Source organism: Paraburkholderia caffeinilytica (assembly GCF_003368325.1).
GTDB classification, from domain to species: Bacteria; Pseudomonadota; Gammaproteobacteria; order Burkholderiales; family Burkholderiaceae; genus Paraburkholderia; species Paraburkholderia caffeinilytica.
On record NZ_CP031467.1, the window covers coordinates 461,374 to 519,044 of the forward strand.

47 protein-coding genes (1 of these 47 running past the window's edge) are annotated in these 57,671 nt (G+C 63.9%); 15 read left to right on the plus strand and 32 right to left on the minus strand.

The genetic code is table 11. The features are described 5' to 3' along the window. From DSC91_RS18015 to ppsA, 3 genes are all read right to left on the minus strand, one after another. Positions 1-775 carry the 5' portion of an SPFH domain-containing protein gene (locus tag DSC91_RS18015; protein ID WP_115780218.1) on the minus strand. The gene continues 158 nt to the left of window position 1, outside the view, so only the first 775 of its 933 coding nucleotides appear in the window; its start codon is at positions 773-775; its stop codon lies beyond the left edge, outside the window. A gap of 63 nt (positions 776-838) precedes the next feature. Next, entirely contained in the window at positions 839-1,294 is a 456-nt protein-coding gene (locus DSC91_RS18020) for an NfeD family protein (RefSeq protein WP_115780219.1), read from the minus strand. 219 nt (positions 1,295-1,513) lie between these two features. Further along, positions 1,514-3,919: a phosphoenolpyruvate synthase gene (ppsA, locus tag DSC91_RS18025; protein WP_115780220.1), complete on the minus strand. Its 2,406-nt coding sequence runs from the start codon at positions 3,917-3,919 to the stop codon at positions 1,514-1,516. A 570-nt stretch (positions 3,920-4,489) separates the two neighbouring features. On the opposite strand from ppsA, the gene ppsR reads away from it, so the two are divergent. Continuing rightward, positions 4,490-5,305 (plus strand): posphoenolpyruvate synthetase regulatory kinase/phosphorylase PpsR, encoded by an 816-nt coding sequence (ppsR, locus tag DSC91_RS18030; protein WP_115780221.1) that lies wholly within the window; start codon positions 4,490-4,492, stop codon positions 5,303-5,305. 84 nt (positions 5,306-5,389) lie between these two features. Here the strand turns inward: ppsR and DSC91_RS18035 are convergent, their stop codons facing one another. The 16 genes from DSC91_RS18035 to rpsB form a co-directional block, all read right to left on the minus strand. Next, entirely contained in the window at positions 5,390-6,172 is a 783-nt protein-coding gene (locus tag DSC91_RS18035) for a TrmH family RNA methyltransferase (protein WP_115780222.1), read from the minus strand. 61 nt (positions 6,173-6,233) lie between these two features. Continuing rightward, positions 6,234-6,995 (minus strand): ribonuclease HII, encoded by a 762-nt coding sequence (rnhB, locus tag DSC91_RS18040; RefSeq protein ID WP_115780223.1) that lies wholly within the window; start codon positions 6,993-6,995, stop codon positions 6,234-6,236. Next, positions 6,992-8,161: a lipid-A-disaccharide synthase gene (gene lpxB / locus DSC91_RS18045; RefSeq protein ID WP_115780224.1), complete on the minus strand. Its 1,170-nt coding sequence runs from the start codon at positions 8,159-8,161 to the stop codon at positions 6,992-6,994. The genes rnhB and lpxB overlap by 4 nt, the downstream gene beginning before the upstream one ends. Positions 8,162-8,164: 3 nt before the next feature. Then, the gene (lpxA, locus tag DSC91_RS18050; RefSeq protein ID WP_115780225.1) at positions 8,165-8,953 is read right to left on the minus strand and encodes an acyl-ACP--UDP-N-acetylglucosamine O-acyltransferase; all 789 of its coding nucleotides are present in this window, start codon (positions 8,951-8,953) and stop codon (positions 8,165-8,167) included. A gap of 91 nt (positions 8,954-9,044) precedes the next feature. After that, positions 9,045-9,509: a 3-hydroxyacyl-ACP dehydratase FabZ gene (gene fabZ / locus DSC91_RS18055; protein WP_115780226.1), complete on the minus strand. Its 465-nt coding sequence runs from the start codon at positions 9,507-9,509 to the stop codon at positions 9,045-9,047. A gap of 244 nt (positions 9,510-9,753) precedes the next feature. Next, positions 9,754-10,857 carry a UDP-3-O-(3-hydroxymyristoyl)glucosamine N-acyltransferase gene (gene lpxD, locus DSC91_RS18060; RefSeq protein WP_115780227.1) on the minus strand — a complete coding sequence of 368 codons (1,104 nt, stop codon included), beginning with the start codon at positions 10,855-10,857 and terminating at the stop codon, positions 9,754-9,756. 99 nt (positions 10,858-10,956) lie between these two features. Beyond that, complete coding sequence (locus DSC91_RS18065) at positions 10,957-11,493, minus strand: OmpH/Skp family outer membrane protein (RefSeq protein WP_175171772.1); 537 nt, start codon at positions 11,491-11,493, stop codon at positions 10,957-10,959. Between the two features lie 74 nt (positions 11,494-11,567). Next, complete coding sequence (gene bamA / locus DSC91_RS18070; RefSeq protein WP_115780228.1) at positions 11,568-13,871, minus strand: outer membrane protein assembly factor BamA; 2,304 nt, start codon at positions 13,869-13,871, stop codon at positions 11,568-11,570. A gap of 67 nt (positions 13,872-13,938) precedes the next feature. Then, a complete protein-coding gene (gene rseP / locus DSC91_RS18075; RefSeq protein WP_115783320.1) occupies positions 13,939-15,324 on the minus strand; it encodes an RIP metalloprotease RseP in 1,386 nt (461 codons plus the stop codon). Positions 15,325-15,331: 7 nt separating this feature from the next. Then, positions 15,332-16,537, minus strand: coding sequence for a 1-deoxy-D-xylulose-5-phosphate reductoisomerase (locus DSC91_RS18080; protein ID WP_115780229.1), 1,206 nt, complete (start codon positions 16,535-16,537; stop codon positions 15,332-15,334). A 10-nt stretch (positions 16,538-16,547) separates the two neighbouring features. After that, the gene (locus DSC91_RS18085; RefSeq protein ID WP_115780230.1) at positions 16,548-17,369 is read right to left on the minus strand and encodes a phosphatidate cytidylyltransferase; all 822 of its coding nucleotides are present in this window, start codon (positions 17,367-17,369) and stop codon (positions 16,548-16,550) included. Continuing rightward, complete coding sequence (gene uppS, locus DSC91_RS18090) at positions 17,363-18,145, minus strand: polyprenyl diphosphate synthase (protein ID WP_115780231.1); 783 nt, start codon at positions 18,143-18,145, stop codon at positions 17,363-17,365. The genes DSC91_RS18085 and uppS overlap by 7 nt, the downstream gene beginning before the upstream one ends. Before the next feature lie 64 nt (positions 18,146-18,209). Further along, on the minus strand, positions 18,210-18,770 hold the full coding sequence (gene frr, locus DSC91_RS18095) for a ribosome recycling factor (protein ID WP_012433445.1): 561 nt from the start codon (positions 18,768-18,770) through the stop codon (positions 18,210-18,212). Positions 18,771-18,870: 100 nt separating this feature from the next. Continuing rightward, positions 18,871-19,584: a UMP kinase gene (gene pyrH, locus DSC91_RS18100; protein WP_115780232.1), complete on the minus strand. Its 714-nt coding sequence runs from the start codon at positions 19,582-19,584 to the stop codon at positions 18,871-18,873. A gap of 220 nt (positions 19,585-19,804) precedes the next feature. Next, positions 19,805-20,686, minus strand: coding sequence for a translation elongation factor Ts (tsf, locus tag DSC91_RS18105; protein WP_115780233.1), 882 nt, complete (start codon positions 20,684-20,686; stop codon positions 19,805-19,807). A 192-nt stretch (positions 20,687-20,878) separates the two neighbouring features. Further along, the gene (rpsB, locus tag DSC91_RS18110; protein WP_115780234.1) at positions 20,879-21,631 is read right to left on the minus strand and encodes a 30S ribosomal protein S2; all 753 of its coding nucleotides are present in this window, start codon (positions 21,629-21,631) and stop codon (positions 20,879-20,881) included. A 428-nt stretch (positions 21,632-22,059) separates the two neighbouring features. On the opposite strand from rpsB, the gene map reads away from it, so the two are divergent. The 3 genes from map to DSC91_RS18125 are packed head-to-tail and all read left to right on the plus strand — an operon-like array spanning position 22,060 to position 27,817. Then, complete coding sequence (gene map, locus DSC91_RS18115; protein ID WP_115780235.1) at positions 22,060-22,869, plus strand: type I methionyl aminopeptidase; 810 nt, start codon at positions 22,060-22,062, stop codon at positions 22,867-22,869. Between the two features lie 31 nt (positions 22,870-22,900). Next, entirely contained in the window at positions 22,901-25,480 is a 2,580-nt protein-coding gene (locus tag DSC91_RS18120; RefSeq protein ID WP_115780236.1) for a [protein-PII] uridylyltransferase, read from the plus strand. A 6-nt stretch (positions 25,481-25,486) separates the two neighbouring features. After that, entirely contained in the window at positions 25,487-27,817 is a 2,331-nt protein-coding gene (locus DSC91_RS18125; RefSeq protein WP_115780237.1) for a pseudouridine synthase, read from the plus strand. Between the two features lie 164 nt (positions 27,818-27,981). On the opposite strand, the gene def is transcribed toward DSC91_RS18125, so the two are convergent. The 5 genes from def to DSC91_RS18150 form a co-directional block, all read right to left on the minus strand. After that, on the minus strand, positions 27,982-28,515 hold the full coding sequence (gene def, locus DSC91_RS18130; protein ID WP_115780238.1) for a peptide deformylase: 534 nt from the start codon (positions 28,513-28,515) through the stop codon (positions 27,982-27,984). Then, a complete protein-coding gene (gene ligA, locus DSC91_RS18135) occupies positions 28,512-30,578 on the minus strand; it encodes an NAD-dependent DNA ligase LigA (protein ID WP_115780239.1) in 2,067 nt (688 codons plus the stop codon). The genes def and ligA overlap by 4 nt, the downstream gene beginning before the upstream one ends. A 165-nt stretch (positions 30,579-30,743) precedes the next feature. Continuing rightward, complete coding sequence (locus DSC91_RS18140; protein WP_115780240.1) at positions 30,744-31,997, minus strand: cell division protein ZipA C-terminal FtsZ-binding domain-containing protein; 1,254 nt, start codon at positions 31,995-31,997, stop codon at positions 30,744-30,746. Between the two features lie 116 nt (positions 31,998-32,113). After that, positions 32,114-35,632, minus strand: coding sequence for a chromosome segregation protein SMC (smc, locus tag DSC91_RS18145; protein WP_115780241.1), 3,519 nt, complete (start codon positions 35,630-35,632; stop codon positions 32,114-32,116). Positions 35,633-35,781: 149 nt separating this feature from the next. Further along, on the minus strand, positions 35,782-36,768 hold the full coding sequence (locus DSC91_RS18150; RefSeq protein WP_115780242.1) for a DMT family transporter: 987 nt from the start codon (positions 36,766-36,768) through the stop codon (positions 35,782-35,784). A 619-nt stretch (positions 36,769-37,387) separates the two neighbouring features. Here DSC91_RS18150 and dapC point away from each other — a divergent pair. From dapC to cls, 6 genes are all read left to right on the plus strand, one after another. Further along, positions 37,388-38,617, plus strand: a complete 1,230-nt coding sequence (gene dapC / locus DSC91_RS18155) for a succinyldiaminopimelate transaminase (RefSeq protein ID WP_115780243.1) — start codon at positions 37,388-37,390, stop codon at positions 38,615-38,617. A 76-nt stretch (positions 38,618-38,693) separates the two neighbouring features. Next, positions 38,694-39,521, plus strand: a complete 828-nt coding sequence (dapD, locus tag DSC91_RS18160; protein WP_115780244.1) for a 2,3,4,5-tetrahydropyridine-2,6-dicarboxylate N-succinyltransferase — start codon at positions 38,694-38,696, stop codon at positions 39,519-39,521. Then, positions 39,521-39,886, plus strand: a complete 366-nt coding sequence (locus DSC91_RS18165; protein ID WP_115780245.1) for an ArsC family reductase — start codon at positions 39,521-39,523, stop codon at positions 39,884-39,886. Before dapD ends, DSC91_RS18165 begins: the two co-directional genes overlap by 1 nt. A gap of 249 nt (positions 39,887-40,135) precedes the next feature. Beyond that, a complete protein-coding gene (dapE, locus tag DSC91_RS18170) occupies positions 40,136-41,275 on the plus strand; it encodes a succinyl-diaminopimelate desuccinylase (RefSeq protein ID WP_115780246.1) in 1,140 nt (379 codons plus the stop codon). A 16-nt stretch (positions 41,276-41,291) separates the two neighbouring features. Further along, a complete protein-coding gene (gene prmB / locus DSC91_RS18175; protein WP_115780247.1) occupies positions 41,292-42,176 on the plus strand; it encodes a 50S ribosomal protein L3 N(5)-glutamine methyltransferase in 885 nt (294 codons plus the stop codon). A 289-nt stretch (positions 42,177-42,465) separates the two neighbouring features. Then, the gene (cls, locus tag DSC91_RS18180) at positions 42,466-43,905 is read left to right on the plus strand and encodes a cardiolipin synthase (RefSeq protein WP_115780248.1); all 1,440 of its coding nucleotides are present in this window, start codon (positions 42,466-42,468) and stop codon (positions 43,903-43,905) included. Between the two features lie 162 nt (positions 43,906-44,067). Here the strand turns inward: cls and DSC91_RS18185 are convergent, their stop codons facing one another. Next, complete coding sequence (locus DSC91_RS18185) at positions 44,068-44,547, minus strand: glutathione peroxidase (protein ID WP_115780249.1); 480 nt, start codon at positions 44,545-44,547, stop codon at positions 44,068-44,070. A gap of 135 nt (positions 44,548-44,682) precedes the next feature. Here DSC91_RS18185 and DSC91_RS18190 point away from each other — a divergent pair, with 135 nt between their 5' ends. Then, a complete protein-coding gene (locus tag DSC91_RS18190) occupies positions 44,683-46,626 on the plus strand; it encodes an ATP-binding cassette domain-containing protein (RefSeq protein WP_115780250.1) in 1,944 nt (647 codons plus the stop codon). 145 nt (positions 46,627-46,771) lie between these two features. Continuing rightward, a complete protein-coding gene (locus tag DSC91_RS18195) occupies positions 46,772-47,863 on the plus strand; it encodes a CaiB/BaiF CoA transferase family protein (protein WP_229758073.1) in 1,092 nt (363 codons plus the stop codon). Between the two features lie 171 nt (positions 47,864-48,034). Here DSC91_RS18195 and DSC91_RS18200 read toward each other — a convergent pair whose 3' ends face one another. The 3 genes from DSC91_RS18200 to alr form a co-directional block, all read right to left on the minus strand. Further along, positions 48,035-48,313, minus strand: coding sequence for a DUF2866 domain-containing protein (locus DSC91_RS18200; RefSeq protein WP_115780251.1), 279 nt, complete (start codon positions 48,311-48,313; stop codon positions 48,035-48,037). A gap of 143 nt (positions 48,314-48,456) precedes the next feature. Next, positions 48,457-49,833, minus strand: a complete 1,377-nt coding sequence (gene radA, locus DSC91_RS18205) for a DNA repair protein RadA (protein ID WP_115780252.1) — start codon at positions 49,831-49,833, stop codon at positions 48,457-48,459. 230 nt (positions 49,834-50,063) lie between these two features. After that, positions 50,064-51,134, minus strand: coding sequence for an alanine racemase (gene alr / locus DSC91_RS18210; RefSeq protein ID WP_115780253.1), 1,071 nt, complete (start codon positions 51,132-51,134; stop codon positions 50,064-50,066). A gap of 218 nt (positions 51,135-51,352) precedes the next feature. Between alr and lplT the strand changes: the two genes are divergently transcribed. Together lplT and thiD are read left to right on the plus strand one after the other, a co-directional pair. Then, complete coding sequence (gene lplT, locus DSC91_RS18215; protein WP_115780254.1) at positions 51,353-52,660, plus strand: lysophospholipid transporter LplT; 1,308 nt, start codon at positions 51,353-51,355, stop codon at positions 52,658-52,660. 55 nt (positions 52,661-52,715) lie between these two features. Continuing rightward, complete coding sequence (thiD, locus tag DSC91_RS18220) at positions 52,716-53,522, plus strand: bifunctional hydroxymethylpyrimidine kinase/phosphomethylpyrimidine kinase (protein ID WP_115780255.1); 807 nt, start codon at positions 52,716-52,718, stop codon at positions 53,520-53,522. Between the two features lie 213 nt (positions 53,523-53,735). On the opposite strand, the gene DSC91_RS18225 is transcribed toward thiD, so the two are convergent. The 4 genes from DSC91_RS18225 to tsaB are packed head-to-tail and all read right to left on the minus strand — an operon-like array spanning position 53,736 to position 57,088. After that, positions 53,736-54,758, minus strand: a complete 1,023-nt coding sequence (locus DSC91_RS18225) for a DUF1853 family protein (RefSeq protein WP_175171774.1) — start codon at positions 54,756-54,758, stop codon at positions 53,736-53,738. After that, entirely contained in the window at positions 54,758-55,798 is a 1,041-nt protein-coding gene (locus DSC91_RS18230; protein ID WP_115780256.1) for a uracil-DNA glycosylase, read from the minus strand. Before DSC91_RS18230 ends, DSC91_RS18225 begins: the two co-directional genes overlap by 1 nt. Continuing rightward, positions 55,785-56,279 carry a ribosomal protein S18-alanine N-acetyltransferase gene (rimI, locus tag DSC91_RS18235; RefSeq protein WP_115780257.1) on the minus strand — a complete coding sequence of 165 codons (495 nt, stop codon included), beginning with the start codon at positions 56,277-56,279 and terminating at the stop codon, positions 55,785-55,787. Before rimI ends, DSC91_RS18230 begins: the two co-directional genes overlap by 14 nt. Beyond that, positions 56,276-57,088 carry a tRNA (adenosine(37)-N6)-threonylcarbamoyltransferase complex dimerization subunit type 1 TsaB gene (tsaB, locus tag DSC91_RS18240; RefSeq protein WP_115780258.1) on the minus strand — a complete coding sequence of 271 codons (813 nt, stop codon included), beginning with the start codon at positions 57,086-57,088 and terminating at the stop codon, positions 56,276-56,278. The genes rimI and tsaB overlap by 4 nt, the downstream gene beginning before the upstream one ends. Before the next feature lie 163 nt (positions 57,089-57,251). On the opposite strand from tsaB, the gene DSC91_RS18245 reads away from it, so the two are divergent. After that, the gene (locus DSC91_RS18245; protein ID WP_115780259.1) at positions 57,252-57,521 is read left to right on the plus strand and encodes an acyl-CoA-binding protein; all 270 of its coding nucleotides are present in this window, start codon (positions 57,252-57,254) and stop codon (positions 57,519-57,521) included. Positions 57,522-57,671 lie beyond the last annotated feature (150 nt).

A 57,671-nucleotide genomic window follows, 5' to 3' on the forward strand; every position in this document is an offset into this window, starting at 1 on the left:
TCACCGCTTCCATCCCGCCGTTGGACTGGATGGCCGCAGCGATCTTCTGAATTGCCTGCGAGTTGGCCTCAGCCACCGCCAGGATCGCCGACGCCTGCCCCTGCGCCTGATTGATCGCCGCCTGCCGCTCGCCTTCGGACTTCTGGATCGCCGCCTCGCGCCCACCCGAGGCGATATTGATCTGCTCCTGCTTGCGCCCTTCGGATGCCGCGATCAGCGCGCGCTTCTCGCGCTCGGCCGTGATCTGCGCCTGCATCGCGTGAAGAATTTCCTTGGGCGGCGTCAGGTCCTTGATTTCGTAGCGCAGCACCTTGACGCCCCAGTTCGACGCGGCTTCGTCGAGCGACGACACGATGCTGTGGTTGATGAAGTCGCGTTCTTCGAACGTCTTGTCGAGTTCAAGTTTGCCGATCACGGAGCGCAGCGTGGTCTGCGACAACTGCGTAATCGCGAACACGAAGTTGCTCGACCCGTACGACGCCTTCATGGGATCGGTGACCTGGAAATACAGCACGCCATCCACCTGCAATTGCGTGTTGTCGCGCGTAATACACACCTGACTCGGCACTTCGAGCGGAATTTCCTTGAGGATGTGCTTGTACGCGATCCGGTCGACAAACGGAAACGCGAAGCTCAGACCCGGCGTCAGCGTACGATGATAGCGGCCGAGCCGCTCCAGCACCCACGCATGTTGCTGCGGCACGATCTTCAGTGTCTGCGCCGCCAGCACGATCACGATAATCAGAAGTACCGCCCCGACAATGGTTGAATCCATTCCTGCCCTCCGGTCCGTCGTTCGAATAGTTGTGCGTGGTTCCGCTTACGCGTGGGTGCGCGCTCAGGCCACCGTTGCCCCGGCTTTCGCCTGCCGGCTGGCCACGACGACGAGGCAACTGCCGCGCATCTCGGCGATTTCATAGAGCTGCGCATCTTCGGGCTCGCCGGCAGCCAGTTCGACGTCCCATGCAGCCCCGCGGTAATTGACACGCGCCCGGCGCTCGTGCCACGCCGGCACGCTCAACGTCTGGCCGATGTCCAGATTGACGTCCGGGTTCTTCGACGCCTCCTTACGCGTCCTGCGGCCAAAACGCGAACGCCTCAGCAACAGGACCGCCGCCAGTGCCACCCCGGCCGCAACCGCGAACTGCAGATCGGCGGAGGCACCCGCCAGGTGCGCGATGGCAGCCGCAACACAGCCCAGCGCGATCATCAGCAAATAGAAGGTGCCGCTGATCAACTCCAGCACGACAAGCACACCCGCTCCGACCCACCAGAACAATCCACCTGGCGCCACGTCGACCTCCACAAAGCAAAACACCCCGGATCTACCGAGGTGTTTATAGCACGAAGCAGGTGCATTTTACTGAGCGGTGCAGCACGCCTTTACGTGCTTTTGACGTACCGCACAGTCCTTTATGCACGCCGCTTAAGGAGCACCTGCCCCGCGCTTATTTGCGCCGCTTATTTGCGCCGCTTATTTGCGCCGCTTATTTGCGCCGCTTATTTGCGCCGCTTACTTCGTCAGCGATTTCGCCAGTTGCTGCCACGTCTCGACGATCGAATCGGGGTTCAGCGAAATCGACTTGATGCCTTCATCGGTCAGCCATTGCGCGAAATCCGGATGATCCGAAGGACCCTGACCGCAAATGCCGACGTACTTGTTCAAACGCAAGCAGGTTTCAATCGCGCGCTTGAGCATGAACTTGACCGCCGGGTCGCGTTCGTCGAAATCGACTGCCAGCAGTTCCATGCCGGAATCGCGGTCGAGGCCGAGCGTGAGCTGCGTCAGGTCGTTCGAACCGATCGAGAAACCGTCGAAGAATTGCAGGAATTCTTCGGCGAGAATCGCGTTCGACGGCACTTCGCACATCATGATCAGGCGCAAGCCCTTCTCACCGCGTTTCAGCCCGAACTTCTCCAGCAACCCGACCACACGCTCCGCCTGCTTCAGCGTACGCACGAACGGCACCATGATCTCGACGTTGTCGAGGCCCATCTCTTCACGCACCTTCTTCAGCGCGATGCATTCCATCTGGAACGCTTCGGCGAAGTCGTCAGCGATGTAGCGCGATGCACCACGGAAACCCAGCATCGGGTTTTCTTCGTCCGGCTCGTAACGCGAACCGCCGATCAGCTTCTTGTACTCGTTCGACTTGAAGTCCGACAGACGCACGATCACGGGCTTCGGATAGAAGGCCGCCGCGATCGTTGCGATGCCTTCGGTCAGCTTGTCGACGTAGAAAGCGCGCGGCGACGCATGGCCACGCGCCACGCTTTCCACCGCTTTCTTCAGGTCCTGGTCGATGTTCGGGTACTCGAGAATCGCCTTCGGGTGAACGCCGATGTTGTTGTTGATGATGAACTCGAGCCGCGCCAGACCGACGCCCGCGTTCGGCAGCTGCGAGAAGTCGAAGGCCAGTTGCGGATTGCCGACGTTCATCATGATCTTCACCGGAATCGGCGGCAGTTCGCCGCGCTGCACTTCGGTGACCTCGGTTTCGAGCAGACCGTCGTAGATCTTGCCTTCGTCGCCTTCCGCGCACGACACGGTCACCAGCGCGCCGTCCTTCAGCACGTCGGTGGCGTCGCCGCAACCGACCACGGCCGGCACGCCCAGCTCACGCGCGATGATCGCCGCGTGGCAGGTACGGCCGCCACGGTTCGTGACGATCGCGGAGGCGCGCTTCATCACCGGCTCCCAGTTCGGGTCGGTCATGTCGGCCACCAGCACGTCGCCCGGCTGCACACGGTCCATTTCCGACGGATCGTGAATCACGCGCACCGGACCCGCACCGATCTTCTGGCCGATCGCGCGGCCGGTTGTCAGCACGTTCGATTGGCCCTTCAGCTTGAAGCGTTGCTCAGCCTTGCCCGACGCCTGGCTCTTCACCGTTTCCGGGCGCGCCTGGAGAATGAAGATCTTGCCGTCGCGGCCGTCCTTGCCCCACTCGATGTCCATCGGACGCTCGTAGTGCTTTTCGATAATGACGGCGTATTTCGCGAGTTCGATCACGTCTTCGTCGGTGATCGAGAAACGGTTACGCTGCTCGTGCGTGACGTCGACCGTCTTCACGCGGCCTTCTTCGCCGGCCTTGGTGAATTCCATCTTGATCAGCTTCGAGCCGATCGAGCGGCGGATGATCGGGTACTTGCCTTGCGCGAGCGTGGTCTTGAAGACGTAGAACTCGTCCGGATTCACGGCGCCCTGCACGACCGTTTCACCCAGGCCGTAGCTCGACGTGATGAATACGGCGTCCTTGAAGCCCGATTCCGTGTCCAGCGTGAACATCACGCCTGCCGCACCGACGTCCGAGCGCACCATGCGCTGCACGCCCGCCGACAACGCGACTTCAGCGTGGGTGAAGCCCTTGTGGACGCGATAGGAGATAGCACGGTCGTTGTACAACGACGCGAACACGTGCTTCATGCGATCGAGCACCTCGTCGATGCCGACCACGTTGAGGTAGCTTTCCTGCTGACCCGCGAACGATGCGTCCGGCAAGTCTTCTGCCGTTGCCGACGAGCGCACGGCAAACGACAACTCTTCAGGCGAGCTGTTTTGCAGGGTGTCGAAGCCTGCGCGGATATCCGCTTCGAGACGCGGCTGCATCGGGGCGTCGACGATCCATTGACGGATCTCCTTGCCCGCTTCGGCGAGCGCCTTCACGTCGTCGACGTCGAGCGTTTCGAGACGTTTGGCGATGCGTTCAGTCAGATTGTTGTGATGCAGGAAGTCACGGAAAGCCAGCGCCGTGGTGGCGAAGCCAGTCGGAACACGCACGCCGGCTTCGGCGAGCTGACTGATCATCTCGCCAAGCGACGCATTCTTGCCGCCGACAATCTCCACATCGGTCATCCGCAACTGCTCGAACGGAACTACATACGCCTCTTCCTTTGCGACGGTAACTGCGTTAGTCATACAAGCCCCTAAGTGTGAAAGAAATTCACGGCTGTGCAAGTGGGCTTGAACGCGAGACGCCCATTGGAAGCGTGACCTCGCGTCTTGCACAACCTGTTGGAGAAGCAATCGCCGCACATGACCGGAATCGCCCGGAAGTACCCGGAAGCACCGGCATGCGCCAGATGCACGACGTAGAAAGCGGTTGGGCGAAATTACCGATCGATCCACCCTATTCGCCCGATTTTCCGCAAGTTACCGGCTGAAAGCGTGGCGTTGACCGACCGTTCGCGGTGAGTTAGACGCCAATCGCCTGCAATTGCTTATCCAACAGGTTGCCGCTATTCTACCGTGCCGACTCCCAAAATGTGACAGTCGGACGAGAATTGCGCCTCGAATCGCGCCCCGGACCGGCTGACGGGCTCTTGCGAGGCTCTCGCGAGGCCACGCTGCCATCCGGGCGCGGTTGCGGTGCCCACGGCGCGCTGACATGACGCCGCTGCAATCTCCGGTTAGCCACCGTGCAGCGACATCCATGCAGCGATGTTTCATTCGAGCGTTTTTTTTCGCTCATGTTCCCCAGCCCCACTGATGCCGCCCACCGTATTCATCGTCTCCGACGGTACCGGGATCACTGCCGAAACCTTCGCGCATTCGATCCTCTCCCAGTTCGACCAGAAATTCCGCCTGGTTCGCGTGCCCTTCGTCGACTCGACGGACAAAGCCTACGCCACGCTGGAAAAGATCAACGAATCGATCCAGCAGGACGGCCGCCGTCCGATCGTCTTCACGACGCTGGTGGACAGCGCGTCGAATCAGATCGTCAAAGGCTCGAATGCGCTCGTGCTGGACATGTTCCAGACCTTTGTCGAGCCGCTCGAGCAGGAGCTGGAGCTCAAGTCGAGCCACGCGATGGGCCGCGGCCACCAGAACGCCGATACCGAGGAATACAAGAACCGGATCGAGGCGATCAACTTCTCGCTCGCCCACGACGACGGTCAATCGAACCGCAATCTGGCCGACGCCGACGTGATTCTGGTGGGCGTGTCGCGCAGCGGCAAAACGCCGACGAGCCTGTATCTGGCGATGCAGTACGGCGTGAAAGCGGCCAACTATCCGTTGATTCCGGAAGACTTCGAGCGCGGCAAGCTGCCCACGCCGCTATTGGCGCATCGGCAGAAGATGTTCGGTTTGTCGATCGATCCGCAGCGGTTGTCGGAGATCCGTAACGAGCGCCGGCCGGGCAGCAAATACGCCGCGCCGGAAAATTGCCGCTACGAGATCAACGAGGCCGAAGCCATGATGCGGCGCGAAGGCGTCAAGTGGCTCTCGTCGACACACAAGTCGATCGAAGAGATCGCGACGACGATCCTGCAGGAGATCAAGCTGGACCGGCCGGCTTATTGAGCAGGCCTGTTCTGGAGATGGGCATGGCGTTCACGTGACCGATCCGGCAACGGATGCCGCGTCACGCATGCCATGCCCTGGAAATCATGCGCGGCGCTGCTGGCGGCACTGTTCGAACACACAGATAGCCGCCGCGGCCGCTACATTGAGCGACTCCATGCCGCCCGGCTGAGGAATCGTCACCCGCAAGGAAACGGCGTCGCGCCAGGTCTGCGACACGCCCGCCCCTTCGTTGCCGAACACCCACGCGAGCGGCCCGCTCAGATCGCAGTCGTAGATCGCCTCGGCGCCGTGCGAATCCGTAATGACGATGGGCACCGCGAGGCGCTCGATCAATACCTGCGCCTCGACATCTTCGTGGATTTGCAGCAGGAAATGCGCGCCCATACCCGAGCGCAATACCTTCGACGACCAGGCGTACGCGGTGCCCGGCGCGCAAAACACCTGCTGGATACCGGCGGCCGCCGCGCTGCGCAGAATCGAACCGACGTTGCCGGCATCCTGCACGCCATCGAGCACGAGGCAGGTTTCTGCAACCGTCTCCGGCAGCGGCGTGTCGAGCTTTTCGACCAGCAGCAGAATCCCTACACCATGCACGACGTTCGACACCTGGCCGAACAATGCATCCGGCAGCGTGACGATACGATGCTCGTCGATGCGCGACACGATCGCCTGCGCTTCATCGTGGCGCAGCGCACCTTCGGTGACGATGCACATTTCCGGCTGGCCGGCGACGTCGAGATACGCGCTCGCGAGATGGAATCCTTCGAGCAACGCGTGGCCGCTGCGACGCTGCTGATGCGTCGAACCGGCCAATGCCTTGAGGCGCTTGTAGAGCGGATTGTCCCGCGAGGTGATGGCTTTCACAGGCAGCGAAGACAGTGAGAATGAGGAAAGAGTGGACGGCGCGCCGGGCCACGCATGGCGCTCAGGCGCCGCTGCGTTCGCCGAAGGCGTCGTCGTCGGGCATGGTGTCGGTGCGCGCGCCTGACACGACAATGACGTCGCCCGCGGGCAGCTTCAAACCGTTGCCGAAACGCTTATGCGCTTCACGCACCGGTGCGAACGAGCGCCGATGATGCTCGCAGGGCCCATGTTCGCGCAGCGCCGCCAGATGCTGCGGCGTACCGTAGCCGGCATGCGCGTTAAAACCGTAGACCGGATAGGCTTGATGCAATTCGAGCAGCATCCGGTCACGCGTGACCTTGGCGAGAATCGACGCCGCCGAAATGCTCTTGACCAGCGCATCGCCGCCGATTATCGCCTCGCTGCGAACGCTCAGCGCCGGGCAGCGATTGCCGTCGATTTTGACGAGTGTCGGCACGACCGGGAGGCCTTCGACCGCCCGCTTCATCGCCAGCATGGTGGCGTGCAGGATGTTCAGCGTATCGATTTCTTCGACGCTGGCCGACGCGATACAGTAAGCGAGCGCCCGCTCGACGATCTTGTCGTACAGCTCATCGCGCTTTCTGGCGGTGAGCGCTTTCGAATCGTCGAGGCCGCGAATCATCGGCTTCGACGGGTCGAAAATCACCGCGGCGGCGACCACCGGGCCGGCCAGCGGCCCGCGCCCGGCTTCGTCGACGCCGCAGACGATGTCATCCGGTGTTTCGAAGTCCAGACCGGCCTGCCGTGCCGCTGCGCCTGCAACGCTCGCAGCCTTGCGGCGTGGTGCGCGCGAGGCGGTCACGGCCGCGTCTTCCGATTTTCGATGACGCTTGCCACAACTTCCGCCGCGCGCTGCGCGGTGTTCTGCTTCAGCACGTGGTGCATCTCCGTGAAGATTTCCGTCAGCGTGCGCCGGTTGGCCTCGTCGCGCAACTGTTTCAGCGTGGCTTCGGCGAGCGCTTGCGGCGTGGCGAAGTGCTGCAGAATTTCCGGAACCACGAAACGTCCCGCCAGAATGTTCGGCAGACCGACATAGGGCAAATAGCCCTGGCGGCGCATGATCTGGCCGGTCAGCCAGGGCACCTTGTACGAGATCACCATCGGTTTTTTCAGCAGCGCGGCTTCCAGCGTCACCGTGCCGCTTTTGACGAGGATCGCATCGGCTGCCGTCATCGCGACTTGCGACTGGCCGTCGGTAATGGTCAGCGCGAGACCGGGATGCGAGTCGACCAGCGGCCGCAGCATGTCGCGCAATGCGGGGGTGGCCGCCGGCATCACGAAACGCAGGCCGGGCTCCTGGTGCTGCATCATTTCCATCGCGGCAAAGAACGTCGGACCGATCAGATCGATCTCCGAGCGCCGGCTGCCTGGCAGCACCGCAATGATCGGACCGCTTTCAGCGAGGCCGAGCGTGCGGCGCGCGCCAAGCGTGTCGGGTTCGAGCGGAATTTCGTCGGCGAGCGGATGGCCCACGTACGAAGCCGCGATGCCGGCTTTTTCCAGCAGCGCCGTTTCGAACGGGAACACGCACAGCATGTGGTCGACCGCTTTGGCGATCTTCTTGATGCGGCCGCCTCGCCACGCCCAGATCGACGGACAAACGAAGTGAACAGTCGGAATACCCGCATCGCGCAACGGGTGCTCGAGGCCGAAATTGAAATCGGGCGCGTCCACGCCGACGAACACCGACGGCGGCTCTGCCAGCAGTTGGCGCTTCAGTTCGTTGCGGATGCCGAGGATCTCGGGAATATGCCGCAGTGCTTCGACATAGCCGCGCACTGTCAGCTTCTCCATCGGCCAGTGGGCGTCGAAACCCGTGGCGATCATGCGCGGGCCGCCGATTCCGTAATACTGGGTGCCGGCGGGCAGTCGGCTCGCGAGGCCGTCGAGCAGCGACGCCGCCAGCAGATCGCCGGACGGCTCGCCTGCCACCATCGCGACGCGCAGCGGACTCGGGTTCAAAGCCATCGCTTAGCGGATGATGCCGCGTTGCGACGCTTCGACGAACGCGAGCAGCGTTTGTACCGGCGCATCGCCATCGCCACCCGCGGACGCGAGTTCGCGCAACTGCACCTTCGCTTCTTCGAGCGACAGGCCGTTCTTGTACAGCAGGCGGTACGCCGAGCGCAGCGCCGAGATCGCGTCCGCCGAAAAACCGCGGCGGCGCAGGCCTTCGACGTTGATACCGTGCGGCTCGGCCTTGTTGCCGGCAGCGATCACGAACGGCGGGATGTCCTGCACGAGCGCCGACGCGCCGCCCAGCATCGAATGCTCGCCAATGCGAACGAACTGATGCACGCCCGACATGCCGCCGATAATCGCATGGTCGCCAATCGTCACATGGCCGGCCATCTGCGCATTGCTCGACAGAATGACATTGTTGCCGACGTGGCAGTCGTGACCGATGTGCACGTACGCCATGATCCAGTTGTCGTCGCCCAGCGTGGTGACGCCCGCGTCCTGCACCGTGCCGGTGTGGATCGTGGTGAATTCACGGATCGTGTTGCGGTTGCCGATCACGAGCCGGGTCGGCTCGTCCTTGTACTTCATGTCCTGCGGACGGCCGCCGACCGATGCATAGTGGCCGATGCGGTTGTCTTCGCCGATCGTGGTGTGACCTTCGATCACGCTGTGCGAACCGATCGTGGTCCGTGCGCCGATCGTCACATGTGCGCCGATGACGGCATACGGTCCGATTTCGACGGATTCGTCGAGTTGCGCGCCCGGCTCGACGATCGCAGTGGGATGAATCCTGCTCATGCGTCCTCGCTTCTGATTCTGTTGCGTTGTCTGGATGGGCGGAGCCGGATGCAGGGCCTAAGGTAAGCCGCTGGCTGTCCGGACACCGGCTTCAGGCGTCTTTGTCCGTGTGCCGCACCGCGCACATCAGGTCGGCTTCCGCCGCCACGACACCATCCACTTCGGCGCGCGCCTTGAACTTCCAGATGCCGCGCATATGACGTTCGAACGTGCAGTTCAGGATCAGCTGATCGCCCGGTTCCACCACGCGCTTGAAACGCGCGTTGTCGATGCCCACGAACAGATACAGCGTGCTCGACGGATCGCTCGGTTCTTCCGAAAACGTCAGCAGCGCCGCCGTTTGCGCGAGCGCTTCGAGGATCAGCACGCCGGGCATCACCGGACGGGTCGGAAAGTGCCCCTGGAAATACGGCTCATTGATCGACACGTTCTTCAACGCTTTGATGCTCTTGTGCGGCTCGAGTTCGAGCACCCGGTCGACCAGCAGGATCGGGTAGCGATGGGGCAGCAGCGTGAGAATCTTATGAATGTCGAGATTGATTTTTTCGGTGCTCATGGTGTTTCTACTCACGCATTGACTGCGCGATGATGACTGCGGATGCTGGTGCAGGTGGGTTGGTAACGCGTGCTGCCGGCGCTTGCCGTGACCCGGAGGCCATGCCACCCGGTCACGGCAACCGACTTTGCTTCCTGATGCTTGCCCGCTATTTTACGCGGTGCCGCCAGGTTACCCCGCGGATTGTTCTGCGGGTTGACCCGGAGGTTGGCCTGCCGGTTAGCCTGCGGGTTGACCCAATAGCTCAGGCTTTGTCGCCTGCGGAATTGTTTGCTGCGCCGGCCGGCTGGCCAGCCGAAGCGGCATTTTCAAGCGCCTTGATACGATCGCGAAGTTTGTCGATGTTACGCAGCAAAGCCGCGCTCCTGTTCCAGTCGGCATGGTTCACAGCCGGAAACGCACTGGTGTACATGCCGGGCTTCAGCAACGACTTCGAGACGCCCGACTTCGCCGTGACGATCACATAATCAGCCAGCGTGACGTGTCCGGCGATCCCAACCGCGCCGCCGATCATGCAATGGCGGCCGATCGTGGTGCTGCCCGCAATGCCCGCGCAGCCGGCGATCACCGTGTAAGCGCCGACCTTGCAGTTGTGGCCGATCTGCACGAGGTTGTCGATTTTCACGCACTCTTCGATGATCGTGTCGGCCATCGCGCCGCGGTCGATGGTGGTGTTCGCGCCGATTTCGACGTCCGCGGCGATCGACACCCCGCCGACCTGCGGAATTTTCACCCAGCTGCCAGTACGCGCATCGCCTTCACCGACGAAATCGGGCGCGAAGCCAAAACCGTCCGAGCCGATCACCGCGCCCGCGTGCACGATCACGCGCTCGCCGAGCTTGCAGCCGTGATAGACCGCCACGTTCGGATACAGATGCGAGCCGGCACCGATCCGCGTGCCGCGGCCGATCACCACATTGGCATCCAGACGCACGTTTTCACCGATCACCGCACCCGCTTCCACCGTGACGCGCGGACCGATCACCGCACTCGCGGCAATCTGGGCCGACGGGTCGATCGTCGCGCTCGGGTGCACGCCGGGCACGGCCTTGGGCGCTGCCATGTCGATGAAAGTTTGCGCGATGCGCGCGAAGTAAGCGTACGGATTCGGCGTGACGATGAAGTTACGGCTTTCACGCGAAGCGAGTTTGGCGAGGTCGTCGGCATTGATCAACACCGCGCCCGCACGGGTCGTCTCGACCTGCGACAGGTACTTCGGATTGGCGAGGAACGCCAGCTGGTCCGGGCCCGCCTGGTCGAGCGGCGCCAGACTGCCGACGCGCTGCGAACCATCTCCGACTACTTCACCGCCGAACCGCTGGACGATGTCCTCAAGCGTAAATGCCATGCCTATCCTGTCTCCTACAAATCGGTCCAACTTCTCAATTCGATGGGCCGCGCTGCGAGCCGGCTGCCGGCACGCCGGTCTACGACCCGGCGCGCGCGTTCAGTTGCCCGAGGCCGCCAACGCCTTGAGCACCTGATCGGTAATATCGATGCGCGGGCTCACGTACACCGCTTCCTGAACGATCAGGTCGTAGTGCTGTTGCTCGGCGATCTGCTTGATAACCTTGTTGGCCCGGTCGAGCACCGCCGCCAGCTCTTCGTTGCGGCGCTGGTTCAGGTCCTCGCGAAACTCGCGTTGCTTGCGCTGGAAGTCCGTATCCAGTTGTGACAGATCGCGCTGCTTCTGCGCGCGATCGGCTGCCGACATCGACGCGCCGCTCTTGTCGAGCGAGTCGGACATCGACTTCAGCTTCTGCGCCATGTCGGCCAGATCCTTGTCGCGCTTGGCGAACTCCGCCTCGAGCTTGACCTGTGCAGCCTTCGCGGCAGCCGATTCACGCAGGATACGGTCCGAATTCACCGCAGCGATCCTGGCTTCCTGCGCGTGCGCTACCCCCGCGACGCCGACACCCAGCGTCATTGCCAGCGCCAGCGCGCACGCCACACGTTTCGAAAACATACCGGTTCGCAAAGTCATCCTCTCGATACTGTAGTTTGGCTGGGCTCGCCAAGGGGCGGCCCGCCTCCGGGAGCCGCCCGTAGTGGCCCGGATCAGAACGCCGTCCCGATCTGGAACTGGAACTTCTGATACTGGTCGCCAGTGTGCTTCGTGAGCGGGAAGCCCAAGCTGAGCTTGAGCGGACCAATCGGCGAGATCCACGCAAGACCGACACCGTAGCCGTAACGCAGGCCGTTCGCACCGATGCTGTTGCCTTCCGTACCCCAGACGTTACCCGCGTCGAGGAACGTGAAGACACGCAACGTGCGGTCGTAGCCGGTGCCCGGCAACGGGAACGTCAATTCGACGTTACCCACCAGCAGCTTCGAGCCGCCGATCGGGTCGTTCGTCTTCGCATCACGCGGACCCAGCGAGCTCGGCTCGTAACCACGCACCGAACCGATACCGCCCGCGTAGTAGTTCTTGAAAATCGGGTATGGCTTGCCGCCGAGGCCATTGCCGTAGCCGCCCTGGAAGTTGAAGCCCAGCACGAAGCCGCGCGCAAACGAATAATAGTACTGCGCGTTGATGTCGGCCTTGTAGTACTGCGTGCCGCCGATCGGCGTGCCGTATTCGGCGTTCGCCTGCGTGAAGTAGCCGCGGCTCGGCACCAGTGCGCTGTCACGCGCGTCGCGCGACCACCCCACCGTGATGGGTACGTTGTTCGACACACGGCCGAAGGCGGCTACGTAGTCCTTGTAGCTCTGCGGCGTATTCGCGTCGACGTCCAGCTGGTTCTGCTCGAGGCCGGCGCCGAAGTACACCGTGTCGACTTCCGAGAACGGAATCCCGAACTTCAGGTCACCGCCGATCGTGACGATCTTGAAGCTCGAATCCGTCGAGTAGTACAGCGGCTGGTACGTGCGGTAATAGACGTCGGTGATCCGCTTGATACCGTCGACCGTGAAGTACGGGTCGACCTGCGTGACCGTCAAGGTACGGTAGGTCTTGGCGGTATTCACGTTCACCGCGAGGCTCGTACCCGAACCGAACACGTTGTCCTGCGATACGCCGGCGGAGAGCACCACCTTGTCTGTCGACGAGAAGCCCGCGCCCAGCGTGATCGCGCCGGTCGGCTTTTCGTTCACCTTGACGTCCACGTCGACCTGGTCCGGCGTGCCTTCCACCGGCACCGTGGTCACGTCGACATCGGTAAAGTAGCCGAGACGGTTGATCCGGTCTTTCGACAGCGCAAGGCGGTTCGAATCGAACCACGAGCTTTCGAGCTGGCGCATTTCGCGGCGCACCACTTCGTCGCGGGTCCGCGTGTTGCCGACCACGTTGATGCGGCGCACGTATACACGGCGGCTCGGGTCGACTTGCAGCGTCAGGTCGACCTTGTGGTGTTCCTGATCGATCTGCGGCTGCGCATTGACGGTGGCAAACGCATAGCCGTATTCGCCGAGTTTGTCGACGATCGCCTTGGTGGTGGCTTGCAGCTTCTCGGCCGAGAAGCGGTCACCCGGTTTGATCTTGATGAGCCTGGTCAGCTCCGGCTCGCGGTCGAGCAGGTTACCGGCCAGCTTGATGCTGTTGATCGTGTACGGCTCGCCTTCGTGCAGCGTGACCGTCAGATACATGTCCTTCTTATCCGGCGTAATCGATACCTGGGTCGACTCGATGTTGAACTCGAGGTAGCCGCGATTCAGGTAATACGAGCGGACGTTTTCGAGGTCGCCGGTGAGCTTGTCTTTCGCGTACAGATCGTTCTTCGTGTACCACGAGAACCAGTTCGGCGTGGACAGCTGCATTTCGTCGCGCAGCGTACCCGTGCTGAACGCCTTGTTGCCGATGAAGTTGATCTGGCGGATCTTCGCGCTCGGACCTTCGGCCACCGAGAACAGCACCGACACGCGGTTGCGGTCGATCGGCGTGATCGTGGTGGTGACTTCGGCGGCATAGTAGCCGCGCGTCAGGTACTGGCGCTTCAGCTCCTGCTCGGCCTTGTCGACGAGTGCCTTGTCGTAGTAGCGGCCTTGCGACAAACCGACCGCGCGCAGCGCCTTGGTCAGGTTTTCCTTGTCGAACTCGTGAATGCCGGCAAAGTCGATCGTGCCGATGGCCGGACGCTCCAGCACCTGCACGATGACGACATTGCCTTCCGTCGCAATCTTGACGTCATTGAAGAAGCCCGTGGCGTACAGCGCACGGATGGCTTCGGAAGCCTTGTCGTCGCTAAAGGTGTCGCCTTGCTTGATGGGCAGGTACGCGAACACGGTACCGGGTTCGACGCGTTGCAATCCCTCGATCCGGATGTCTTGCACCACGAAGGGCGTCGTTGCGTGAGCAACCAGCCCATGCGCGGCAAACGCCGCGGCTATAACCGTCTTTGGAACAAAGCGATGAGGTTTAAACAACGTGCTTCCCCAGTGTGTATAGCTGCATCAGGTCAGACGGTCGCCATCGTGAACGCCGCCAGACACTTTAGAAATGGATTAAACGAGCCAGATCGTTGAACAGCGCAATCGCCGACAACGCGACGATGCAGGCAAGACCCGCCCTCTGAAAAACGAGTTGCCAGCGATCAGAGACAACTTTGCCGGTCACAGCTTCAACCAAATAATATAACAGATGCCCCCCGTCCAATACCGGAATTGGTAGCAGGTTCAGTACGCCGAGGCTAATACTGACAAGGGCCAGGAACGACAGAAACGCAGAAGGACCTAGACGTGCGCTCTTTCCTGCGTAATCGGCGATCGTCACGGGACCCGAAAGATTCTTCAGCGAAGCCTCGCCGACGATCATCCGTCCGAACATACGCACCGAATAAACAGCCAGATCCCAGGTACGGCGCGCGCCCAATTGCAGACTTTCGACCGGTCCGTAACGCACGTCGATCGACGGCACCTGGGTCGCGAGCTCGGCGCCGATGCGGCCAATCTGATGGCCTGTCGCGTCATCGCGCTGCGACTGCGGAACGATCCGAACCTCTTCCAGCTTGCCCGCCGCTTGCCCGCCACGCTCCACCTGCAGCGTCATAGGCACGCTGGCGTGCGATTTTACATAAGCGATGAAGGCCGTGGCATTGTCGGTCGGAATACCGTCGACCGCGCGAAGTCGGTCACCCACCGCCAGGCCTGCCTTTTGCGCAGCGCTACCCGGCTGCACACCCGCGACCGTCAACTTGCCGCCGCCCGGCTCGAAACCGAGATGCGACATGAGGTCGTCGTCGACATCTTTCTCGGTGATGCCGCGCAGGTCCAACTGGAAATCCGACGTGCCATGTGCATCTTTCGCACTCAGCACGATGCGCTTCTGATCGAATGCCGCGCCCAGCAGTTTCCAGCGCAGGTCGGACCATGAGCGCACGCGCTCGGATTCGCCGGCGTTCCCGGTGCGCACGGCAACGATCGTTTCGCCACCGTCGAAACCGGCCAGCGCCGCCGGCGTATTCGGCGCGGGCGCAGCCACCACGGCCGCCGGCTCCGTCACGCCGGTGGCGAACACGAGGGCGAACAGCACGATGGCAAGCAGAAAGTTCGCGACCGGCCCGGCCGCGACAATCGCGAAACGGCGCCACACCGACTGCCGGTTGAACGCATGCGGCAAGGCGTCGACCGGAATCGGCGCACCGCCGGTCTCGCGCTCGTCGAGCATCTTCACGTAGCCGCCGAGCGGCAGCGCGGCAATCGTCCATTCGGTGCCGGTCTTCGGGCTCACCCATTGGAACAGCGGCTTGCCGAAGCCGATCGAAAAGCGCAATACCTTCACGCCGCACCAACGCGCGACGCTGTAATGCCCGTACTCGTGGACGACCACAAGTACGCCAATCGCAACCGCGAAGGCAAGCAGCTCGATCAGCAAATTCATAGGCGCCTCACTGGACGGCGCGTTCCGTGCGACGGGCGCCGACCGGCAGGCGCGCGATGAACTCCGCAGCGGCGCGGCGCGCGGCCGCATCCGCTTCGATCACATCTTCCAGCGCGTGCGCGCTGCGGTTCGGCAACGCATTGAGTACGGCGTCGACTACCTGAGCGATCGCCATGAAACCGATCTGGTGCGACAGGAACGCTTCAACCGCGACTTCGTTCGCGGCATTGAGGGCCGCACTCGCCAACCCACCCTCGGCCAGCGCTTTCACGGCGAGCGCGAGACAGGGGAAGCGCGTGTAATCCGGCTTTTCGAACGACAGCGAAGCGACCTGCAGCAGATCCAGTTGCGCCACGCCCGAATCGACGCGGTCCGGAAATGCCAGTGCATGCGCGATTGGCGTACGCATGTCGGGATTGCCCAGTTGCGCGAGCACCGAACCGTCGGCGTACGACACCATTGAATGGATCACGCTTTGCGGGTGAATCAGCACTTCGATGCGCTCGCCCGGCAGATTGAAGAGCCAGTGGGCTTCGATGACTTCGAGGCCCTTGTTCATCATCGTGGCCGAGTCGACCGAAATCTTACGGCCCATGACCCAGTTCGGATGCTTGCAGGCTTCGTCAGGCGTGACGTCGACCAGCGTGGCCGGTTCGCGCGTGCGGAACGGGCCGCCCGACGCGGTCAGGATGATCTTCGAGACGCCGCCGTGCAGCGCGGCTTCGCGCGGCAGGCATTGGAAAATGGCGTTGTGTTCGCTGTCGACCGGCAGCAGCACGGCGCCGTTGTCGCGCACCGCGTCCATGAAGATCGCGCCGGACATGACCAGCGCTTCCTTGTTGGCAAGCAGAATACGCTTGCCGGCGCGCGCGGCAGCAAGACTCGGCGCAAGGCCGGCCGCGCCGACGATCGCCGCCACCACCGTATCGCAACCGGCGCTCTCCGACACGTCGACGAGCGCTTGCGGTCCATACGTGACTTCCGTCTTGCAGCCCGCTTCGCGCAGTTTCGCTGCGACGCGCGCAGCGGTATCGGCATCGCCGACCACCGCGACTTCAGGCTGAAAGCGCAGGCATTGCTCGACGAGCTTGTCGCCGTTGCGATGCGCCGTGAGCGCGTAAACCGAAAAGCGCTCGGGATGACGCGCGACGACGTCGAGCGTGCTGTCTCCAATCGAGCCCGTGGAACCGAGCAATGTCAGACGTTTTTGCATATCTCTTTCTCTAGCCGAGCAGCAGCATGGCAAGCGGCAGCACCGGCAACAATGCGTCGATGCGGTCGAGTACGCCACCGTGCCCAGGCAACAGGCCGCTTGAATCTTTCACTCCGGCCTGGCGTTTCATCATTGATTCGAACAGGTCGCCCACCACGCTGAAGGCCACCAGCAGGGTCAGTGCGAGCAATGTGCGGACGGCGCCCAGTTGCGCCAGCAGCGCAGAATACAGGGTCGGCTCGAACGCATGCAAAAAGACCGCCGCCGCGGCAACGATCATCACGGCCAGCCAGCCGCCGATCGCGCCCTCCCACGTCTTACCCGGGCTGATGGCAGGCGCCAGCTTGTGTTTTCCGAAAGCCTTTCCAGAGAAGTATGCGCCGATATCGGCCAGCCATACCAATAGCAGCAGCGACAGCACGAACGGCACGCCCTTCATGCGCGCGGCGACGAGAGCATGCCAGCACGCGACGAATACCACAATGCCGGCGAGGAATAGAAAGGTGCGCCATGCCCCTTGTGCGAGGGTCGGCTTGCGCAGAAGCACGAACGGCCCGGCGATCACCCAAAAAATAGCGGCCGCCTTGAACAGCGGACCGGATTCCTCGGCACCGGCGCCAAACCGCGTGCTGGCGACCAGCGCGACCGCCGCGACCAGCGCGTAGATCACCGGCCCGGCGCCGCCGAGCTTCAGCAGGCGCGCCCATTCCCACGCGGCGAACACGACGACGAAGGCGATCAGTGCGCCGAACGCGCCCACCGGCGCGAACAGCGTGATCGGCAGGAAGATCGCCAGCAGGATGATCGCCGTGATGACACGGGTTTTTAGCATGGAAGCGAATCGACGTTTTGCGATTGCGGCTCGAGTTGAGCGCTGGTGCGGCCAAAGCGGCGCTCGCGCTCCGCGTAGGAGGCGATGGCGTGACCGAGCGCGTCGGCGTCGAAATCCGGCCAGAACGTGTCGGTGAAGTAGAACTCGGTGTAGGCGAGTTGCCACAGCAGGAAGTTGCTGACGCGGCGCTCGCCGCCGGTGCGGATAAAGAGGTCCGGTTCCGGCGCATAGGCCATCGACAGGTGTTCGGCGAACGAGTCCTCGTTCACCTCGACCGCCTTGCCCGCCAGCGCCGATTGTTCGGCGAGCTTGCGGGTGGCCTGCATGATGTCCCAGCGGCCGCCGTAGTTGGCGGCAATGGTCAGCGTGAGGCGCGTATTGCGCGCGGTTTTGGTTTCCGCGCGCTTGATCAGGTCGCGGATGCGCGTGTCGAACTTCGACAGATCGCCGACTACGCGCAAACGGATGCCGTTCGCGTGCAGCTTGCCGATCTCGCGCTCCAGCGCGGTGACGAACAGGCGCATCAGGAACGACACTTCGTCGTTCGGGCGGCGCCAGTTTTCCGAGCTGAAGGCAAAGAGCGTCAGGTATTCGACGCCCTGCCGGGCGCAGGCCTCGACGGCCGCGCGCACTGCGTCGACGCCGCGCGTATGGCCGGCCACGCGCGGCAGACGGCGCTGGGTCGCCCAACGGCCGTTGCCGTCCATGATGATCGCGATATGTCGCGGCACCGCCGCGACATCAGGCACGCGCACGGTTGAGCTGGTATAGGTCATGGCCGTCGGGACAGTGACTGCAAAAAAAGAAGTGGAGATACTAAAGGTGCTGAGCCAATCGGCCTCAGACCGTCATGATCTCGGCTTCTTTGGTCACGACCAGTTTGTCGATTTCCGCGACGAACTTGTCCGTCAGTTTCTGAACGTCGTCACCTGCACGGCGCTCGTCATCTTCCGAAATTTCTTTGTCTTTCACGAGCTTCTTGAGTTGCTCGTTTGCATCGCGGCGCAGATTACGAACAGCGACCTTGGCCGTTTCCGCCTCGCTCTTGACCACTTTCGTCAGTTCGCGGCGGCGTTCTTCGGTCAGCGCGGGCATCGGCACGCGGATCACGTCGCCTTGCGTAGCCGGGTTCAGACCGAGGTCCGACTCGCGGATCGCCTTTTCGACGACCTGGACCATCTTCTTTTCCCACGGTTGCACGCCGATCGTGCGTGCGTCGATCAGCGTCAGGTTCGCGACCTGCGAAATCGGCACCGGCGAACCGTAATAGTCGCACTGGATGTGATCGAGCAGGCCCGTGTGTGCACGGCCCGTGCGGATCTTCGACAGGTCGTTCTTGAACGCGTCGATGGAACGCTGCATCTTTTGTTCAGCGCCCTTCCTGATATCAGCCACAGACATTTTTAAACCTCCGAACCTTCAAAACGGTGCGAACCGGCCAGCGCGCGCACTATGCGGCGGCCTGGGCTCGCGTTAAAGCCCACGTTATGTGAACGAGAGTTTACACGTGGACGAGGGTGCCCTCGTCCTCGCCTTGTACGATGCGCTTGAGCGCGCCCGGCTTGACGATCGAAAACACCCGGATCGGCAGCTTCTGGTCACGGCACAGCGCAAACGCCGTGGCGTCCATCACCTGCAAATTACGGCCGATCGCTTCATCGAAGCTGATCGTGGCGTAACGGGTCGCGCTCGGATCTTTCTTGGGGTCGGCCGAATAGACACCGTCCACCTTGGTGGCTTTCAGCACGACTTCCGCGCCGACTTCCGAGCCGCGCAGCGCGGCGGCCGTATCGGTCGTGAAGAACGGGTTGCCGGTGCCGGCCGCGAAAATCACGACTTTGCCTTCCTCAAGCTGGCGAATCGCGCGAGGACGAATGTAAGGCTCGACCACCTGGTCCATGCGCAGCGCGGATTGCACGCGCGCTTCGATGCCGGCGTGGCGCATGGCATCCTGCAGCGCCAGCGCGTTCATCATGGTGGCCAGCATGCCCATGTAGTCGGCCGTGGCGCGATCCATACCCGCCGCGCCGCCCGCGACGCCGCGGAAAATATTACCGCCGCCGATCACCACGGCCAGCTGCGTTCCGAGACGGACCACTTCGGCCACGTCCGCCACCATTCGTTCGATGGTCGCGCGATTGATGCCGAAGGCATCGTCGCCCATCAGGGCTTCACCGGAGAGTTTGAGCAGGACGCGTTTATAGGCAGTGGGCATAGAGGTATCCAGATCGCGCAGAACAGGGCAACAACAAGGGACTAATGTAGGGGTGAAATACTGATTCGGGCAAGCGTCGCCAAATTGACGAACCCTGGGGCTCGTCAGAGGCGGCTACGCAGCGAGGGTCAACCCGCGCGCAGCCTTGCGGCGCCGCCGACCGCGGCAAAGTCTTGCTCCGCCGCGGGTCCAACGGTACTAACTGAAGCTTAAGCGATGCTTATTGTTGCTTTGCAGCAGCGACTTGAGCGGCCACTTCAGCTGCGAAGTCGTCCTGCTTCTTCTCGATGCCTTCGCCGACCACAAACAGCGCGAACTTCTGCACGCTCGCGTTGCCCGCCTTCAGCATCTGTTCGATCGTCTGCTTGTCGTTCTTAACGAACGTCTGGTTCAGCAGCGACACTTCCTTCAGGTACTTCTGCACGCTGCCGTCGACCATCTTGGCGACGATTTCAGCCGGCTTGCCCGATTCGGCAGCCTTCTGCTCAGCAATGCTGCGTTCCTTGGCGATCAGGTCCGCCGGGACGTCGTCCGACGACAGCGAAACCGGCTTCATTGCGGCAATGTGCATTGCCACGTCCTTGCCGACCTGCTCGTCCGCGCCGGCGTACTCGACCAGCACGCCGATACGCGTGCCGTGCAGGTACGCCGCCAGCTTGTTCGCCGTGTCGAAGCGCACGAAGCGGCGGATCGACAGGTTTTCACCGATCTTGCCGACCAGTGCCAGACGCACTGCGTCGACCGTCGAGCCGTCCAGCGGCAATGCCGACAGGGCAGCGACGTCAGCCGGGTTTTGCGTGGCGACCAGTTCGGCGATGGTCTTCGAGAATGCCAGGAAGTCGTCGTTCTTCGAGACGAAGTCGGTTTCGCAGTTCAGCTCGACCAGCGAACCCGCACTGCCGCCGATGAACGATGCGACCACGCCTTCAGCCGTCACGCGCGATGCCGCCTTGCTGGCCTTGTTGCCCAGCTTCACGCGCAGCAGCTCTTCAGCGCGGGCCATGTCGCCTTCGGCTTCCGTCAGCGCCTTCTTGCATTCCATCATCGGCGCGTCGGTCTTTGCGCGCAGTTCTGCAACCATGCTTGCGGTAATTGCCGCCATCATTTGCTCCTTGAGTTCCGTCTGTCACACGCCGCCCGGACTTCGATACCGGCGGCAAGAATTCGTTTCAACGTCGCACGTATTTTTTACGCACTATGTTTCAGCACTACTCACAGCACACCCCTGCTTTGTCGCGGCTTAAAAAAAGGGGGCCTGTAGAAAGCCCCCTTTTTTGCCGGACACGGGGCAGCTTTACGCTTCCGAGTTGACCTCGACGAACTCGTCGCCGTCGCCGCCGCGCGCAGCCTGCACCACTTCGTTGACCGCGTTAGCACGGCCTTCGAGGATCGCGTCAGCCACGCCAGCCGTGTACAGAGCGACAGCCTTCGAAGCGTCGTCGTTACCCGGGATCACGTAGTCGATGCCTTCCGGCGAGTGGTTCGTGTCGACCACAGCGATGACCGGAATACCGAGCTTGTTCGCTTCAGTCACGGCAATCTTGTGGTAGCCGACGTCGACCACGAAGATCGCGTCCGGAATGCCGCCCATGTCCTTCACGCCGCCGATCGACTTTTGCAGCTTGGCCATTTCGCGTTCAAACAGGAGCGCTTCCTTCTTGCTCATGCGTTCGGTTTCGCCTGCTTCCAGCGCTGCTTCCATGTCCTTCAGGCGCTTGATCGAAACCTTCAGCGTCTTGAAGTTGGTCAGCATGCCGCCGAGCCAGCGTGCGTTGACGAACGGCATGCCGGCGCGTTGCGCTTCTTCAGCGATCGTGTCGCGCGATTGACGCTTCGTGCCGACGAACAGGATCGTGCCGCGATTCGCTGCCAGTTGACGCGCGTACTTCAGCGCGTCGTTGTACATCGGCAGCGTCTTTTCGAGGTTGATAATGTGAATCTTGTTGCGATGACCGAAAATGAAGGGGGCCATCTTCGGGTTCCAGAAGCGCGTTTGGTGACCGAAGTGGACACCGGCTTCCAGCATTTGACGCATGGTAACTGCCATGAAAATCTCCGCGAGGGTTGGGTCTTAAGCCGGCTGCCGTATCGGCCGCGCTGCCTTTTTTGGCTGAACGCGACGGACACCCTGGGTGCTGCCGGCTTGCGAGTCTGCTGCCTTGGTACCGCCTTGCCCGTAGCGCAGGCAACTATCGCTACGAGACGCCTCTCCTGCCAGCTTGCGCCCACCAGCTTGCGCCCCATTAAACGCTCATCAGAACAGCCAATGAGGCAACAAAACAAGACAGAGATCGACTTAGCCAAAGATTATAGCACGCGACTATCGGCCGACTCAACCTGCGCGGTAGCTCCTGTCTACCGCAGCCGGGTTGCACCTGCGCGCCCACCACCTTATTGCAAAACCGTGGCAAAACCCTGCGGCAGCCGGAATATGGTGCGATAATCCTGCAATAAATCGCATTTCAGGCCCGACTCATGGCTATTACGCTCAAAAACGAACACGATATCGCGCAGATGCGCGTCGCCTGCAAGCTCGCTAGCGAAGTGCTCGACTACATTACGCCGTTCGTCACGGCCGGCATCACGACCGGCGAACTCGACCGCCTGTGTCACGAATACATGCTCCAGGTGCAAGGCACGGTTCCGGCGCCGCTGAATTATCAGCCGCCCGGCTATCCGCCTTATCCGAAAGCCACCTGCATTTCGGTGAACGACGTGATCTGCCACGGCATTCCGGGCGACAAGACACTGAAGAACGGCGACGCGCTGAATATCGACGTCACGGTGATCAAGGAAGGCTATTTCGGCGATACCAGCCGGATGTTCATCGTCGGCGAAGGCTCGATCATGGCCAAACGCCTCGTGCAGACCACCTTTGAATGCATGTGGCTCGGCATCGACCAGGTGCGCCCGGGCGCCCATCTCGGCGACATCGGCTACGCCATCCAGAAACATGCCGAAGGGCAAGGCTACAGCGTGGTGCGCGAATATTGCGGCCACGGCATCGGCACGGTGTTTCACGAAGACCCGCAGATCCTGCACTATGGCCGCCCCGGCACCGGGCTCGAGCTTCAGACCGGCATGATCTTCACGATCGAACCGATGATCAACGCCGGTCGGCGCGACATCCGCACCATGCCGGACCAGTGGACCGTCAAGACCAAAGACCGCAGCCTGTCGGCACAGTGGGAACACACCATACTCGTCACCGAAACCGGTTACGACGTGCTGACTGTCTCAGCCGGCACGCCCGTGCGTCCGCCGGTTGTCGCGGCCACGGCCTGAACGACTTCCGACCTCACCCGCCCGCCTGCCAATGAGTAGTGTTCCAGCCGTCGCCCAATCCCATGCCACGTCGCTCAAGGCGGACTACAAAGTGGCCAAAGCCCAGTTGCTGGAACGCTTCAAGACCGCCTCCAACGTCGACTCGCTGATGGCCGCCCTGGCGCGCGCCACGGACGAGTCGCTGCGCGCCGCCTGGAATACCTGCGAGCTGCCGCCCGATCTGGCGCTGCTCGCGGTCGGCGGCTACGGGCGGGGCGAACTCGCGCCGCACTCCGACATCGACATTCTGGTCCTGCTGCCCGACGCGCCGATTGCGCATCTGGAAGCGCGCATCGAACGTTTCATCAGTCTCGCGTGGGATTTGGGGCTCGAACTCGGCAGCAGCGTGCGCAGCGTGGCGCAGTGTGTCGAAGAAGCCGCCAACGACGTCACCGTGCGCACCTCGCTGCTCGAAGCGCGGCGCATTACGGGCAGCACCGCGCTCTTCGACGACTTTGCGAAGCGCTACCGCGAAACGCTCGCCCCCCGCGCGTTCTTCCAGGCCAAGGTGCTGGAAATGCGCCAGCGGCACGCCAAGTTCCAGGACACGCCGTATTCGCTCGAGCCGAACATCAAGGAAAGCCCGGGCGGCCTGCGCGATCTGCAACTGATTCTGTGGATTACCCAGGCGGCCGGTTTCGGCAGCAGCTGGCGCGAGCTCGAAGCACGCGGCCTGATCACCGAGCGCGAGGCGCGCGAATTGCGCCGCAACGAAGGCTTCCTGAAAACGCTGCGCGCCCGGTTGCATGTGACCGCCGGCCGCCGCCAGGACATTCTGGTGTTCGACCTGCAAACGCCGGTCGCCGAAAGCTTCGGCTACAAACCGACAGCCACCAAGCGCGCCAGCGAGCAGTTGATGCGCCGCTATTACTGGTCCGCCAAGGCCGTCACGCAGTTGGCCACGATCCTAATCCAGAATATCGAAGCTCAGCTTTTCCCCAACACGAGCGGCATCACGCGCGTGCTGTCGGACCGTTTCGTCGAGAAACAGGGCATGCTGGAAATCGCCAGCGACGACGTCTTCCAGCGCGAGCCGAACGCGATTCTCGAAGCCTTCCTGCTCTACGAGCAGACGCCCGGCGTGAAAGGTTTGTCGGCGCGCACGCTGCGCGCGATCTACAACGCCCGCGACGTGATGGATCAGCATTGGCGGCGCGATCCGGAAAACGGGCGCCTGTTCATGGACATCATGAAGCAGCCGGCCGGCATCACGCACGCGCTGCGGCTGATGAACCAGACCAGCGTGCTCGGGCGCTATCTGCTGAATTTCCGGCGCATCGTCGGACAGATGCAGCACGACCTCTATCACGTCTACACGGTCGATCAGCACATTCTCATGGTGTTGCGGAATCTGCGCCGCTTCGCGGTTGCCGAGCACGCGCACGAATATCCGTTCTGCAGCCAGCTGATCGCCAATTTCGACCGGCCGTGGGTGCTGTACGTGGCGGCGCTGTTTCACGACATCGCCAAAGGCCGCGGCGGCGACCATTCCACGCTCGGCATGGCCGACGCGCGGCGTTTCTGCCGCAATCACGGCATCGAGGGTGAAGACGGTGAACTGGTCGTCTGGCTGGTCCAGCAGCATCTGACCATGAGCCAGGTCGCACAGAAGCAGGATACGAGCGACCCCGAAGTCATCAAGCGCTTTGCCGAACTGGTCGGCAACGAGCGCCGGCTCACCGCGCTTTACCTGCTGACCGTGGCCGACATTCGCGGCACCAGCCCGAAAGTCTGGAACACATGGAAAGGCAAGCTGCTCGAGGACTTGTACCGCACGACCCTGGCGGTTCTGGGCGGCGCAAGGCCCGACGCGCATTCGGAATTGAAATCGCGCCAGGAAGAGGCGCTTGCGCTGCTGCGCCTCGAAACCGTGCCGGAAGGCGCGCAAAAAGTGCTGTGGGACAAGCTGGATATCGGCTATTTCCTGCGCCACGACGCGGCGGATATCGCGTGGCAGACCCGTGTGCTGTACCGGCACGTCGAAACCGCTACGCCGATCGTGAGGGCGCGCCCGTCGCCGATTGGCGAAGCGCTTCAGGTGCTCGTGTATGTGAAAGACCAGCCCGATCTGTTCGCGGGCATTTGCGCGTATTTCGACCGCAACGGCTTGTCGGTGCTCGATGCGCGGGTCAGTACGACGCGTCACGGGTACGCGCTCGATAATTTCCTCGTCGCGCATACCGAAGAAGACGTGCATTATCGCGATATTGCCAATCTGGTCGAACAGGAACTGACCGCACGCCTGACCGGTGACGGCACCCTGCTTCCGGGGCCGTCGAAAGGCCGTTTGTCACGGCTGTCGCGGACCTTCCCTGTTACGCCGCGCGTCGATCTTCGGGCCGACGAGCGCGGCCAATATTACATCCTGTCCGTGTCGGCGAACGACCGGCCAGGCCTTCTTTATTCAATCGCGCGCGTGCTGGCCGAGCACCGGGTCGGCGTCGCGTCGGCGCGGATCAATACGCTCGGCGAACGTGTCGAAGACGTGTTCCTGCTGGATGGACACGGTCTGTCGGACAACCGTCTGCAAATTCAGGTCGAGACCGAACTGCTGCGCGCGATTGCAGTGTGAGATTTCATGCGAGTCAAATTAACAGCCAAGCACCCGCGGCCGGCTTCGTCCGAACGCGCCCCTGTCCGTACCGGAAGCACCTCGGCGCGTAAGCCGACGCGCCCGGCCGGGCCGAAACCGTCCACGTCGACGGCGGGTTTTAGCGGGGCGCGGGGTGAAGGCGCCGGTGCGGCAGCGGGTGGCGGCAAGCGGCTGGCGGGTGCCGGTAAGCCGGCAGGCGCCGGTGCGCGTGCGCCGCGGGCTGAAGGATCGTTTTCCCGCGAGCGGGATGCGGGCGGTGCAGGCGCAACGCGCCGGGCACCGTCGGAACGCGCACCGAGGCGCGAAGGGGCCGGCGGTGCGCCGCGCCGCTTCGAGGGCAGTGGCGATCGCGCGCCGCGTCGCGACGACAGCGAGCGTGCACCACGTCGGTTTGAGGGCGGAGGAGACCGTGCTCCGCGTCGGGACGAGAGCGCTCGTGCACCCCGTCGATTTGAAGGTAGTGCTGATCGCAGCGAACGTGCTCCGCGCCGTGACGACGGCGAACGCCGCTCATTCAGCGGTCCGCGCCCGGGCGCCGGCCGGCCGTCGGAAGGCGGACCGCGCGGCGAGCGTCCGGCGCGCGACGCCTCGGATCGGCCCCGCTTCGGGGGCGACCGTGCACCACGCCGGGACGATGGTGAGCGTGCGCCCCGCCGGTTTGAAGGCGGCGGCGATCGTAGCGAACGCGCTCCGCGTCGCGCTGATGGCGAACGCAGCCAGGGCGCTCCGCGCCGCTTTGAGGGCAGCAGCGAGCGCAACGAGCGTGCGCCGCGTCGCTTTGAAGGCGGTGCGGATCGTGGCGAGCGCAGCCAGGGCACACCCCGCCGCTTCGAGGGAAGCTCGGACCGAAACGAACGCGCACCCCGCCGGTTTGAGGGCGGCGACCGTGCGCCGCGCCGGGACGATGGTGAGCGTGCGCCCCGCCGCTTCGAAGGCAACGCAGATCGCAGCGACCGCCCGGCCCGCAGTTTCGAAGGCAACCGCGCCCCGCGTCGCGACGACGGCGAACGTCGCTCGTTCAGCGGGCCGCGCCCGGGTGTCGGCCGTCCGTCGGAAGGCGGACCGCGCGGCCAGCGTCCGGCGCGCGACGCCTCGGATCGGCCCCGCTTCGGCAGCGACCGTGGCGCCCCGCAGGAGCGCCGCAGTGCTGAACGCGGGCCGCGCAGCGACAGCGCACCGCGCCGTTTTGACGGCGAACGTGGCGATTCCGGGCGTAGCGAGCGCACTTTCGCGAAGCCCGTCAAAAGTGGTTACGGTGACCGAACCGACCGTCCGGCGCGTACGCCGCGCGACGACCGCGGCGAACGGGCACCGGCCCGACATGAGTTCGGCGATCGTCCGCCGCGTGCCGGCGAGCGTAACGAGCGCAGCGACCGGGGCGAACGGCCCGCTCGCAGCTTCGACAAGACGCTGCCGGCCGCCGGCCGCCGCTTTGGCGATGACAACCGCCCTGCCCGTGCCGACAAACCGCGCAGCCCGGCGCCCGCAGCCAGAGCCAAACGCGACGATGACGCCGACGTCGCTCCGCGCACGCCGCGCCGCGATTACGAAGACGCGCCAGGCACGCTGCGCCTGTCCAAGCTGATGTCGGAACTCGGCCTGTGCTCGCGCCGCGAAGCGGACGAGTGGATCGAAAAAGGCTGGGTGCTGGTCGACGGCGAGCGGATCGACACGCTCGGCACCAAGGTCCGTCCGGACCAGCGCATCGAGATCGATCCCGCGGCAGAAGCCGCGCAAGCGAGCCAGGTGACGATCCTGATCCACAAACCCGTGGGCCTCGTATCGGGCCAGGCGGAAGACGGCTATCAGCCGGCGATCACGCTGGTCACGCCGGAAAACCGCTGGGAAGGCGACCATGCTGACATCCGCTTCTCGGTCGCGCATCTGCGTCAACTCGCGCCGGCCGGGCGCCTCGACATCGATTCGACGGGCCTCCTGGTGCTGACGCAGGACGGCCGCATCGCCAAGCAGCTGATCGGCGGCCATTCGGAGATCGACAAGGAATACCTGGTGCGCGTGTCATTCGGCGAGCACACCGCCGACGTCGAAAGCCACTTCCCGCCGGAAAGTCTCGCGCTGCTGCGCCACGGCCTCTCGCTCGACGACGTGCCGCTGAAGCCCGCCCAGGTCAGTTGGCAAAACGGCGAGCAACTGCGTTTCGTGCTGCGCGAAGGCAAGAAGCGCCAGATCCGCCGGATGTGCGAGCTGGTCGGCCTTGAAGTGATCGGCCTGAAGCGCGTGCGCATGGGCAAGGTGATGCTGGGCGCACTGCCGCCGGGCCAATGGCGCTATCTGTCCGCGGACGAGTCGTTTTGATGCCGGGAGCCTGGAGCTCAAACACTTAAACACTCAAACAGCGAAAACTCACGGTGTCCGCACCGTGAACACCCGCCCAACAAAAAAGCCCACGTGAAAACATGGGCTTTTTTTATGCCGGCGGCGCAAGCGTCGGTGCTTGCGCCGCCGGCCGGAATACGGCGTCAGTCGTCGTTATTCGGGTCCAAATCCGGAAACAGGACTTCAGTGAAGCCGAACTTCGCGAAATCGTTGATCCGCATCGGATACAGCTTGCCAATCAGGTGGTCGCACTCATGCTGCACGACACGCGCGTGAAAACCCTCGGCGACTCGGTCGATCGGCTTGCCGTACTGATCGAAGCCGTGATACTTGATCATCGAAAACCGGCTCACCGCGCCGCGCAACCCCGGCACGGACAGGCAGCCTTCCCAGCCCTCTTCCATGTCCAGCGACACCGGCGTGATGGTCGGGTTGATCAGCACGGTCTCCGGCACCGGCGGCGCATCCGGATAGCGTTCGCTGTGCCCGAAGCCGAAGATCACCACCTGCAGATTGACGCCGATCTGCGGCGCGGCGAGCCCCGCGCCGTTCGCGTCGTGCATGGTCTCGAACATGTCTTTGACGAGCTCATGCAATTCCGGCGTGTCGAAGTGATCGACCGGATCGGCAATTTGCAAAAGGCGCGGATCGCCCATCTTGAGAATTTCGCGGATCATAACTGCCCCTCCAGGAGCTTGCGCATACCATCTTCGTCGAGTACGGGGATGCCGAGTTCCTCGGCTTTTACCAACTTGCTGCCCGCTTCGGCCCCCGCCACCACATAGTCCGTTTTCTTCGACACCGACCCGGCCACTTTGGCGCCGGCCGCTTCGAGCATTTCTTTCGCCTCTTCGCGGGCCAGCGTCGGCAAGGTGCCGGTCAGGACAATCGTCTTGCCGGCCAGCACACCTTGCGGCGCCTTCGGCGCGGGCGGTCCTTCGGGCCACGTAACCTTGCCCGGCGCGCGTAGTTGCTCGATCACCGTGCGGTTGTGCTCTTCGGCGAAAAACCGATGGATCGACTCGGCCACCACAGGACCCACGTCGTTCACTTCCAGCAATTCTTCGACCGAAGCATCCATGATCGGATTCAGCGAGCCGAAATGTTTGGCAAGATCTTTTGCCGTCGATTCGCCCACATGCCGGATACCGAGCGCGTAAATGAAGCGCGCGAGCGTGGTGTGCTTGGCCTTTTCGAGCGAGTCGAGCAGATTCTGCGCGGACTTTTCGGCGAAACGGTCGAGTTCGGCCAGCGTCGCAAAGCCGACGTTGAACAGATCGGCCGGCGTGCGCACCAGGTTCTGCTCGACGAGCTGATCAATGATCTTTTCACCGAGCCCGTCGATATCCAGCGCTCGCCGTTGCGCGAAGTGCCACAGCGCCTGCTTGCGCTGCGCCGGGCAGAACAGGCCTCCCGTGCAGCGCGCAATCGCTTCGTCCGGCAGCCGTTCGATGCTCGAACCGCACACCGGACAGTGCGTGGGCATGACAAATTCGCGCGCGTCGTCCGGGCGGCGGTCGAGCAGCGCGCTCACCACTTCGGGAATCACGTCGCCGGCGCGCCGCACGATCACCGTGTCGCCAATGCGGATATCTTTGCGGCGCACTTCGTCTTCATTGTGCAACGTCGCGTTCGTCACCGTCGCGCCGCCGACGAACACCGGCTCCAGCCGTGCAACTGGCGTGATCGCGCCGGTGCGGCCCACCTGCACGTCGATCGCGACGAGTTTGGTCAGCGCTTCCTGCGCGGGGAATTTGTGCGCGAGAGCGAAACGCGGCGCGCGCGAGACAAAGCCGAGCGCGTCCTGTTCATCGCGCCGGTTGACTTTGTAGACGACGCCGTCGATATCGTAAGGCAGCGTGTCGCGCTTTTCGCCTACGGCGTGGAAGAACCCCAGCAAGCCCTCGGCGCCCTGCACCACCGCGCGCTCGCCATTCACCGGCAAGCCGAGTTCCTTGTACCAGTCGAGCAGTTCGCTATGCGTGGCCGGCATTTCGATGCCTTCGACCACGCCGATTCCATAAGCGAAGAACGACAGCGGCCGCTGCGCAGTGATCTTCGAATCGAGCTGCCGCAAACTGCCCGCGGCAGCGTTACGCGGATTAGCGAATTCCTTTTGCTCGGCGGCCCGCTGGCGCTCGTTCAGGCGTTCAAAATCGCGCTTGAACATGAGCACTTCGCCGCGCACGTCGAGCACGTGCGGCACGCGTTTGCCCTTGAGCTTGAGCGGAATGGAACGGATCGTGCGGACGTTTTCGGTGACGTTCTCGCCCGTGGCGCCATCGCCGCGCGTGGACGCCTGGACGAACGTGCCGTCGACGTAACGCAGCGAGATGGCAAGGCCGTCGAACTTCAGTTCGGCCGCGTAATCCACCGGCACCGGCGGTTCGCTCGCGTTCTTGCCGAGCGCGTCGCCGACGCGCTTGTCGAACGCGACGATGTCTTCGTCGGCAAAGCCGTTGTTCAGCGAGAGCATGGGCTGATCGTGCACGACCGGCTCGAAGCCGCTCGACGCCTCGCCGCCCACGCGCTGAGTGGGCGAATCCGGCACCACCAGGTCCGGGTGCTCCGTCTCGATTCGCTCCAGTTCCTTGAAGAGCTTGTCGTACTCCGCGTCCGGCAAGTCGGGCTGGTCGAGTACGTAGTACGCATAGTTGGCGCGTTCGAGTTCCGCGCGCAGCCACGCGGCCCGCTCTGCCGGAGCGCTGGTTGCAGGGTTTGAGGCGGGGGTTCGGGCCATGCTGTCGGAAGGTTCTTCAATGAAATTCAGACATTGGATTATCGCAGGAAGCGTGCCCCTTTACATCGGCCGAATGGCCAGTTTCATGCGTTCGTTATTGCATCTCAAACGCCAACGGCCGCACATCGTGCGGCCGTTGAAGTCCTGCATGAAAAAGCAGAGCCGTTACTGGCTGAACAGCCGCCGCGTGGCCGGCGAACCCGCCGGAATGCCCGCCTGTTCGAGCTTCGCATAAAGCGTCATCAACTGCTTTTCGATCGCCAGCAGCGAGGTTTCCGGCAGCGGACGGCGCCCATCGTCGACCACCCTTCCGCCGATGCGCTCAGCCAGCGATTTCGCGTAGTCGCACATCAGGCGGAACGGCAGGATGTCTTCGTCCGCGACCGGCACGTCGAGCACCAGCGTGATCATCTGGCCGCCCTTGTAGGTCAGGTCGTCGCGCAGGAAATTGGTGTCGCCGAATTGCAGCATGAACACCGGGCTCTGCTTCGCGTCGAGCTTGACGAAACGCGTGCCGTCGCGCGAGAGCAGCAAGCCGTCCTGCGAGGCGACAGCCTGGACGTAGTTGGCCGACCACGGCGCCCCGTCGGACAGCACGTTGATCGACAGCTGCGCATCGCACTGCGCGGCGAAGCCGTCGAGCTCGCGCGCCATCGCGACCGTTTCCAGCATGTCGGGAAATTCCGGCGACGCGTCGAGCGCATCGGCAAACTGCTGCACGCCGGTCACGAACTCCGAGAACTCCAGCTCGTTGAGCGCGCCACTGCGATTGGCCAGTTGCGCGGCGGCGCGCAGCTCTTCGTAGCGCGCGCCGTTTTGCAGCAATTCCCACGCACCGCCTTCGAGCTTGCCCTCGATATGCACCGGCTTGCTGCCGGCGCGGCGCAAACGCTGCGCAAGCGGAATCACCTTGTCGCCGGCCACGGGCCCGTTCAAACGAATCGGCACGATGCAGTCGATGCGGCGATCGACGATAGCCGGCGGCGCCGACGAAATCGTCGTGGCGGCGGGCAGGATCGGCTCGACCGGTTCGTCGGCCTTCGTAGCGTGACCGCCTTCGGCCTCGGCAATGCCTTCCGCTTCCGGATAGCCGTTCGGCGTGGTCGTCTCGGCCTGGATATCGGCCGGCGTATCGAGCGGCGCAGCAGTTGCGCCAAACGTCGGTTCGACCCGCGCCGCCGCGGTTTCCGCCGCCACATCCGCACCCACTACCGGCTCGCGCCGCGTAGTCGGCCGGGCCGGTTCGATAAACGGACTCTGCTCTTCCTGATCGTCCCGTGCGAAACTTTCGGCGGTGTCGGCCGGCATCGGACGCGGCATCTTGCGGCGCACCTTCGCGCCCTGCCATGCGTTGTACACGACCACGCCCCCGACCACCACGGCGCCCGCGCCGATCAAACCGAGTGTCAACTCGTCCATGCATGCTCCATCAGCAATTCTTCTGTCTGCGCGGCTAGCGCCCGCCCCACGTGTCGCGCGGCCGATGGCCGCTGCGCTGAACGCGGGCGCCCGCGATGATCAATCGAAACAAAAACTCAAACGATATTCTGGGCGAAACCAGCCGCCGTTTCCATGTCGACGGCAACGATCCGCGACACGCCCTGCTCCTGCATGGTCACGCCGATCAGCTGCTGGGCCATCTCCATCGCGATCTTGTTGTGCGAAATGAACAGGAACTGCGTCTTGTCCGACATCGCGCGCACGAGGTTCGCGAAACGTTCCGTGTTGGCGTCGTCGAGCGGCGCGTCCACTTCGTCGAGCAGACAGAACGGCGCGGGATTCAGCTGGAACATCGCGAACACCAGTGCGGTGGCGGTCAATGCCTTCTCGCCGCCCGACAGCAGGTGAATCGTCGAGTTCTTCTTGCCCGGCGGCTGCGCCATCACCTGCACGCCGGCGTCGAGAATCTCGTCGCCGGTCATGATCAGCCTGGCCTGGCCACCGCCGAAAAGACGCGGGAACAGCTCGCCGAAATGACGGTTCACTTCGTCGAAGGTGCCTTGCAGCAGCGTGCGCGTTTCGCCGTCGATCTTGCGGATCGCGTCTTCCAGCGTTTCGATCGCGTTGTTCAGGTCGGCCGATTGCGAATCGAGGAACGTCTTGCGCTCGGTCGCCGCTTTCAGTTCGTCGAGCGCGGCCATGTTGACCGGGCCGAGCGCCGTGATCGCGTTGTTGATCCGCGTGACTTCGCCTTGCAGGTAGGACGGCTTCATGTCCGGCGTGAGCTTGGCCTGCAATTCGGCTTCATCGACGCCGGCTGCCGCCAGTTGCTCGATGAACTGCTCGCCGTTCAGGCGCGCGGCCTGTTCCTTCAACTGCAATTCGTTGATGCGGTCGCGCAGCGGTTGCAGCGCACGCTCTGCGCTCAGGCGGGTTTCGTCGGCGGCACGCAGCTTGGCGGTCAGGTCGTCCAGCTCCAGACGCGCGGCGTGCAGCGCTTCTTCCTTGACCGCGCGAATATCGAGCGCGTCCTGCAAGCCGGTGTGCGCGGTTTGCTGGTTGATCGTTTCGAGCTCGGCGCGCGCATCTTCCAGCGACGCGGCGACACGCTCGCTCTGTTCGTGAGAGACCTGGATGCTGCGCTTCAATTCGTCGATGCGGTTCGCCATGTTGCGCGCGGCGAAGCGCGCGTCGGTGGCGACCCGATCGAGATCGCGCGATTGAGCGCGCGCGGCGGTAAGCGCTTCGTCGAGTGCCTCGAAAGCCAATTGATGATCTTCGAAACGCGCCTGCAATTCGGCGAGTTCGGCATCGTGACGCTCGAAATTCGCTTCCGATTCGCCACGCAAGGCGCGCTGCTCTTCGATCTGCGCGGTAATTTCTTCGAGCTCTTCGCGGATTTGCGTGCTGCGCTGCGTGTAGCGCTCGTGCGCTTGCGCGAGCTTGAGCACGTCCATCTGCAAAGCGTGCACGCGCTGGGTCGCGCGCTCCGACTGTTGGCGCACGTCGGTCAACGCTTGCGCGGCTTGCGTGTGCGCGGCTTCGGCGCGGATCGCGGCGGCCTTCGCCTCGTCGGCCAGCAACGCTTGCGCACGCACCTGACGGCCCAGGTTTTCGATTTCCTGCTGACGGGCCAGCATGCCGGCCTGTTCGGAATCGGCGGCATACAACTGAACGCCGACACGCGTCACCACGTGGCCGGCCTTCACGACGAACGAGCCGCCTTCCGGCAATTGCGCGCGCATGGCGAGTGCCTGCTGCAGATCGTCGGCGACGAAGGCGAGGCCGAGCCAGTCGTTCAGCACGGCGCGAATACCGGCATCGTCGATACGAACCAGCGACAGCAGCGGCCGCAAAGCCGGCGGCGTGGCAACCGGCTGACCGGCTGCCGGCGGTGCGTAGAACGCGAGCTTGGCGGGCGGCGCGTCGGTGGCGAACGCCTTGACCCAGTCGAGGTTCGACACTTCCAGGGCAGCGAGCCGCTCGCGCAGCACCGCTTCGAGCGCGGCTTCCCAGCCGGCTTCGACGTGCAGCTTCTTCCACAGACGCGGCAAGCCGTTCAGCTCGTGCTTTTCGAGCCACGGCTGGATCTTGCCTTCGGTCTGGACGTTTTCCTGCAATTGTTTGAGCGCGGCAAGGCGTGCGTCGAGCTGGTGAATCTGTGCGCTTTCCGACTGCACGCGCTCCTGGGCCGCGCGCCGTTCGCCGTCGAGACGCGGCAGCGTTTCCTGCGCGTCGGCAAGACGGGCCTGCGCGTCGTGCAGGATTTCTTCGTGCTCGGCGAGCTGCATGCGCAGGTCTTCGAGTTGCGCTTCGTCGGGCGCATCGAGACCGCCCGCTTCCGACTTCAGCCGCTCGTGACGCTGCTGCAGCTGCTGCAATTGCTGATCGGCGTTGCGCTGATGCGCGGCTTCGAGCTTCAAAGCCTGTTCGGTCTGCGCGATCCCGCCGCGCTCGGCGTTCAATTCGGTTTGCGCATCGCGCCAGCGCGCTTCCAGCGCCGGCATCGCGTCGTGCTTGGCGGCGGCTTCGTCTTCGGCCAGCGCGGCTTTTTCTTCGGCGACAGCCAGTTGTTCTTCAGCGTCTTCGAGATCGTCTTGTGCTTTTTGGGCTTGCGACTGCCACTGCTCACGCTGCGCGGTCAGGGCGGCGATCTGCGCCTGCACGCGGTTGCGCGATTCGACGATGAACTTGATCTCGGCCTCGAGGCGGCTGACTTCCGCATTCGCCTCGTACAACGCACCTTGTGCGCCCTGCATTGCGTCGCTGGCGGAATAATGCGCGACGCGCAGCGTTTCGAGCTGCGCCTCGACTTCGCGCAGCTTTGCGGTTTGCGCCTCGAGGTCGATTTGAGCCTGCTCGATCGCGCGCTGCTGGCGCTCCTGCTCGCTGCCGGCTTCGTTCTTGCGCAGCAGCCACAACAGACGCTGCTTCTCTTCGCCGTCGGTCTGCAGATCCTTGTATTTGGTCGCGACAATCGCCTGCGCTTCGAGCTTCTCGAGATTCGCCCCGAGTTCGCGGACGATGTCCTCAACCCGCGTCAGATTCTCGCGCGTGTCGTGCAAACGGTTCTCGGTTTCGCGGCGGCGTTCCTTGTACTTCGACACGCCCGCGGCTTCTTCGAGGAACACGCGCAGCTCTTCGGGCTTCGCCTCGATCAGGCGCGCGATCATGCCCTGCCCGATGATCGCGTACGCACGCGGCCCGAGGCCGGTGCCGAGGAAGATGTCCTGAATGTCGCGGCGGCGCGCCGGCAGGTTGTTGATGTAGTAGCTCGAGGTGCCGTCGCGCGTGAGCACGCGCTTGACGGCGATTTCGGCATACTGTCCCCACTGCCCGGCGGCGCGGCCGTCGGCGTTGTCGAACACGAGTTCGACGCTGGCGCGGCTACCCGGCTTGCGCGCGGTCGAGCCATTGAAGATCACGTCCTGCATCGACTCGCCGCGCAGCTCGGAGGCGCGCGATTCGCCGAGCACCCAGCGCACGGCGTCGATGATGTTGGACTTGCCGCACCCATTCGGTCCGACCACGCCGACAAGCTGGCCCGGGACCTGGAAATGCGTGGGATCGACGAATGACTTGAAGCCAGCGAGTTTGATCGAGGTCAGACGCACGGCGATTTCGCTGTTTGAAAAGGGAAAATAAAAGGTGGCTCGTGAAGGCCGCACCGGCCGTTCGCCAATGCAGCGGAACGGCCCGCGATCCCCCGCGACACGGGCGCCAACCGCACGCGATGAAGCGTGCGCCAGCTAATGAGGGGCAATCATACCATCGCACGCGAGCGGTTCTTAGCGTCCTTACGGTCTGCACCTTCGCCGACGTCCGGACCCTCATCCTGATTGGCCGGATCAGGCGGCAAGGCACGGGTTCGATGCATCCAGCTGGACAATGCCGACGCCAGCACGATGCACGCGCCGCCGGCCCATTCGCGCGGACCCGGCGACTCGCCGGCAAAGAGCCACGCGGACAAGGCCGTCACCACGAGCTCGAACAGCATGATGATCGACGCCCGATTGGCCGGCACACGCGCGAGTCCATACTGCACGAGCATATTGTTCGAGGCCAGCAGAAAACCGAGGCCAAGCACCAGCAGCGCGGCCGTGCCGAGATGCGCGCCGGCGGGCGGTGCGGGCATCGCCTCGAACAGCGATGCAAAGGCGCTGAAAATCGCCGCCCCGCCGAAGATCGTCGCGGTACGCATTTCGGGCTTCATCTCGGGCAGCACGCGGCTCGTCTTGAGGATCAGCACGTTGCTCATCGCGAAACCCATGCCGCCCGCGAGCCCCGCCCATTCGGCGAGGTTGCCGGGCACGGGGATACCCAGCTGCGGCGACCACAGCATGGTCATCGCGCCGGCCAGCGACAGCGCGGCGAGGCCGGCGCCCGCCCACGTGAGCCGTTCGTGGAGGATGAAATGCGCAAAAAGCGCGGTCCAGGCGGGCGTGAGATAGAACAGCAGCAGGACGCGCATCACCTCGCCGTGGATCGAGCCCCACACGAAACCCAGATTGGTCACGCCGGCTGCCAGCGCGAGAGCCGGCAGCAGCCAGTGCCAGCGTACGGTTTTCAGCGCGCGATGACGGACCAGCAGGACGAACAGGCAACCGGCCCCGCTCGTCAGCGAGCTCGCCGCCGCGCCGGTTACGCCGAGCGCATTCAGCATGCGCAGCGGATACCAGATCATTCCCCATACGGACGCGCCGAGCATGATTGCCAGGGTGGGCCAGCCTGTGCGAAGCCAGTTGGTCATGATGTGAGACTCCCGCGGCGGTTGCTGCTCCTGCGGGCGATGTTGCCGACTTTGCCGGCGGCGGCGTTCTTGCGCCGCCTTTGTCCGAGTCGTCCCAGTCGTCCGAGCCGTCCGGATGTCTCCGTTGCTGCTAGATACATTGCTGCTCCTGCTCACTTTTTACGCGAACCGTCCGCGGTTCGCGTCGTTCCCGCTGCGTCGCATTGCCTACGTCGCATTGCCCGCGCCGCCTGGCGGGTTGCGCCGCGTCTTACACGCGAGGCGTCGCAATACCAGGCACCTTCAATGTGCCCCTGCTACCTTGTGTGGCGGCACTTTGCGTGCGTTCGGGCCATTGCGGCCCTGAGTCGTCCTCGATCCTACCGTTAGTCATGTCCCAGTTGCGTGCGTTCTGGCTGGCTCGGGTGACTTTGGCTCGCATACGACCGCGCCGCCACGAATTTCCCGCCCAGATCGCCGCCGCGCCATGCCGGCCCGCGAACGGCCGCGTGCCACGCTATAATCATCCGCTCGCCGCTGCGATTGTTTTCGCGCCTTTCAGGCGTTTTGCCGTCTGCGCGCGCCCGGCATTTCCCTGCATCCGTCTCCCGCCCATCTTCGATCAGGCTCGATCCGCTCAGTGAACCCGCTACTCGACTCCCTTCAGCCCTATCCGTTCGAAAAGCTGCGTGCGCTTTTCAAGGACGTCACGCCGCCGGCCGGCCTCGCGCACATCAGCTTCGGCATCGGCGAACCGAAACATCCCACGCCCGCGCTGATTCGCGACGCGGTGATTGCCTCGCTCGGCGGTTTGTCGGCGTATCCGGCCACGATCGGCTCACCGGCACTGCGCGAGTCGATCGCGACATGGGTGACGCAGCGCTATAACCTGCCTCCGGTCGACCCGGCCACCCAGGTGCTGCCGGTGTCGGGCTCGCGCGAGGCGCTTTTTGCGTTCGCCCAAACGGTCATCAACCCGGTCATCGACCCCAAGCTCAATGCTGACGGCGAGCCTGCGATCGTACTCTGTCCGAACCCGTTCTACCAAATCTATGAAGGCGCGGCGATTCTGGCCGGCGCGCAGCCGTACTTCGTGAATAGCGACCCGGCGCGCAACTTCGCCTGCGACTATTCGGCGGTCCCGGCCGACATCTGGGCGCGCACGCAGCTGCTGTACGTGTGCTCGCCGGGCAATCCCACCGGCGCGGTGCTCACGCTCGAGGACTGGCGCGAACTGTTCGCGCTGTCGGACCGCTACGGCTTCGTGATCGCCTCGGACGAGTGCTACTCGGAAATCTACTTCGACGAAGCCAATCCGCCGCTTGGCGGCCTGGAAGCAGCCCATAAGCTCGGCCGTGGCTTCGAGCGCCTCGTGATGCTGTCGAGCCTGTCCAAGCGCTCCAATGTGCCGGGCATGCGCTCGGGCTTCGTGGCGGGCGACGCGGCGATCCTGAAAGACTTCCTGCTATACCGGACATACCACGGCGCGGCCTTGTCGACGGTGTTCCAGAATGCCAGCATCGCGGCCTGGAATGACGAAACGCACGTGCGCGAGAACCGCGCGAAGTACGTGCAGAAGTTCTCCACCGTGACGCCGATGCTCGCCGAAGTGCTCGACGTGCGCCTGCCGGACGCCGCGTTCTACCTGTGGGCGGACGTCTCGCGCACCGGCCTGTCGGACACCGAGTTCGCCCAGCGCCTCTACGCCGACTATAATGTGACGGTTCTGCCGGGCTCGTTCCTCGCGCGCACTGCGCACGGCGTGAATCCCGGCCGCAATTTCGTGCGTATGGCGCTCGTCGCCGATGTCGACGAATGCACGCAGGGCGCACAACGAATCGTCGACTTTTGCCGCGCGCTCGCGGGTTGAGTTTTTGTGAGTGATTCAGCAACCCCGCGCACCGCATTCCCTTCTTCAGACTTCAACTCTTCAGAAAAGCACGCATATGTCGCAACAACTTCAGCAGATCATTGATACCGCCTGGGACAACCGCGCCGACCTGTCGCCGAAGGCCGCGCCGGCCGAGGTGCGCGAAGCCGTCGCCCACGCCATCGAGCAACTGGACAAGGGCGCGCTGCGCGTCGCCGAAAAGAAGGACGGCGACTGGGTCGTCAATCAATGGCTGAAGAAAGCCGTGCTGCTGTCGTTCCGCCTGGAAGACAACGTGGTGCAACCGGCCGGCGGCTACTCGCAGTTCTACGACAAGGTGCCGTCGAAGTTCGCCAACTACACCGCTGAAGACTTCGCCGCCGGCGGCTTCCGCGTGGTGCCGCCCGCCATCGCGCGCCGCGGCTCGTTCATCGCGAAGAACGTCGTGCTGATGCCGTCGTACACCAACATCGGCGCCTATGTGGACGAAGGCACGATGGTCGACACGTGGGCGACCGTCGGCTCGTGCGCGCAGATCGGCAAGAACGTCCACCTGTCGGGCGGCGTGGGCATTGGCGGCGTGCTGGAGCCGCTGCAGGCCAATCCGGTCATCATCGAAGACAACTGCTTCATCGGCGCGCGTTCCGAAGTGGTGGAAGGCGTGATCGTCGAAGAAAACTCGGTGATCTCGATGGGCGTGTACCTCGGCCAGAGCACCAAGATTTATGACCGCGAGACCGGTGAAGTCACGTACGGCCGCATTCCGGCGGGCTCGGTGGTGGTGGCGGGCAACCTGCCGTCGAAGGACGGCTCGCACAGCCTGTACTGCGCCGTGATCGTCAAGAAGGTCGACGCCAAGACGCGTGCGAAGGTCGGCCTGAACGAGCTGCTGCGAGGCGACTGATGGCACGCGGCACCAAGACCGTCGTCTACGGCATCCCGAACTGCGACACCGTGAAGAAGGCCCGTGTGTGGCTGGAAGAGCACGGCGTCGAGTTCGAGTTCCACGACTTCAAGAAGCACGGCGTGACCGAGCCGCTGGTTCAGGACTGGCTGAAAGACGTGAAACTCGACGCATTGCTGAACCGTCGCGGCACGACCTGGCGCGGCCTGTCCGACGACATGAAGGCGGCGGCGGACACGCAGTCGGGCGCGATCGCGTTGATGATTCACAAGCCGTCGGTGATCAAGCGGCCGGTGCTGGTGGTCAACGGAAAGGTCAAGTCGCTCGGTTTTTCCGTGGACGAATATACGACACTGTTTGCGTGACGGCGGTCGCCTCGGCGTGGCGCCATCCGCTTTAACCTGGCGTTGTTTGTCTGGGCGCACGCCGTTTGCCGACGCGCATGCCCGTTCGCGTGATTCGGCGCACGGGACTGAACGTCTGGCTCGGCGTCACGATCGAATGCGGCACGCAGTAAAACGCGGCCTCGCCGCGTTGCTTAAAAGCTGTTGCCGGCTGCGGTGCCCAACCGCGAGCCGGCATTTTTTCATTTCAAAGTGGCTTGTACTGAATCCATGTCCGGCACCCTCGCCCTTACCGAACAACTGATCGCGCGCGCCTCCGTGACGCCCGACGACCAGCATTGCCAGCGCCTCCTGATCGAACGCCTGGCCGCGCTCGGCTTCGAGCACGAGACGATCGAATCGAACGGTGTGACCAACCTGTGGGCCGTGAAGCGCGGCGTCGACGGCACGCGCGGCAAGCTGCTCGCGTTCGCCGGCCACACGGACGTCGTGCCGACCGGCCCGCTCGAACAATGGCGCTCGGCGCCGTTCGAGCCGACCCATCGTGACGGCAAGCTCTACGGCCGCGGCGCGGCGGACATGAAGGCGTCGATCGCCGGTTTCGTGGTGGCGAGCGAGGAATTCGTCGCGGCGCACCCCGCGCATCGCGGCTCGATCGCGTTCCTGATTACAAGCGACGAAGAAGGCCCCGCCACCGACGGCACCGTCAAGGTCGTCGAAGCACTGCAGGCACGCGGCGAGCGCATGGACTACTGCATCGTCGGCGAACCGACCTCGAGCGCGCAGTTCGGCGACATGGTGAAAAACGGCCGGCGCGGTTCCATGTCGGGCAAGCTGATCGTCAAGGGCGTGCAAGGCCATATCGCCTACCCGCATCTGGCGAAAAACCCGGTGCATCTGCTCGCGCCCGCGCTGGCCGAGCTCGTCGCCGAACGCTGGGACGACGGCAACGAGTACTTCCCGCCCACCACCTGGCAGGTATCGAACATCCACGGCGGCACCGGCGCGACCAACGTGATTCCCGGTCATGCGGACGTAATGTTCAATTTCCGCTTTTCGACGGCGAGCACGGTGGAAGGCCTGCAGGCTCGCGTCCATGCAATCCTCGACAAGCACGGTCTCGAATACGACCTGCAATGGACCGTGAGCGGCCTGCCGTTCCTCACGCCGCGCGGCGACCTGTCGAACGCGCTGGCAAAAGCAATCAAGGACGAAACCGGCGTCACGACTGAACTGTCCACCACCGGCGGCACCTCGGATGGCCGCTTCATCGCGCGCATGTGCCAGCAGGTGATCGAATTCGGCCCGCTGAACGCCAGCATCCACAAGATCGACGAACATATCGAAGTCGCACATATCGAGCCGCTAAAGAACGTGTATCGCCGCGTGCTCGAACAACTGATCGCCTGACCAAGGAATTTCTGCGATGACGCTCCCGTTTTCCACCGTCCGCGACCTGCTGCGTTTCGCGGTGTCGCGCTTCAACCAGGCCGAGCTGTCGTTCGGCCATGGCTCGGCCAACGCCTACGACGAAGCCGCCTATCTGATCCTGCACACGCTGCATCTGCCACTCGATCTGCTGGAGCCGTTTCTCGACGCGCGTCTCTCCGCGGCTGAAATCGATGCCGTGCTGAACGTGATCGAGCGCCGTGCCGGCCAGCGCGTGCCGGCTGCCTACATCACGCAGGAAGCGTGGATGCACGGCTTCCACTTCTATGTGGATGAACGCGTGATCGTGCCGCGCTCGTTCATCGGCGAGTTGCTGCAGGACGGCCTGCAACCTTACGTCGAAGATCCCGAACAGGTCGGCGCCGTGCTCGAGTTGTGCACCGGGTCCGGCTGCCTCGCGATCCTCGCGGCGCACGCGTTCCCGAACGCGGATATCGACGCCGTCGATCTCTCCGCCCCTGCTCTCGAGGTCGCCACGCGCAACGTCGCGGACTACAGGCTCGACGACCGCGTCGCCCTCTTCGAGGGCGATCTGTACGCGCCGCTCGCCGAGCGCCGCTACGACGTGATTATCACCAACCCGCCGTACGTGAACGCCGCCTCGATGCAGGCGCTGCCGGCCGAATACAAGCACGAGCCCGACATGGCGTTGGCGGGCGGCGCGGACGGCATGGACATCGTGCGCCGGATCATTGCCGAAGCGCGCAACTGGCTGACCGAAGACGGCGTGCTGGTGGTCGAGATCGGCAACGAGCGCGCGAACGTCGAAGCGGCATTCGGCGGTCTCGATCTGGTCTGGCTGTCGACGAGTGCCGGCGACGACAACGTGTTTCTGATTCAGGCCGCGGATCTGCCGGTGTAACGCTGTATCGCTGTATCGCCGGACCACCCGAGCGCCGGACCGCTTTATCGCACGACACGCGCCGCAGGCGTTCATTGTCTGCCGTGCGTGTCGCAGCGCATAGCCGCACACACAGGCACCGACCGACCGTCCCTCCCCCGCCTGCACACCCCGCATCCGCGGAATCCCCTAAGAAGCTGGACCATCACGCGCCCCCCAACGCACTCACGTTCGGTAAGATGGGCGCGGTCAGCTGCACGCTGCGCCGTCAGGCAGCAGCGGCGGTGCCTTGCCAACCCTTTACCCGCCTATGGAATTCGACCTGCTTCACGTCGGCCCGCTGGTCGCCCTCGCCCATATTCTCGGCGTGGCGGCGGCGTGTCACGCGATTCTGTACACCCGCACGTCGCAAGGCGCGATCGCGTGGGCCGTGTCGCTGGTCGCCATGCCGTATCTGACACTGGTGCCGTACCTGTTCCTCGGCCGCAGCAAATTTCAGGGCTACGCAGACGCGCGCCGCATCGAAAACGAGTTACTGCGCACGCGCGCGCATCCTCAGGAATGGGACACGCGGGCCTCCTCGGCGGGGCTGCCTACCCAGGAGCTCGGCGCGAGGCTCGTGCATTCGCTCACGCGCCTGGGAGGCATGCCGTTCCTGCCGGGCAATTCCGTGCGCACGCTGGTGAACGGGGCCGCCACTTTCGAGGCGATCTTCGAAGCGATCGAAAGCGCGCGCAATTACGTGATCGTGCAGTTCTTCATTGTGCGCGACGACGCGCTCGGCGAGATGCTCAAAGACGCGCTGATCGCGAAAGCGCAGCAAGGCGTGCGCGTCTATTTCCTGTACGACAGCATCGGCAGCTTCGATCTGCCGCACCGCTACGTGGCAACGCTGCGCGCGGCCGGCGTGGAGACGCATCCGTTCGCCACCAATCGCCGCTTCGTGAACCGCCTGCAGCTGAACTTCCGCAATCATCGCAAGATCGTTTCGGTGGACGGTGAGCGCGCCTTTATCGGCGGACACAACGTCGGTGTGGAATATCTCGGCGGCAAGCCGCCACTGTCGCCATGGCGCGATACGCATATCGAAGTGCGCGGCCCGGCTGTCGCCAGCATCCAGTTCGTGTTCACCGAAGACTGGCACTGGGCGACCCAGCAGTTGCCCGACTTCCCCATGCCGGCTTTCCAGCCTGCCGACGAGGGCATGCACTGCCTAGTCGTGCCGAGCGGTCCGGCCGACAAGCAGGAGACCTGCTCGCTTTTCTTCGTCGAGGCGATCAATGCGGCACGCGAGCGGATCTGGATCACCACGCCCTATCTCATACCCGACGAAGCCGTATTCGCCGCGCTGCGACTGGCGGTGCTACGCGGCGTGGATGTGCGCATTCTGATTCCGAGCCGGCGCGATCACCGCGTGGTGTTCACCGCCTCGAAGCTGTATGCGTACGACTCGCTGCGCGCGGGCATCCGCATCTTCCGCTACCAGCCGGGCTTCCTGCATCAGAAGGTCGTGTTGATCGACAACGCGGCGGCGGCCATTGGCAGCGCCAATCTCGACAACCGCTCGTTCCGCTTGAACTTCGAGATCATGGTGCTGACCGTGGACCGGGGCTTCGCAAGGGATGTCGAAGCAATGCTGCTCAAGGACTTCGCGGAGTCGCTCGAAATCGACCGCAACGAGTACCGCAAGGCGGGCGCGCTGCGGCGCGTGCTGATGCACGTGGCGCGGTTGTTCTCGCCGATCCTGTAGCGGTCCTGCTGCCGCGCCACCGGAACCGGAACCGGGACCGGGACCGGAACCAACATCGACATCGACATCACCATCAACTCGGGTTCGAGCACCGGCTCATGCCCGCAAGCCGGCTCCAGCCGCCACCTCAAACCGTTGCCGAACTTCCGGCTCGACCGCGCGTTACAACAGCTTTTCGATGTCTTCGACAATCGCCTCGGGCTTGGTCAGCGGCGCATAGCGCTTCACCACATTACCGTCGCGGCCGATCAGGAACTTGGTGAAATTCCATTTGATCGCCTCGAGCCCCAGCAAGCCCGGCGCCTCGCCCGTCAGATAGCGGAACAGCGGATGCGCATTGGCGCCGTTCACATCGATCTTGTCGAACATTGGAAAGGTCACGCCGTAATTCTTTTCGCAGAAACTGCCGATTTGCGTGGCGTCGCCCGGTTCCTGCTTGCCGAACTGGTTGCACGGAAAACCGAGCACCGCGAGGCCGCGCGCGGCGTAGGCGTCATAAACCTTCTGCAGACCCGCGTACTGCGGCGTGAACCCGCACTCACTGGCCGTATTGACGATCAGCAAGACCTTGCCTTGATAGCGCTCGAGGCTCACTTCCTCGCCGCCAAGCGTACGTGCGGAAAACGAATAAATCGATGTCATGTGCTCTCCCCGTGAAAGCCGTCAGTCTATGCCAAAAGCCGTCCCGCTACAGTCGGCCGAATGGCCGATCCTGGCTGGGCGCCCGGTGTCAGCCCCGGCAGTCTAAAATAGCGTTTTTCTTCAGCCGGCCTCTTCGTGATCCGCTTTAACCAGTTCAGCCTCGCGCGCGGCACCAAGCCGCTCTTCGAAAACACTACGTTCACCCTCAATCCCGGCGAGAAAGCGGGCCTGGTGGGGGCGAACGGCGCGGGCAAATCGACGCTGTTTGCCGTGCTGCTCGGCGAACTGCATGCGGACGGCGGCGATTTTTCGATCCCGCCGACCTGGCAGATCGCCCACGTCGCGCAGGAAACGCCCGCCGCGGACAAGACCGCGCTCGCCTACACGCTCGACGGCGACGCCGCCTTGCGCAGCATCGAAGCACGCATCGCCGAAGCCTCGGCCGCGCATGACGGCGCCGCCGAAGGCGAAGCGCACGCCGCGTTCGCCGACGCCGACGGCTACACCGCGCCCGCCCGCGCCGAGGCGCTGCTGCTCGGCCTCGGCTTCACGCTCGATCAGACGCGCGAGCCGGTCAGCAGCTTCTCGGGCGGCTGGCGCATGCGGCTGAATCTGGCGCAGGCGCTGATGTGCCGCTCCGATCTGCTGCTGCTCGACGAACCGACCAACCACCTGGATCTCGACGCGATCGTCTGGCTGGAAGACTGGCTGCACCGGTATCCGGGCACGCTGATCGTGATCTCGCACGACCGCGAATTTCTCGATTCGGTCTGCAACGTCACGCTGCATCTGGAGTATCAGCAGATCAAGCGTTACGGCGGCAACTACTCGCAGTTCGAAATCCTGCGCGCGCAACAGATCGCCTTGCAGCAAAGCGCGTACGAGAAGCAACGGCGCACGGTCGAGCATCTGCAGAGCTACATCAACCGTTTCAAGGCGCAGGCCACCAAGGCGCGTCAGGCGCAAAGCCGTGTGAAGGCGCTCGAAAAGATGGAGTTGATCGCACCGGCGCATGCGTCTTCGCCGTTCACGTTCGAATTCCGTACGCCCGATTCCGCACCGAATCCGATGATGGTGATGGAAGACGTGCGCTGCGGCTATCGCGGTGAGGACGGCGAAATTCCGATCGTCGACCACGTGATGCTGTCGATCCAGAACGGTCAGCGCATCGGCCTGCTCGGCGCGAACGGCCAGGGCAAATCGACGCTGATCAAGACGCTCGCCGGCACGCTCGAAGCCCTCGGCGGCCATGTGCGCGAAGGCAAGGGTCTGCGCATCGGCTACTTCGCGCAGCATCAGCTCGAAACATTGCGTGCGGACGACACGCCGCTGCAGCATCTGGCGCGTCTCGCACCGGATACGCGCGAACAGGAATTGCGCGACTTCCTCGGCAGCTTCAACTTTTCCGGCGAAATGGCGACCGCGAAAATCGCGCCCTTCTCGGGCGGCGAAAAAGCCCGTTTGGCGCTCGCGCTGATCATCTGGCAAAAGCCGAACCTGCTGCTGCTCGACGAACCGACCAACCACCTGGATCTCGAAACACGTCACGCGCTGACCATGGCGCTCGCGCAATTCGAGGGCACACTGATTCTGGTGTCGCACGACCGGCATCTGCTGCGCGCCACGACCGACGTGTTCATGCTGGTCGCGAAGCATCGTCTACAGGAGTTCGACGGCGATCTCGACGACTACCGCGACTGGCTGCTCCAACATGCCGCGGAACAACGCGCGGCGCTGAAAGCGGGCGCGGCGTCGAACGGCGCGGATAGCGCGAATGGCGCAGACAACGGCGTCAATCGCAAGGAACAACGCCGTCTCGAAGCGGAAACGCGTCAGAAGCTCGCACACCTGAAAAAGCCGCTGCAAGGCCGCATCACCAAGATCGAAAAGGAGATGGACGCGCTCAACGCTGAAAAGGCGACGCTCGATGCATTCGTCGTCGATCCGGCCAGTTACGAGCCCGAGCAGAAGAGCAAACTGACGGAGGCAATCCGCCGTCAGGCAGATGTGAACGCGCGCCTCGAAACACTCGAAGCCGAATGGCTCGAGACTCACGAGGAACTCGAACAAATTGGCTAGCGGCAGGCTGTGCCTGCACCGCGCCGGCATCGATCGGAGGTAGCCCTTGTCACCCGTGAGCTCGTCTGCGTCTTCGTCTGAGTCTGCATCTGCTGCTTCAGCCACGTCATCGGTTGCGTCACCGCCCACGGCAGCCCCCGCCCCACTGAAAGGCCTGCGCGTGCTGGACCTGACGCGCCTGCTGCCGGGTCCGGTGGCCGCCTTGCGGCTTGCAGAACTCGGCGCCGAGGTGCTGAAGATCGAGGCGCCCGGTGCGGGCGACCCCACCCGCACGATGATGCAGTCGTCCGGCGACCGCGTGGCAGGCCGAGCCGGCGCGTTTTACCGGCTCGTGAATCGCGGCAAGCGCGAGACGCGCCTCGACCTCAAATCGGCAGCGGGACGCAACGTATTGCGCGCACTGGCTGCCGAAGCGGATGTGCTGATCGAAAGTTTCCGCCCCGGCGTGATGGAGCGCCTCGGCATCGGCTACGAAACCTTGCGCGCGCTCAATCCACGGCTGGTCTACTGCGCGATCAGCGGTTACGGCGCGAGCGGTCCATTTGTCGACCATGCCGGTCACGATCTGAACTACATCGGCTACGCGGGTGTGCTCGATCAGCTGGCGGACCGTGACGGCACGCCGATTCTGCCGAATTTCCAGATTGCCGACCTGCTCGGCGGCGCATTGAGTGCGGTGACGCAGATTCTCGCCGCGCTATGGCATGTGTCGCGCGGCGGCGAAGGCCGCTTCGTCGACGTATCGATGACGCACGTCACGCATGCGCACAACATCGTCGCGCAAGTGGCGCTCGCCAACGAGGGCGCCGCGCCGGCGGCAGGCGCCGGTCTGCTGAACGGCGGCGTGCCCTGCTACAACCTGTACCGGACCCTCGACAACCGCTGGCTTGCGGTCGGCGCGCTCGAGCTGAAGTTCTGGGAAACGCTGTGCATGGCGCTGGACCGGCCCGAATGGGCGACGCGCCACTGGAGTCTCGGCCAGGCGATCGGCGGCCCCGACGCCACCGCCTTGATTCAGGAATTGGCCGACCTGATCGGCAAGCGCCCGCTGGAGGAATGGGTACTGCTGCTGGAATCGCTGGACTGCTGCGTCTCGCCGGTGCTGACCCCGGCGGAAGCCGCGCAGCACCCGCTGTTCAACCGCGAGGCGTACGCGGCGATGTATGAAGAGCAGAACGGAAACAGTGGCGGGGACGAGGCCGCCATATCGTCCAGGTCGCCGACGAAGCACGACTAAGGTTTGGCAAAGGGCCGAGCCGAGGCGCGACGAATTGATCGCGCGCTCCGGTGCTTAAAAGGTCGCGCAGTCCGGCGGTCGAACGCTTGAGCCGACTGGCAGCCGGGCAGTCAAGCACCGTCTCCGTGCAGGCATTCAGCAGACGCCCCGGCCACCCGGATCCTCAGCGCCTCAGCGCCGCGCCGCTGTCTGCCGCGGCAAAACCTGCCGCGGCGTTTTTTCGTCGTCGTACAGGACATGCTTGCGGCCTTCCACGTGACGGTTGATCGTCGCGCGCACTTCGGCGGCAGTGACATCTTCAGCCACTACCCGGCGCGAAATCTGCCCAGTCGTGTCGATCCACTCGACAATCCGGCAAGCGCCGCCCCAAGGCTGGCGAATAGGCTCGGAGACGCGGCAGCCGCGCACCTGCATTGGCCGCTCGGCCGCGGTTTCGTATGACTGTTTCAAGGCGCGATCCTTTTTCGGGCATCAGAAGGGATGCAATACCCTGCCAGCTTAAGAAAAAGGAATGTCGGGTAGGTTACAGCCAATATGGAGATATTTACTGGCCATTACGAACCGACAGGCGCCCACGGGCGCCGGAACCCCATCTATTCAAGCGTGCGGACCCGATCGATAGCCTGTTCGATCCGTTCCACCGCAACAACTTGTAAGCCTTCAATCGGTTGTTTCGGGGCATTGGCCTTCGGAATGACCGCGACCGAAAAGCCCAGCTTGGCCGCTTCCTTGAGACGATCCTGACCGCGCGGCGACGGCCGGATTTCGCCGGCAAGGCCCACTTCGCCGAATACGACGAGCCCCTTGGGCAGCGGCTTGTTGCGCATCGAAGAATGGATCGCGAGCAGCACGGAGAGATCGGCAGCGGGCTCAGTGATCTTCACGCCGCCCACCGCGTTCAGGAACACGTCCTGGTCGAAACAGGCAATGCCGGCGTGCCGGTGCAGCACCGCCAGCAGCATCGCCAGCCGGTTCTGCTCCAGCCCCACCGCAAGGCGCCGCGGATTGGGCGCGTTGGCTGCATCCACCAACGCCTGCACTTCGACCAGCAGCGGCCGCGTGCCTTCCTGCGTCACCAGCACGCACGACCCCGGCACGGATTGCTCGTGCTGCGACAGAAACAGCGCCGACGGATTGGCGACGCCGCGCAAACCACGTTCGGTCATCGCGAACACGCCGAGTTCGTTGACCGCGCCGAAGCGGTTCTTGATCGCGCGCACCAGGCGGTACGACGAATGCGTGTCGCCCTCGAAGTACAGCACGGTGTCGACGATGTGCTCGAGCACGCGCGGTCCGGCGAGCGCGCCTTCCTTGGTCACGTGGCCGACCATGATGATCGTGGTGCCCGACTGTTTGGCGATGCGCGTCAATTGCGCCGCGCACTCGCGGACCTGCGCGACCGAACCCGGCGCCGAGGTCAGCGCGTCGGAATAAACGGTTTGAATCGAGTCGATCACCGCGACGTCCGGCCGCTGATCGGCAATGGTCGCCTGAATTTTCTCGAGCTGGATTTCCGCCAGCAGTTGCAGCTCGCTGGCCTTCGAGCCGGGTTCCAGCAACGAAAGTCGTTGTGCGCGCAACGCAATCTGCGCGGCCGATTCTTCGCCGCTGATATAAAGCGCGCGTTTGTCCGCGGCAATTTCCGCGAGCGACTGCAGCAGCAGCGTCGATTTGCCGATGCCCGGATCGCCGCCGATCAGCACCACGCCGCCCGGCACGAGACCGCCGCCGAGCACGCGGTCGAATTCGCTGACGCCGGTCGAAAAACGCGGCACGTCGGACGCTTCGATGTCGGCGAGACGCCGCACCGGCGCACTTTTCGCGAGCGACTGGAAGCGATGCGTGGAGGGTGTCTCCGCGACGGACTCCACCAGCGTGTTCCACGCATTGCATGACGGGCACTGTCCGGCCCACTTCGGCGATTGGCCGCCACATTCATTGCAGATGTACAACGTCTTCTGTTTAGCCACGCGCGCTTGCCTGTATTGCTGTTCTTTGGATTGATGCGCCGATCGAGGCGCTCGATACTACTCTCGGCGCGGCACTTGCCGGGTCGGCCGCCCAGGTCGCCATGAAGGCCCCATGAAGGCGACTATCTGGCCGCCAAGCGCGAAGCCGATACGGGCCGCCAGTGCCGAAGCGCGAACTCAGATCGCCGCTACGCCCCCGCAGCCCGCACCCGGTCTGCCACCGCCGCGCCTTACTCCGCGCGCACCGGCACCCGCGGCGCCACCGCGCACATCAGCTCGTAGCCGATCGTGCCGCACGCCTGCGCAACGTCGTCGATCGGCAGGGCCGCGCCCCACAGCTCGACGCGCGAGCCGACATTGGCGGTCGGGATCGGCGTCAGGTCGACCGTCAGCATGTCCATCGACACCCGTCCGACGATCCGCGTACGCACGCCGTCGACGATCACCGGCGTGCCTTCCGGCGCGACTCGCGGATAACCGTCAGCGTAACCGCAGGCCACCACGCCGATGCGCATCGCCCCGCGCGCCTTGAACGCCGAGCCATAGCCGACCGTATTGCCTTCGGCGAGCGTCTGCACGGCGATCAGTTCGGAGGCGAGCGTCATGGCCGGTTGCAGGCCGGTGCCCGCGATCGCGGCCGTCACGCCCGAGGGTGACGCGCCGTACATGATGATGCCCGGACGGATCCAGTCGAAGTGGGCTTCCGGATGCCACAACGTGGCCGCCGAATTCGAGAGGCTGCGCGCGCCGGCAATGCCTTGCGCGCCGCGCTCAAACGCTTCCATCTGATGCGCGACGCCGCGTTCGCCGTCGGCATCGGAGAAATGCGTCATCAACGTGATCTGGCCGACGCCCTGGCAGGCCCGCGCGCGCTCCCACGCCGAGCGGAATTTTTCCACCGTGTAACCGAGGCGGTTCATGCCGGTGTTCATCTTCAACTGGATATTGACGGGCTTGGACAGGCGCGCCATCTCGAGCATGCGCAACTGTTCGTCCGAGTGCAGCGCCGTGGTCAGGCTGTAGCGGTCGATCACGTCGATATCGGTCGGTCGGAAGAAGCCCTCGAGCAACAGAATCGGGCCGGCCCAGCCCAATTCACGCAACTTCACTGCCTCTTCGAGGTCCAGAAGACCAAAGCCGTCGGTTGCGCGCAAGCCCGGAAAAGCACGCGCGAGGCCGTGCCCATAGGCATTGGCCTTGACGACGGCCCAGACCTTGGATTTCGGCGCATAACGCCGGGCGACGGCGAGATTATTGGCGAGTGCGGCGGTATGAATCGTGGCTGAGAGGGGGCGCGGCATGGGTAATTTTCGTAAAGACGCTTGCGAATCAGCAGCTTACAGGGCGTTTTCAGTGCTCGGCAGCCCGCTGGGCGGTGCGATCAAGGATTTTGCTAGTCCGAATTCAGCTATTTTCGTGATATAAAGCCGTGCGCACAACCCATTTCGAACGGCATAAGCCCGGACGCTTTGCACACGGCCGGGGCGGACAGACCGCAGCGAGGACAGCATCGCATCAGATGAAAAAAGGTTTTTACACCATCATGGCCGCGCAGTTTTTTTCGTCGCTGGCCGACAATGCGCTTCTGATCGCTGCTATCGCACTGCTGAAAGATCTCCACGCCCCCAACTGGATGACGCCGCTGCTCAAGCTGTTCTTTGTGCTGTCGTACGTCGTTCTGGCCGCCTTCGTGGGTGCCTTCGCCGACTCCCGGCCGAAGGGACACGTGATGTTCGTCACCAATACCATCAAGGTAGTCGGCTGCATCACGATGCTGGTCGGCGCGCACCCCCTGTTCGCCTATGGCATCGTGGGTTTCGGCGCGGCGGCCTACTCGCCCGCCAAATACGGCATTCTCACCGAACTGCTGCCGCCTGACCGGCTGGTCGCGGCAAACGGCTGGATCGAAGGCACCACGGTCGGCTCGATCATTCTCGGCACCGTGCTCGGCGGCGCGCTCATCAGCCCGCACATTGCCGCACCGATCCTCAGGCAGCACATCCCCGCCGTCAACACGCCCGCTGAAGCAGCGATGCTGGTGATCATGGCCATCTACGTGATCGCGGCGCTCTTCAATCTGCGCATTCCCGACACCGGCGCGCGCTATCCGAAACAGGAGCGCGGCCCGATCAGGCTGGTCACCGATTTCGCCGACTGCTTTCTCGCGCTGTGGCGTGACAAGCTCGGTCAGATCTCGCTCGCCGTCACCACGCTGTTCTGGGGCGCCGGCGCGACGCTGCAATTCATCGTGCTGAAGTGGGCCGAGGTGTCGCTGAACATGTCGCTTTCGGAAGCCGCCATTCTGCAAGCGGTGGTCGCAGTCGGCGTGGCGGTCGGCGCGATCTACGCAGCCTCGCGCGTGCCGTTGAAGAAGTCGCTGACGGTACTGCCGGTCGGCATCATGATGGGCATCGCCGTGATGCTGATGGCCTTCTACACGCGCGACCTGTTCCCCACGCATTGGGGCCTCTACTTCGGCCGTGTGCATGTGCCGGGCTACCTGATCGTCGCGTATATCTTCCTGATGGTCGTCGGCGGCCTGTCGGGCTTTTTCGTCGTGCCGATGAATGCGCTGCTCCAGCATCGCGGCCACGTGTTGCTGTCGGCGGGTCACTCGATTGCCGTGCAGAACTTCAACGAAAATCTCTCGGTGCTCGTGATGCTGTGCCTGTACGCCGTGCTGGTGTGGCTCGACGTGCCTGTCACGGCGGTGATCGTGCTATTCGGCACCTTCGTCTGCCTGATGATGTGGCTCGTGATGCGGCGCCACCAGGCGAATCAGCGCGCGTTCGACTCGGTCGCGCTGATCGGCGAAGTCAAGCACTGACCCGCGGCGGGCACCGAGCTGACTGCCCGCGCCTTTCCCCTTTCCCCGCTTTGCCATGACTCAACCCATTCCCAATGTGCTGACGATCGCCGGTTCCGATTCCGGCGGCGGCGCCGGCATTCAAGCCGATCTGAAGGCTTTCTCGGCGCTCGGTGCGTATGGCGCGAGCGTGATCACCGCGCTCACCGCGCAGAACACACGCGGCGTCACGGCGATTCATGCGCCGGAACCCGCCTTCGTTACCGCGCAACTCGATGCGGTGTTCGACGACATCCGTATCGATGCCGTGAAGATCGGCATGCTGGCGAATGCGGGAATCGCGCGTGCGGTCGCCGACGCGCTGCGGCGGCACAAGCCGAAGCACATCGTGCTCGATACCGTGATGATTTCGAAGAGCAATCACGCACTGCTGCTGCCGGATGCGGTTGCAGCCGTGCGTGACGAATTGCTCCCGCTGGCCGATCTGCTGACGCCGAATCTGCCGGAAGCCGCGGCCTTGCTAGGCGTTCAAGCCGCCACGGATGAAGCCGGCATGGTCGAACAAGGTGAAGCACTGCGTGCGCTTGGCGCGCGGGCGGTGCTGATGAAGGGCGGCCACCTGAGCGCGGCGGACAGTCCCGACTGGCTCGTGCAGGACAGCGGCACGCTGCGCTTGGGCGGCCCGCGCGTGCCGGTGAAGAATACGCATGGGACGGGCTGCACGCTGTCGTCGGCGATTACGGCACTGATTCCGCAGCGCGCCGATCTGGCGAGCGCCGTCGCCGATGCCAAGCTGTACCTGACCGGCGCGCTGCAGGCGAGCGACCGGCTGGACGTCGGCAGCGGTGTGGGGCCAGTGCATCATTTTTACCGGTGGTGGTGACCGGGGAGCACAGCGTTGTGCCTGCGGACTGCAGGCAGCGTAGTTGGCCATTCCGATTCACGCACTACTTTCTTGCAACGGCGCAACAGCGGATACACCCGGTAATAATCAGTCAGATGTTGGGCGACTTGCCGTGCGTGTTTCACGTCGCCCGCGGGCCAGCCGCGTTCCCACGACACAGCCCCGGCCGATGCTGCAGGTCTGCTGCCTGCGCTATTGCCGAGCGTAAGCCTGTGCGTGCTCCGGCCAATCGTCGCGGACGATGAAGCCGCGCGAGCGCTCTATCAAGTTACCCATGCCGTCGTCGGCAAACGCTGCGACCATCGTTGGTCCATGCTGAGGCGAAGTTTGCTCAGCGAGCGCATGTGCATCGACAAAAGCGATCCCCGCGGCCTCTGCCTCACCCTGTTCGTGGCGCCTCGGCGCGAGCCATTCCAGGCGAGGCAGTATGCGCCACTTTTGCGCATGCGCCGCGGCGAAGTCCAGCCACTCGCTGCGGGTCACCCACCAGCCTCGCCCATGCGACGGATCGAGCTCGACCGGATCAACCGGCGTCTCGCCGGCGCGATAGAACAACCAGCCTTTGATGAACATCTGCGGCGTCCACGGCCCTGCATGGCCAACCGCTGCGAACTCGTCGCGCGCGCTCAACGGCAATTGATGATTCAGCACATGCGCGAGCTTCAGATCGAAGCGGTCTTTCAGATTCGGCCCGACGTAGTCGGCCAAACTCGCCGCCGACTGTGCGGCCGACTGCGCGCGGCTTTCGCCCGCGTGCAGATAACACTTCACCGCCAGTTCCCAATGCAGGTGCGCGCCCTGCCGCGTCTGCACGAGAAAATCACATTCACCGAGCGTGACGCCGGCGTGCCGCAACGGAACGCCGGCCGCGACCAGCCGCGCCGCTGGTCCATGTTGCAGAAACCATCCGAGGAGCCGTTCGGCGTAACGGCCAAGACGCGTGATGCGGATCGCGGCGAGATCGCGCCGCAGGTCGGCTGGATCGGCATCCAACGCGCGTAACCAGTCGACAGTCGCATCAAGTTCCTGCTGCGTGCCGAAAGGACTGGCGAGCGCGCCCACGGGTGGTTGCGCGCGCAACAAATCGGCGCTCAGCAGCAGCCACGCGAGATCGCGCACGACCGGTTCGCGCAATGTATCGAGCAGGTTCCCGAGAGCCGCCGCGTGTGCGCCGGGTGCGCCGGCGAAGCGCGCCGCCGGCCCGCTCGCGTCCATCACTTTGCCGCGTTGGACGGCGCGCCGCCCGCCGCGAGCCACGTGTCGCGCGCGAGACACAGGTCCGCCCAGGCCTTCGCCTTGTCGGGCAGGCTGCGCAGCAGATACGCCGGGTGATAGGTGACGATGACCGGCACCCCTTCATATTCGTGCACGCGGCCGCGCAGCGATGAAATGCTCGCATCGGTTTTCAGCAGACTTTGCGCGGCGAAGCGGCCCAGCGCGACGATCAGCTTCGGCTTCACCAGCGCGACCTGGCGTTGCAGATAAGGCTCGCAACGCGCGACTTCGTCCGGCTCGGGATTGCGGTTGCCCGGCGGACGGCACTTGATTACGTTGGCGATATAGACATTGCTGTCACGCGCGAGCGTGAGCGCGCGCAGCATATTGTCGAGCAGCTTGCCGGCCTGGCCGACGAACGGCTCACCCAGGCGGTCTTCGTTCTCACCCGGCGCTTCGCCGATCAGCATCCAGTCGGCATTGCGATCGCCGACGCCGAATACCGTGTTCGTGCGTTTCTCGCACAGACGGCAGCGTTCACAGGCGGCGACCCGCTCGCTCAACGCGTCCCAGTCGAGCGTCTGGATCGAGGCGGGCTCAGGCGCCTCACGGCGCGCTTCAACGGGGGCCTGGACCGGCTGATCGTCGAACCATGCGAAATCGTCGTCGGGTGGCGCATCGCTTGCGCGTGCCGGAGTCTGGCGATCCAATCGATCGTGCGTTTCGGCAGGCGGCGACGCTTGATCCGTATGAACCGGCGCGCCGCGCTCGCCCTGCACGCGTGCGGAATCGGCTTGTCGAGCGTCGACGGTTCGCGGCGCCGCGCGCACGCCGTCACGCCCGTCCTCGGCAAGCACGGACGACGATGCCTCACGCGCCGCCATCCGCGGATCGTCGCGACGCGCTACCTGATCCGTCGACCCGGCAACGCCCAGCTCGACAGCCACCTCGGCCGTGCTCTCCTGCGCCGCCGACATCCCGCGACGCACCCACAGCGGCGCCAGTCCGAACTCTTCCAGTACCGATTCATGCAGCGCCATCTGCGCCCTCCGTGGCAAACGAGAAACGCATCACGATCGCATCCTCCCGGCTGCGATGCCGTGCCGGATAATAGTTTTTGCGCCGGCCGATCGACGCAAAGCCAAAGCGCTCGTAAAGCCGGATAGCCCGGTGATTCGAGGGCCGCACTTCGAGTAGCAGGCCGTCGAGTTTTTCGGCGCGCGTAATGCGCACCGCCTCACGCAGCAGCGCGAGCCCGGCACCGGCACCTTGTGCGGCGGGCGCCACGCACAAATTGAGCAGATGCATTTCATCGACGACCGGCATCAGCACGCAATACCCGATCAGCGTGCCGGTCACGTGACGCAAGCAGATGCCGAAATAGCCGTTGCGCAGCGAGTCGCCGAAATTGCCACGGCTCCAGGGGAATTCGTAGGCGATCTTTTCGATGGCCGCGACCTCGTCCAGATCGGCTTCGGTCATCGGCGACATATAACGGTCCGCCAGCAGCACCCCGCTCATTGCCGGCCCTCACCTTGATCCGCTTCGTGTGCCACTCTGGCGGCTTGTTCCGCCTTGGCGGCTTTCTCGGCGACGCGCTCCGCCGTGGTCTGGGCGACCTTGTCGCGAATGTATTCCGGCGCGGCCTGATCCGCGGGCACAGTGCGGCCGGCGCGAAACGCCCGCAACGCCGCGTGCGCGAGCGGAACAGCATGCGGCAGCGCTTCGCTGTCGACGCTTCGCGCAGCCGCGACGGCGGGCAGCCGTGCGCCGAAGGCCGCCGCAGCATTGCCGGCCAGCGTGAAGGGCACGTCCGGCAACACGAGACGCTCCGGCGCGTCGAGCGAAGCCGGCTGAAGCGTGCGCCATTCGCCGAAGGCCGCGTCCCATGCGTAATCGGCCCAATAGATCTCGTCCATTCGAGCGTCGAGCGCGGCGAGCACGCGGGTCGCCGACGGATCGCGCAGCCGTGCGCTTTCCGCGCAGGTCAGCAGCGTGCTGACTGGCACCACAGGCAGGTTCAAACCGAACGCGAGGCCCTGAGCGACGCCGGTGGCGGTGCGAAGACCGGTGAACGAGCCGGGACCGGAGCCGAAGGCGATGGCATTGCAATTCGCCAGTTTCAGACCGGCTTCGTCGAAAAGTTCGCGAATGGCGGGCAACAGGCGCGTGCTGGAGACGGCGCCGGTTTGCTCGTGGCGCATCCAGATTCGCGGTTCGGCGTTGCCTTGGTCCGCTGCCTGGGCCGCCGGGCCGCCGACGGCGGACAGCAGCGCTACCGAGCAGAATTCGGTCGAGGTATCGAGAGCAAGAAGCACAGTTTGAGTCATGGACCGTATTGTAATCGGCACGGCGCTTGCGGATGCGGTTTTGGGTACGCCCGCCGGACCGGGAAGGATGTTTGGAATAACCCCTCGGCCCCGCCGCCGCATGCAGTTGTTATGATCATCGGCCCAGCCAGAACCAACCCCGCCAGCCGGGCAAAAAACCACCATGACAGACATCAACGCGCAATTCATCCAGGCTCAGGAAGATGCCAGGCAACTGCCCGAGCGTCCGGGCAACCTCACCCTTCTGCGTCTTTACGCCCTCTACAAGCAGGCCATCGATGGCGATGTTCACGGCGACAAACCGGGCTTCACCGACATCGTCGGCAAATACAAGTACGATGCCTGGGCCGCGCTCAAGGGCACCGCGCCGGACGCGGCAAAGCAGCAATACGTTGAACTGATCGAAGCGCTCAAGAGCGGCACCGCCGCCTGAATCCGACACCGTGGCGGAATGCTCCGTCGGAATGGCAGACGAAAGTTTTCCGCCAGGAAACTTCTTAATGGTGGCGCAGTGCAACAAAACCCTATACAATGCCGCCTGCGCTTCACTGCTTTGCCCGGCTTTTCTCTAGCGGCCTTTGCG

Bases quoted from the DNA above. Each gene is read 5' to 3' on its own strand.
- ppsA (WP_115780220.1), bottom strand. From the start codon at position 3,919: ATGACTAACGCAGTTACCGTCGCAAAGGAAGAGGCGTATGTAGTTCCG.
- ppsR (WP_115780221.1), top strand. From the start codon at position 4,490: ATGCCGCCCACCGTATTCATCGTCTCCGACGGTACCGGGATCACTGCC.
- lpxB (WP_115780224.1), bottom strand. From the start codon at position 8,161: ATGGCTTTGAACCCGAGTCCGCTGCGCGTCGCGATGGTGGCAGGCGAG.
- lpxA (WP_115780225.1), bottom strand. From the start codon at position 8,953: ATGAGCAGGATTCATCCCACTGCGATCGTCGAGCCGGGCGCGCAACTC.
- fabZ (WP_115780226.1), bottom strand. From the start codon at position 9,509: ATGAGCACCGAAAAAATCAATCTCGACATTCATAAGATTCTCACGCTG.
- lpxD (WP_115780227.1), bottom strand. From the start codon at position 10,857: ATGGCATTTACGCTTGAGGACATCGTCCAGCGGTTCGGCGGTGAAGTA.
- DSC91_RS18065 (WP_175171772.1), bottom strand. From the start codon at position 11,493: ATGACTTTGCGAACCGGTATGTTTTCGAAACGTGTGGCGTGCGCGCTG.
- rseP (WP_115783320.1), bottom strand. From the start codon at position 15,324: ATGAATTTGCTGATCGAGCTGCTTGCCTTCGCGGTTGCGATTGGCGTA.
- DSC91_RS18080 (WP_115780229.1), bottom strand. From the start codon at position 16,537: ATGCAAAAACGTCTGACATTGCTCGGTTCCACGGGCTCGATTGGAGAC.
- DSC91_RS18085 (WP_115780230.1), bottom strand. From the start codon at position 17,369: ATGCTAAAAACCCGTGTCATCACGGCGATCATCCTGCTGGCGATCTTC.
- uppS (WP_115780231.1), bottom strand. From the start codon at position 18,145: ATGACCTATACCAGCTCAACCGTGCGCGTGCCTGATGTCGCGGCGGTG.
- frr (WP_012433445.1), bottom strand. From the start codon at position 18,770: ATGTCTGTGGCTGATATCAGGAAGGGCGCTGAACAAAAGATGCAGCGT.
- pyrH (WP_115780232.1), bottom strand. From the start codon at position 19,584: ATGCCCACTGCCTATAAACGCGTCCTGCTCAAACTCTCCGGTGAAGCC.
- tsf (WP_115780233.1), bottom strand. From the start codon at position 20,686: ATGGCGGCAATTACCGCAAGCATGGTTGCAGAACTGCGCGCAAAGACC.
- rpsB (WP_115780234.1), bottom strand. From the start codon at position 21,631: ATGGCAGTTACCATGCGTCAAATGCTGGAAGCCGGTGTCCACTTCGGT.
- map (WP_115780235.1), top strand. From the start codon at position 22,060: ATGGCTATTACGCTCAAAAACGAACACGATATCGCGCAGATGCGCGTC.
- DSC91_RS18120 (WP_115780236.1), top strand. From the start codon at position 22,901: ATGAGTAGTGTTCCAGCCGTCGCCCAATCCCATGCCACGTCGCTCAAG.
- DSC91_RS18125 (WP_115780237.1), top strand. From the start codon at position 25,487: ATGCGAGTCAAATTAACAGCCAAGCACCCGCGGCCGGCTTCGTCCGAA.
- def (WP_115780238.1), bottom strand. From the start codon at position 28,515: ATGATCCGCGAAATTCTCAAGATGGGCGATCCGCGCCTTTTGCAAATT.
- ligA (WP_115780239.1), bottom strand. From the start codon at position 30,578: ATGGCCCGAACCCCCGCCTCAAACCCTGCAACCAGCGCTCCGGCAGAG.
- DSC91_RS18140 (WP_115780240.1), bottom strand. From the start codon at position 31,997: ATGGACGAGTTGACACTCGGTTTGATCGGCGCGGGCGCCGTGGTGGTC.
- DSC91_RS18150 (WP_115780242.1), bottom strand. From the start codon at position 36,768: ATGACCAACTGGCTTCGCACAGGCTGGCCCACCCTGGCAATCATGCTC.
- dapD (WP_115780244.1), top strand. From the start codon at position 38,694: ATGTCGCAACAACTTCAGCAGATCATTGATACCGCCTGGGACAACCGC.
- DSC91_RS18165 (WP_115780245.1), top strand. From the start codon at position 39,521: ATGGCACGCGGCACCAAGACCGTCGTCTACGGCATCCCGAACTGCGAC.
- dapE (WP_115780246.1), top strand. From the start codon at position 40,136: ATGTCCGGCACCCTCGCCCTTACCGAACAACTGATCGCGCGCGCCTCC.
- prmB (WP_115780247.1), top strand. From the start codon at position 41,292: ATGACGCTCCCGTTTTCCACCGTCCGCGACCTGCTGCGTTTCGCGGTG.
- cls (WP_115780248.1), top strand. From the start codon at position 42,466: ATGGAATTCGACCTGCTTCACGTCGGCCCGCTGGTCGCCCTCGCCCAT.
- DSC91_RS18185 (WP_115780249.1), bottom strand. From the start codon at position 44,547: ATGACATCGATTTATTCGTTTTCCGCACGTACGCTTGGCGGCGAGGAA.
- alr (WP_115780253.1), bottom strand. From the start codon at position 51,134: ATGCCGCGCCCCCTCTCAGCCACGATTCATACCGCCGCACTCGCCAAT.
- lplT (WP_115780254.1), top strand. From the start codon at position 51,353: ATGAAAAAAGGTTTTTACACCATCATGGCCGCGCAGTTTTTTTCGTCG.
- thiD (WP_115780255.1), top strand. From the start codon at position 52,716: ATGACTCAACCCATTCCCAATGTGCTGACGATCGCCGGTTCCGATTCC.
- DSC91_RS18225 (WP_175171774.1), bottom strand. From the start codon at position 54,758: ATGGACGCGAGCGGGCCGGCGGCGCGCTTCGCCGGCGCACCCGGCGCA.
- DSC91_RS18230 (WP_115780256.1), bottom strand. From the start codon at position 55,798: ATGGCGCTGCATGAATCGGTACTGGAAGAGTTCGGACTGGCGCCGCTG.
- rimI (WP_115780257.1), bottom strand. From the start codon at position 56,279: ATGAGCGGGGTGCTGCTGGCGGACCGTTATATGTCGCCGATGACCGAA.
- tsaB (WP_115780258.1), bottom strand. From the start codon at position 57,088: ATGACTCAAACTGTGCTTCTTGCTCTCGATACCTCGACCGAATTCTGC.
- DSC91_RS18245 (WP_115780259.1), top strand. From the start codon at position 57,252: ATGACAGACATCAACGCGCAATTCATCCAGGCTCAGGAAGATGCCAGG.